Annotated in this window: 39 protein-coding genes (2 of these 39 only partly in view); 22 read left to right on the top strand and 17 right to left on the bottom strand. The window is 63.7% G+C overall.

Translation table 11 applies throughout. The features are described 5' to 3' along the window. Both ggt and VOI21_RS03225 read left to right on the top strand, forming a co-directional pair. On the top strand, window positions 1-1,109 hold the 3' portion of the coding sequence (gene ggt / locus VOI21_RS03230) for a gamma-glutamyltransferase (RefSeq protein WP_323767629.1). 676 nt of this gene lie to the left of the window's left edge; the window shows 1,109 of its 1,785 coding nt (coding positions 677-1,785); its start codon lies beyond the left edge, outside the window; it ends in the stop codon at window positions 1,107-1,109. Between the two features lie 73 nt (window positions 1,110-1,182). Then, window positions 1,183-1,695 (top strand): alkylphosphonate utilization protein, encoded by a 513-nt coding sequence (locus VOI21_RS03225; protein ID WP_323767627.1) that lies wholly within the window; start codon window positions 1,183-1,185, stop codon window positions 1,693-1,695. 36 nt (window positions 1,696-1,731) lie between these two features. Here the strand turns inward: VOI21_RS03225 and VOI21_RS03220 are convergent, their stop codons facing one another. Beyond that, entirely contained in the window at window positions 1,732-3,318 is a 1,587-nt protein-coding gene (locus VOI21_RS03220) for a 2-isopropylmalate synthase (protein ID WP_323767625.1), read from the bottom strand. 504 nt (window positions 3,319-3,822) lie between these two features. Here VOI21_RS03220 and VOI21_RS03215 point away from each other — a divergent pair. Together VOI21_RS03215 and VOI21_RS03210 are read left to right on the top strand one after the other, a co-directional pair. Then, window positions 3,823-5,064: a hypothetical protein gene (locus VOI21_RS03215; protein ID WP_323767623.1), complete on the top strand. Its 1,242-nt coding sequence runs from the start codon at window positions 3,823-3,825 to the stop codon at window positions 5,062-5,064. 100 nt (window positions 5,065-5,164) lie between these two features. After that, complete coding sequence (locus VOI21_RS03210) at window positions 5,165-8,077, top strand: calcium-binding protein (protein WP_323767621.1); 2,913 nt, start codon at window positions 5,165-5,167, stop codon at window positions 8,075-8,077. A gap of 89 nt (window positions 8,078-8,166) precedes the next feature. Here VOI21_RS03210 and VOI21_RS03205 read toward each other — a convergent pair whose 3' ends face one another. Together VOI21_RS03205 and epsE are read right to left on the bottom strand one after the other, a co-directional pair. Then, window positions 8,167-8,325, bottom strand: coding sequence for a hypothetical protein (locus VOI21_RS03205; protein ID WP_323767619.1), 159 nt, complete (start codon window positions 8,323-8,325; stop codon window positions 8,167-8,169). A gap of 138 nt (window positions 8,326-8,463) precedes the next feature. Further along, entirely contained in the window at window positions 8,464-9,675 is a 1,212-nt protein-coding gene (epsE, locus tag VOI21_RS03200; protein WP_416358954.1) for an exopolysaccharide biosynthesis GT4 family glycosyltransferase EpsE, read from the bottom strand. Window positions 9,676-9,850: 175 nt separating this feature from the next. Between epsE and VOI21_RS03195 the strand changes: the two genes are divergently transcribed. From VOI21_RS03195 to VOI21_RS03165, 7 genes are all read left to right on the top strand, one after another. Beyond that, window positions 9,851-10,702, top strand: a complete 852-nt coding sequence (locus VOI21_RS03195; RefSeq protein ID WP_323767615.1) for a glycosyltransferase — start codon at window positions 9,851-9,853, stop codon at window positions 10,700-10,702. Then, window positions 10,699-12,060 carry an oligosaccharide flippase family protein gene (locus VOI21_RS03190; RefSeq protein WP_323767613.1) on the top strand — a complete coding sequence of 454 codons (1,362 nt, stop codon included), beginning with the start codon at window positions 10,699-10,701 and terminating at the stop codon, window positions 12,058-12,060. Before VOI21_RS03195 ends, VOI21_RS03190 begins: the two co-directional genes overlap by 4 nt. Before the next feature lie 181 nt (window positions 12,061-12,241). Beyond that, window positions 12,242-18,709, top strand: coding sequence for a type I polyketide synthase (locus VOI21_RS03185; protein WP_323767611.1), 6,468 nt, complete (start codon window positions 12,242-12,244; stop codon window positions 18,707-18,709). Window positions 18,710-18,714: 5 nt separating this feature from the next. Beyond that, on the top strand, window positions 18,715-19,731 hold the full coding sequence (locus tag VOI21_RS03180) for a glycosyltransferase family 2 protein (RefSeq protein WP_323767609.1): 1,017 nt from the start codon (window positions 18,715-18,717) through the stop codon (window positions 19,729-19,731). Window positions 19,732-19,736: 5 nt separating this feature from the next. Further along, window positions 19,737-24,224 (top strand): MupA/Atu3671 family FMN-dependent luciferase-like monooxygenase, encoded by a 4,488-nt coding sequence (locus VOI21_RS03175; RefSeq protein ID WP_323767607.1) that lies wholly within the window; start codon window positions 19,737-19,739, stop codon window positions 24,222-24,224. Window positions 24,225-24,303: 79 nt separating this feature from the next. After that, on the top strand, window positions 24,304-24,903 hold the full coding sequence (locus VOI21_RS03170; protein WP_323768416.1) for a 4'-phosphopantetheinyl transferase family protein: 600 nt from the start codon (window positions 24,304-24,306) through the stop codon (window positions 24,901-24,903). A 231-nt stretch (window positions 24,904-25,134) separates the two neighbouring features. Next, entirely contained in the window at window positions 25,135-26,463 is a 1,329-nt protein-coding gene (locus tag VOI21_RS03165; RefSeq protein WP_323767605.1) for a Wzz/FepE/Etk N-terminal domain-containing protein, read from the top strand. A gap of 21 nt (window positions 26,464-26,484) precedes the next feature. Here the strand turns inward: VOI21_RS03165 and VOI21_RS03160 are convergent, their stop codons facing one another. From VOI21_RS03160 to VOI21_RS03135, 6 genes are all read right to left on the bottom strand, one after another. Further along, window positions 26,485-28,026: an exopolysaccharide biosynthesis protein gene (locus VOI21_RS03160; RefSeq protein ID WP_323767602.1), complete on the bottom strand. Its 1,542-nt coding sequence runs from the start codon at window positions 28,024-28,026 to the stop codon at window positions 26,485-26,487. Between the two features lie 224 nt (window positions 28,027-28,250). Further along, complete coding sequence (locus VOI21_RS03155) at window positions 28,251-30,353, bottom strand: NAD-dependent epimerase/dehydratase family protein (protein WP_323767600.1); 2,103 nt, start codon at window positions 30,351-30,353, stop codon at window positions 28,251-28,253. A 10-nt stretch (window positions 30,354-30,363) separates the two neighbouring features. Then, complete coding sequence (locus VOI21_RS03150; protein ID WP_323767599.1) at window positions 30,364-31,329, bottom strand: glycosyltransferase; 966 nt, start codon at window positions 31,327-31,329, stop codon at window positions 30,364-30,366. After that, complete coding sequence (locus VOI21_RS03145; protein WP_323767597.1) at window positions 31,326-32,597, bottom strand: glycosyltransferase family 4 protein; 1,272 nt, start codon at window positions 32,595-32,597, stop codon at window positions 31,326-31,328. The genes VOI21_RS03150 and VOI21_RS03145 overlap by 4 nt, the downstream gene beginning before the upstream one ends. Further along, window positions 32,594-33,565, bottom strand: coding sequence for an NAD-dependent epimerase/dehydratase family protein (locus VOI21_RS03140; RefSeq protein ID WP_323767595.1), 972 nt, complete (start codon window positions 33,563-33,565; stop codon window positions 32,594-32,596). The genes VOI21_RS03145 and VOI21_RS03140 overlap by 4 nt, the downstream gene beginning before the upstream one ends. 46 nt (window positions 33,566-33,611) lie before the next feature. Continuing rightward, the gene (locus VOI21_RS03135; protein WP_323767593.1) at window positions 33,612-34,793 is read right to left on the bottom strand and encodes a Gfo/Idh/MocA family oxidoreductase; all 1,182 of its coding nucleotides are present in this window, start codon (window positions 34,791-34,793) and stop codon (window positions 33,612-33,614) included. Between the two features lie 174 nt (window positions 34,794-34,967). Between VOI21_RS03135 and VOI21_RS03130 the strand changes: the two genes are divergently transcribed. Continuing rightward, entirely contained in the window at window positions 34,968-35,732 is a 765-nt protein-coding gene (locus tag VOI21_RS03130) for a WecB/TagA/CpsF family glycosyltransferase (RefSeq protein ID WP_323767591.1), read from the top strand. Here the strand turns inward: VOI21_RS03130 and VOI21_RS03125 are convergent, their stop codons facing one another. Genes VOI21_RS03125 through VOI21_RS03115 form a run of 3 tightly spaced genes read right to left on the bottom strand, consistent with a single transcriptional unit; the run spans window position 35,733 to window position 40,095 of the window. Beyond that, window positions 35,733-36,497 (bottom strand): SDR family oxidoreductase, encoded by a 765-nt coding sequence (locus tag VOI21_RS03125; RefSeq protein ID WP_323767589.1) that lies wholly within the window; start codon window positions 36,495-36,497, stop codon window positions 35,733-35,735. Then, a complete protein-coding gene (locus tag VOI21_RS03120; protein ID WP_323767587.1) occupies window positions 36,494-38,047 on the bottom strand; it encodes a GMC family oxidoreductase in 1,554 nt (517 codons plus the stop codon). Before VOI21_RS03120 ends, VOI21_RS03125 begins: the two co-directional genes overlap by 4 nt. Further along, window positions 38,044-40,095, bottom strand: coding sequence for an acyltransferase family protein (locus tag VOI21_RS03115; RefSeq protein ID WP_323767585.1), 2,052 nt, complete (start codon window positions 40,093-40,095; stop codon window positions 38,044-38,046). Before VOI21_RS03115 ends, VOI21_RS03120 begins: the two co-directional genes overlap by 4 nt. A 172-nt stretch (window positions 40,096-40,267) precedes the next feature. On the opposite strand from VOI21_RS03115, the gene VOI21_RS03110 reads away from it, so the two are divergent. Then, window positions 40,268-40,756 carry a serine acetyltransferase gene (locus VOI21_RS03110; protein WP_323767583.1) on the top strand — a complete coding sequence of 163 codons (489 nt, stop codon included), beginning with the start codon at window positions 40,268-40,270 and terminating at the stop codon, window positions 40,754-40,756. Window positions 40,757-40,806: 50 nt separating this feature from the next. Here VOI21_RS03110 and VOI21_RS03105 read toward each other — a convergent pair whose 3' ends face one another. Genes VOI21_RS03105 through VOI21_RS03095 form a run of 3 tightly spaced genes read right to left on the bottom strand, consistent with a single transcriptional unit; the run spans window position 40,807 to window position 44,034 of the window. Further along, entirely contained in the window at window positions 40,807-41,331 is a 525-nt protein-coding gene (locus VOI21_RS03105; RefSeq protein WP_323767581.1) for a GNAT family N-acetyltransferase, read from the bottom strand. After that, the gene (locus VOI21_RS03100; RefSeq protein WP_323767579.1) at window positions 41,328-42,614 is read right to left on the bottom strand and encodes a glycosyltransferase; all 1,287 of its coding nucleotides are present in this window, start codon (window positions 42,612-42,614) and stop codon (window positions 41,328-41,330) included. The genes VOI21_RS03105 and VOI21_RS03100 overlap by 4 nt, the downstream gene beginning before the upstream one ends. A 10-nt stretch (window positions 42,615-42,624) precedes the next feature. Then, window positions 42,625-44,034: a hypothetical protein gene (locus VOI21_RS03095; protein ID WP_323767577.1), complete on the bottom strand. Its 1,410-nt coding sequence runs from the start codon at window positions 44,032-44,034 to the stop codon at window positions 42,625-42,627. Between the two features lie 235 nt (window positions 44,035-44,269). Here VOI21_RS03095 and VOI21_RS03090 point away from each other — a divergent pair, with 235 nt between their 5' ends. From VOI21_RS03090 to VOI21_RS03065, 6 genes are all read left to right on the top strand, one after another. After that, on the top strand, window positions 44,270-45,460 hold the full coding sequence (locus VOI21_RS03090; RefSeq protein WP_323767575.1) for a glycosyltransferase family 4 protein: 1,191 nt from the start codon (window positions 44,270-44,272) through the stop codon (window positions 45,458-45,460). Between the two features lie 162 nt (window positions 45,461-45,622). Next, on the top strand, window positions 45,623-47,029 hold the full coding sequence (locus VOI21_RS03085; RefSeq protein WP_323767573.1) for a selenium-binding protein SBP56-related protein: 1,407 nt from the start codon (window positions 45,623-45,625) through the stop codon (window positions 47,027-47,029). A 97-nt stretch (window positions 47,030-47,126) separates the two neighbouring features. Continuing rightward, window positions 47,127-47,780, top strand: a complete 654-nt coding sequence (locus tag VOI21_RS03080; protein ID WP_323767571.1) for a hypothetical protein — start codon at window positions 47,127-47,129, stop codon at window positions 47,778-47,780. Between the two features lie 82 nt (window positions 47,781-47,862). Next, a complete protein-coding gene (locus VOI21_RS03075; RefSeq protein WP_323767569.1) occupies window positions 47,863-48,720 on the top strand; it encodes an SHOCT domain-containing protein in 858 nt (285 codons plus the stop codon). Between the two features lie 120 nt (window positions 48,721-48,840). After that, complete coding sequence (xsc, locus tag VOI21_RS03070; protein WP_323767567.1) at window positions 48,841-50,634, top strand: sulfoacetaldehyde acetyltransferase; 1,794 nt, start codon at window positions 48,841-48,843, stop codon at window positions 50,632-50,634. A gap of 3 nt (window positions 50,635-50,637) precedes the next feature. Further along, entirely contained in the window at window positions 50,638-51,792 is a 1,155-nt protein-coding gene (locus tag VOI21_RS03065; protein WP_323767565.1) for an acetate/propionate family kinase, read from the top strand. Window positions 51,793-51,796: 4 nt separating this feature from the next. Here the strand turns inward: VOI21_RS03065 and VOI21_RS03060 are convergent, their stop codons facing one another. Beyond that, complete coding sequence (locus tag VOI21_RS03060) at window positions 51,797-52,648, bottom strand: phosphate acyltransferase (protein WP_323767564.1); 852 nt, start codon at window positions 52,646-52,648, stop codon at window positions 51,797-51,799. A gap of 245 nt (window positions 52,649-52,893) precedes the next feature. Between VOI21_RS03060 and VOI21_RS03055 the strand changes: the two genes are divergently transcribed. The 3 genes from VOI21_RS03055 to VOI21_RS03045 all read left to right on the top strand — a co-directional run bounded on the left by VOI21_RS03055 (window position 52,894) and on the right by VOI21_RS03045 (window position 57,447). Beyond that, window positions 52,894-55,707 (top strand): molybdopterin oxidoreductase family protein, encoded by a 2,814-nt coding sequence (locus tag VOI21_RS03055; protein ID WP_323767562.1) that lies wholly within the window; start codon window positions 52,894-52,896, stop codon window positions 55,705-55,707. 118 nt (window positions 55,708-55,825) lie between these two features. Beyond that, the gene (locus VOI21_RS03050) at window positions 55,826-56,575 is read left to right on the top strand and encodes a 4Fe-4S dicluster domain-containing protein (RefSeq protein ID WP_323767560.1); all 750 of its coding nucleotides are present in this window, start codon (window positions 55,826-55,828) and stop codon (window positions 56,573-56,575) included. Then, entirely contained in the window at window positions 56,575-57,447 is an 873-nt protein-coding gene (locus VOI21_RS03045) for a dimethyl sulfoxide reductase anchor subunit family protein (protein ID WP_323767558.1), read from the top strand. Before VOI21_RS03050 ends, VOI21_RS03045 begins: the two co-directional genes overlap by 1 nt. A 5-nt stretch (window positions 57,448-57,452) precedes the next feature. Here the strand turns inward: VOI21_RS03045 and VOI21_RS03040 are convergent, their stop codons facing one another. Next, window positions 57,453-57,671 carry the 3' end of a DUF1523 family protein gene (locus tag VOI21_RS03040; protein WP_323767557.1) on the bottom strand. The gene runs 396 nt beyond the window's last position, so only the last 219 of its 615 coding nucleotides appear in the window; its start codon lies beyond the right edge, outside the window; it ends in the stop codon at window positions 57,453-57,455.

Genomic DNA, 57,671 nt, shown 5'->3' with positions numbered 1-57,671 from the left:
GTGGCGCGCCGATTGCTGAAGGGACCATGAAAACCAACCCCGCCTATGCGGCGGTCATGCGGGCAATGGCGGCGGATGGCGCGGCGGCGATCTACGAAGGCCCCATCGCGCAGGATATCGTCGACACGGTGCAGGGCTTTGCGCCCAACCCCGGCGTCATGACCCTGCGCGATCTGGCGGCGTATGAGGTTAAGGAGCGCCCGGCGGTGTGTGCGCCGTTCCGGGGGCATGAGGTTTGTGGCATGGGGCCGCCGTCGTCCGGCGCGCTGACCGTGGGGCAGATCCTTGGGATGCTCGATGCCTCCGCACCGGGCGATCCGGGGGACGTCGACACATGGCGGATGATCGGCGATGCCTCGCGGCTCGCCTTTGCGGATCGGGGCCGCTACATGGCCGACAGCGATTTTGTTCCGATGCCCACGGCAGGCTTGGTCGATCCGGCCTATCTGGCTGAGCGCGCTAAACTGCTGGCGGGTGACGATTCCCTGCCAGAGGTGGCACCGGGGATGCCCGCGTGGGATCATGCGATGCTCTGGGCCGATGACGAAAGCCTCGAACTGCCGTCGACCTCGCATATCTCTATCGTGGACCAATATGGCAACGCGTTGTCGATGACGACGACCATTGAGAACGGCTTTGGCTCTCGGCTGATGACCAACGGCTTTTTGCTGAACAACGAGCTGACGGATTTCTCTTTCCGCTCGCATTCCGACGGGGTGCCGATTGCCAACGCGGTGGCCCCGGGCAAGCGTCCCCGGTCGTCGATGGCGCCGACGATTGTCCGCAAGGATGGCGCGCCGGTGCTGGTGATCGGCTCCCCGGGTGGATCGCGGATCATTGGCTACGTCGCGCAGGCCATCGTGGCGCATATCGACTGGGGTATGGATGTGCAGCAGGCCGTTGCCATGCCGCATGGGTTGAACCGCTTTGGCACCTTCGATCTGGAAGAGGGCACGGATCTGGCGGCCCTGCAGGGACCGCTGGAGGCGCTGGGATTTGAGGTCAGTGTACGGGACCTGACATCGGGACTGCACGCAATTGCCGTGTCACTGGATGGACTGCAAGGCGGGGCCGATCCCCGGCGGGAGGGCATCGCGCTGGGCGACTAAGGCGCGTTTAGACGCATGGACAGCGCGGGTCTCGCGCTGTCTGCAGGGCGCGGGACAACAAGGAGACCCGGCCATGACCCAATGCGCTTTGTGCAAGGCGGAGGACGCCGCGCCACTGTCCGTTGCGCCGAAGGATATTGAGGTCGCGCTGTGCCCGACCTGCGCCGCGGGTGTCGACCAAGGGCCGCAGGACAGCCCGCACTGGCAGTGCCTGAACGACGCGATCTGGAGTACGGAGCCGGCCGAGCAGGTCTTGGCCTACCGACTGCTCAATCAACTGGACGCGGCTTGGGCCAATGATCTGCTGGAAATCGCCTATCTGGAACCCGAGGTTCTGGAATGGGCGCACGCGGGCCTGCCCACGGGCGATGAGATCGTCCACCGGGACAGCAACGGAACCGTCTTGCAGAACGGCGACACCGTGACCCTGATCAAGGCGCTGCCGGTCAAGGGCGCGGGCTTTACCGCCAAGCAGGGCACCGCCGTGCGCAAGATCATCCTTGAGGCGGACAATGCCGAACATATCTCTGGCCGGGTTGAGGGGCAGCGCATCGTGATCCTGACGAAGTTCGTCAAGAAAAGCTGAGAAGGCCGCCGGGGAGGCTCCCCGACGGCCACAAGATCACACGTCCTTGTAGCTGATCTCACGCGCGTCCGCGCCGGGGCCGACGCGGTTGCGGCGCACGATCAGCCGATTGAGCGCCTGAATATAGGCAAGCACAGAGGCAACAACCGTGTCGGTATCCGCCGATTGCCCGGTGGCGATCATGCCGTCCTCTTCCAGCCGTACGGATACGGTCGCCTGTGCGTCGGTGCCTTCGGTCACGGCGTGAACCTGGTACAATTGCAGGCGCGCCTTGTTCGGGAACAGTTCGCGCACCGCCTTGAACGAGGCATCGACCGGGCCGTCGCCTTCACAGGTGGCCGACAGGTCCTTGCCTTCGATCTCCATCTCGATCTGCGCCTCGGCGGGGCCGCCGGTGCCGCAAACGACGCGCAGGTTGACCAGTTGCAATGCCTCGGGGCCGTCGGTCGTGGCGGTCACAAGGGCAAGGATATCGTCGTCGAACACCTCTTTCTTGCGGTCGGCCAGATCCTTGAACCGGACGAAGATGTCCTTGAGCTGGTTGTCTCCCACCTCGACCCCAAGATCCTTGAGCTTGGCGCGCAGGGCAGCACGGCCCGAATGTTTGCCAAGCGGCAATGAGGTGCCCGCAATACCCACATCCTCGGGGCGCATGATCTCAAATGTCTCGGCGTTCTTGAGCATCCCGTCCTGATGGATGCCGCTTTCGTGCGCAAAGGCGTTCTTGCCCACGATGGCCTTGTTGAACTGCACCGGAAAGCCGGACACGGTCGAGACACGACGCGAGATGTGCATGATCTTCTTGGTGTCGATGCCGGTGTAGAAGGGCATGATGTCGCCCCGTACCTTCAGCGCCATGACAACCTCTTCAAGTGCGGTGTTGCCCGCGCGTTCGCCAAGGCCGTTGATGGTGCATTCGATCTGCCGCGCACCACCGGCGACTGCGGCCAGCGCGTTCGCCGTCGCCATGCCAAGGTCGTTGTGGCAATGGGTGGCAAAGACCACCTCATCGGCCCCCGGCACCGTTTCGATCAACTGGCGAATGAGGTCGGCGGATTCGACCGGCGCGGTGTAACCCACGGTATCGGGAATGTTGATCGTTGTGGCCCCGGCCTTGATGGCAATCTCCACCGTCCGGCAGAGGTAATCCCATTCGGTCCGGGTGGCGTCCATCGGCGACCACTGCACATTGTCACACAGGTTGCGCGCGTGCGTGACGGTCTGTTCGATACGCTCGGCCATTTCGTCCATGGTGAGGTTCGGAATGGCGCGGTGCAGCGGCGAGGTGCCGATAAAGGTGTGAATGCGCGGCTGCGCGGCCTTTTTCACCGCCTCCCAACAGCGGTCAATGTCGGGCAATTGCGCACGGGCAAGTCCGCAGATCACCGCGTTTTTGGACCGTTCCGCAATCTCGGAAACAGCGCGGAAATCGCCCTCGGAGGCGATGGGGAAACCAGCTTCGATGATATCGACCCCCATATCGTCGAGCAGCTCGGCAATCTCGATCTTTTCGGCATGGGTCATGGTTGCGCCGGGCGACTGTTCGCCGTCCCGAAGGGTGGTGTCGAAGATGACGACTTTGTCTTTGTTCGCGTCGGGCGAAACGTTCTTGTCGGTGCTCATGGTCTTTCCTCAGCTATGCGGGCGGGACGTCTGGGCGCCCTGAAAATTGGAGTGGGTCAGCCTGCGGACACGGATGGATGACCCGCTGTATGCGGGGCGAATGACGGCCAGTGCAGGGGCCAGTGTGTCTGTCATCGAAGGTATCCAACTCGGGTGCGTGGGCAGGGTCCGGCGCGTCACACATCTCCTCTGAGCACGCGCGCCGAGGGGGCCACGCTCAGAGGCGAGTTAGCAGTAGATCGGCACCATACGCGACCGCCGCCGGAAGGCGGGTCAAACGGGTGTTATGGAGGTCAACGATCATGCGCGTCACTATACGCCGCGTTTTCCAAATGAAAACCCACCTTTTGCAGGAAATGACTAAGACCGGAGCGCACGCCTTAAAGGAGATTCGAAAATCTAAAAGACTCTTTAAACTAGAAATCAAGCATTACCAAAAAAGAGAATTTAATTACCATTAAACACGCTTGAGTTGATTCTATTGGGCGGGAGGCCCTTACGACCATGAAACGTATTCTTGTCTTGATTACAGGCTTGTGTATGGCCCCGCCGGTGCTGGCGCAGCCGGTCTATGGTGACCGGGTCACGCAATATGCCGCCGTCGAAACAGAGCAATGGGTGAATTGCGCGAAAGAAGGAAAGGACTGCGCCCCGGGCACCGATGACCTTGTGATCGTGCGCTACGGCATCGGTGAGGATTTTACCTTTTTCGTGACCAAAGGCGTGGAAAAAGTGCCCTGCAAGAACTTCTGGGGCGACCCCTCTAAAGGGACGGACAAGGAGTGCGCCTTTATCCTCGAAAACCTGTTCGGTGTGCCAGAGGCGGGCACCTTTTCCAAGGTTGCGGATGAAGGCAAGGATTTCACCAATCCCAACGGCGAATTCCGGTGGGTCCGCTACGGTGCCGATGGCAAGTGGATCTATACCCTGATCGAAGGGTCCGACCGGCAAAAGCTGGCCTGTACTAACAGCTATTTCGGTTTTGACCCGGCCAAGGGTACGGACAAAACCTGTCAGATGGGCGCGGCCTATACCCTGAACGACGGCGACATCGTCCAATGCGCGACGGAGGGCCGCGAATGCCAGATGAATGTGGGCGACGTCGTCATGGCGATTTACGGCGCGGACAAACGGTTCGACATCCGGTTCATCCACCACACAGGCAACAAATACCCCTGCGATAACAATTATTTCGGCGTCGACCCGATCCACAGCAGAAAGCGGTGCTTCTATCAGGCGCAAACGCCGGTTTCGGTCAACACCGTGGGCCGTTGGCAAAAGGTGATCTCTTGCGATGGTCTCAACTGTCCGATCAGCCACCAGATTTCGGTCGGGACAGAGCGCACCAATAGCTGGACCACAACCCAGCAATGGAGCGTCACAGTCACCGAGTCGATGGAGGCGGGTCTGACCATCCTTGGGACCGGGGTCACGGCATCGGCCTCGGTCGCGGTGGGCTATGCGGGGTCCTTTGCCTACACCAGCGCGCTGTCAAAATCGGTGACGCAGAACTATACCGCCACCTGTGACCCCAGTGGCATCTACACCACCCGCGCCCTGTGGCAGTTTTCAACCGGGACCGGGACCAGCTGCCTCGAGTCTGGCACCTGTGAAGGCGCCACCTTTACGGCGGAATACCTCTGCGTCGGCGATGCGCCGTCAGGCTACAAAGGGCCAGCCTGCATTCCGGGCTATTGCGCCGATGAATTGTGCACCTACTGCACCTACGAGGACGCCGCCGACTAATAGGTCAGCTGTTCCCGGAATGGGGCGCGCCGCGCCCCATTTGCTCTGCCGGGAACATCGGGCATACTGACCCCGAGGCATAAAAAAATCGGGGCAGGGCATGAAACGGATCCTGGTGGCGCTGATGGCGCTTTGGGCGGGTGTCGGAACGGCGGCAGAGCGGGACGAAGCGCGCGTTTACGTCTTTGGCAATTCGCTGGTGAACCACCTTAGCGAGACCTCTGATCTGACCAATGTTCCGCACTGGATCAATGAGATGGCCAAGGCCGATGGGCGCAGCCTTGCGCTGGACGGCCAGTGGGGATTTTTGCGGAACTTTGCCGACGGGTTGCCGCCAACGGCGAACTGGGGGTTTCCCGGTGTGTCCGGCGCGTGGTCGCCCGGACAGGGCAGTTTCCGCGACGGGCGCTTTGACGCGGTGATCGTGGCCCCCGGCAACTTCATCCAGTACCAATTGCCCGACGTGCCCTACGAGGGAGAGAACCCAACCGGCGAAAGCCCGCTGGGCGCGTTGCAGCGGTTGTTCGACTGGGTCGGCGCGAACAGCCCCGCCTCGCGTCTGTTCATCTATGAAGGCTGGTCGACAATGGACGGCATCGTCGCGACCTTTCCCCCCAATGCGCAAGAGACGCAGGAGTTTCACGCCTACAACGCCGGGGAGTACCATCAGTGGTATCGTGACCTGCTGAATGTCTTGACCGTCACGCGGCCCGACACGCAGGTCGAGCTTATCCCGGTGGCCTCGATTCTTGCAGGGTTCTTCGCTGAGGGCGGCCTACTGGAAAACGTGCCGCCACAGGCGCTTTATACCGACAGCGCGCCGCACGGCACGCCGACGCAATACATGCTGGCGGCCATGGTCACCTATGCGTGGGTCTATGAGGCCCCGCCGCCCGCGGCGTTCACCCCGCCCGCCACGCTGCACCCGGATGTGGTGGAAAACTATGACGCGCTGGCCAAGGCGATCTGGCAGGCGGTGCCGCAGCGAGAGGCGCGGGCCCCGGTGGCCGACTCTGAAACCCCCGTCGCCCCAGCACTGCCAGAGCGTCAGCCCGTGTCCCTGCCGCCCAGCGGGATCAGGCCCGAAGGCATTCCCGCGCTGGCGATGGGGCTGAACGGCATTTCCGACTGGTCGACGCAGCATCCTTTCCTTGACCTGATGAAATCCTCTCGGGGATGGGTCGGCAACGTCGGTGACACATGGGGCGCTGTGCGGACTGAGGAACTGCGCGCGCGCGGCGATCTGGATGAAAACGACTGGCCGTTGCGGATGCCCGAAGGGGTCGATGCGCTGGAAACCGTGATCCTGACAAACCAGCCGGTCGAGGCGGAATCGCTGCGTGGCGACTATGTGTTGACCTATGACGGCAACGCGCGCATCCGCCTTGTCGGACGGGCCAAACGTGTGCGGCGGGAGAATGGTCGCATCACCTTTTCTTATGAGCCGGGGGAGGGGCTGGTGGCGCTGTCCATTACCGGCATCGACACCAAGGACCCGATCCGCAACATCGTGATCCTGCGCGAAGAACATCAGGCGCTGTATCAGGCGGGTGCCTTGTTCAACCCGGCGTTCCTATCCCGGATTGAGGATATGCGCGTGCTGCGGTTCATGGATTGGATGATCACCAACGGTTCTCCGGTGACAGGCTGGAACGCGCGCCCGACCATGCAGACCGCCAGTTGGTCAGAATGGGGTGTCCCGGTCGAGGTCATGGTGCGGCTGGCCAATGTGATCGGCGCGGACCCGTGGTTCAACATGCCCCACCTTGTCGATGATACCTATATCCGGCAGTTCGCCGAGGTCGTGGAACGCGACCTTGACCCCCGGCTAAAAGCCTACGTGGAATTCTCGAACGAGGTCTGGAACCTTGGCTTTCCGCAAGCCACTTGGGTGCGCCAGCAGGCAGACGCACGCTGGGGCGCAACCGGAGAGGGCTGGACCCAGTTCTATGGCCTGCGCGCGGCGCAGATCATGAACATCTGGACAGAGGTCTTTGGCAAAGCATCGGACCGACTGGTGCGGGTGGTGGCCACGCATACCGGCTGGCCGGGACTGGAAGAGCAGATCTTGCAGGCACCATTGGCCTTTTTGGAACTGGGACACATGCCGGTGGACAGTTTCGACGCCTACGCGGTGACCGGCTATTTCGGTTATGAAATTGGCGGCGCAGAAATGGCGCAGCGGATGGACGGCTGGCTGGACGCCGCCGAAAAGATGGCCCGCGACGCCGGTGAGGCAGACGGGCTACAGCGGGTCGCGCTGCGGGAATACGTGCGGGAACGGCGCTTTGACGGGGCAATTGCACCGGTGGCGCAGGCCTTGGCAGAGGGATCGGTGCGGCAGATCGTGCAAGAGGTCTTTCCCTATCATGCGGGCGTGGCGCGAAAGAACAATCTGCGCCTGATCATGTACGAAGGCGGCACCCATCTTGTCGGCCACGGTGCGCGGGTCAATGACGAACGGCTGACGGCCTTTTTCAACACGTTCAGCTACACGCCCGAGATGGCCAAGCTGTATGAGCAGTTGCTGGCCGGGTGGGTCGATGCAGGGGGCGTGCTGTTCAACGCCTTTGTGGACGTGGCCCCGGCGACGATGTGGGGCAGTTGGGGCGCGAAGCGGTATCTTGAGGATGAAAACCCACGCTGGGACATGCTGATGGCGTTCAACGCCTCCGGCCCGAACGGTTGGGAGCGGCGAGAGGCGCAGGCCTTTGAAAACGGCATCCGGGTGCTGGATGGTGCGGGCCGAGTCGAGGGAACGCCGCATGAGGATTATCTGGTCACGGGCGGCGGCAATGACGTGCTGGTGTCTGGTGGCGGTGCGGATGTGCTGGTCGGCGGACCGGGTCGCGATGTGGCGGTGCTGCCGGGTGCGCGGGGCGCCTACGAGATCACCCAAGACAACGGTCGGCTGCTGGCCACCGGGCCAGACGGCACCGTCCGCATGTCGGGGATCGAGGCGCTGATCTTTGACGCGGAACCTGAGGTCGAGGTGCCTGTTGAGGGGCTTTGACAGACGCGAAGCAGACCTTGCACGTTCTGACCTGAATCACCGGTCAGAACGTGCTGCCCTTATGCAAGACCGCGCGAATTGGTTAAACCTTACATGTGCGGTGCGCAGTCAATCGGCTCCATGTCTTTGACCGGATCATCCGCAGAGCAGGTTTCGTGCGTGACGGGATAGGTTCCGTCGGTCGGTCCCTCACAGGCGGTGAGGGTGAAGATGGCGAAAGTGCCAAGAAGCAGGGCAAGAAGTCTCATTTCAAGGTCCACATGGATGTTGGGCCGCGACAGCCACAGGTGATTTCCAATGTGAAGCCTAGGGCCGTGGACGCATCTTGGCGTTGATTTCCGTCAAGCCATCAGCGGAGGAAAACAGGTTTGAAATCGGCGAATGTTTTAAGTGGTGGCGGTGCCGTCTTTCAGACGTTCGATTTCCTCGACCAGAACTTCGGCCCCCAGAGAGGCGCGGAAATTCTCGACCACATGCGCGCGACCGGCCTCGGACAGGCGCAACAGGGCGTCCGGATCGTTCACCAGCGAACGGATCGTGCGGGTAAGTTGGCCGGGGTTCTTCGGCTCGACCAGATAGCCGGTCGAGCCATCGGTGATGAGCTCGGCCACGCCGCCCGCGTCGGTGCCGATGGTCGGCACCCCCATCGACATCGCCTCCATATAGGCGACGCCCAGCGGTTCATGCCATGAGGCCAGCACAAACAGATGCGCTTCTTCCAGCTTGGCCTTGACCGCGCCCGCGTCGATCGCGCCCAGCAGTTTGACGTGATCCTGAAGGCGTAGCCTTTTCAGCGTGTCCTCCAGTTCCGCGCGATAGCCGGTGCCGCCTGCATCGTCCTCTCCGGCGATTTCCAACCGCACGTCGACGCCCTGATCCAGCAATTGCCGGGTGGCGGCCATAAGGTCCTGATGGCCCTTGACCACGTTCAGCCGCCCGCAGCTGAACAGGCGGATCGGGCGGCCATGTTCGGGCGGAACATAGGGCGCTGACCGTTTGAGCGCCTCTGTATCGACCCCCATAGGTCGGATGACGCGGCGGTCCGGCAGATAGCCGGCAAGGCTCTGCTCGATCTCGTTCAGGATCTTGCGGGTGATGATGGTGGCAAAGCTGGCGTGCCGCCATTTGACCCGTTGGCCGGGACCGTAATCCGACAAGGGTCCGTGCAGGGTCAGCGAATAGGTCGGTCCACCCATCAGGCGACAAAAGGTGGCGATCAGCGCCGCACGGCCGCAGGAATGGGCGTGGACGTGGTCCAGCCCGCGCGCCGCTGCCTCACGCCGCAGCCGTTCTGCGGCCGCCAGCGTGACCAGTGCGTCCTTGGCGAATCCGGGCTTTTCGCGCAGCATCCACAGCGGCAGGCCCTTGGCTGACATCTTGCCCAGTGCGATGGCGGCGGGGATCGGATCGACCTTGCCCAGATAGGTTGTGCGGGCAATCGCCTCATTCGACCAGTCGTGGGAAATCAGCTTGCGCGGGGGTTTGCGGGTCGAAAAAACGTGAACCTCATGACCCATCGCTTCCAGCGCCTGAATCTCGCGCCAGAAGAAAATATGTGTCTGTCCCGGGAATTGCGGGACGATATACCCGATACGCAAGCCTTGCGTCACCTGTTAGTCCTTGAGATGGCAGCCGCACCGCCGCTGGGGCGTTGGTCTCTTACAAACCTAAGTGATTCCACGCTTTGGCCACAGTTCCTGAGCAGTTTCCAGTGCGGGGCATGGTGTATTTTTTCAAGGTGTGGCCGCATGGGTACGGGTGTGGGCAAGAGACATGGATCAAGACTATCAATCGCGTGGCGCGGGGCTCTGTGTGATCGTGCCCGCCAGCAACGAGGCGGCGCTGATCGGCGGCTGCCTTGAGGCGTTGCTGGCCTCGCGCGACTCCGGCCCTGTCGAGGTGATCGTGGTGGCCAATGGCTGCAAGGATGACACGGCATCCGTGGCGCGGTCCTACGCCAGTCGCGCCGCCGAACGGGGCTGGCAGCTAAACGTGATAGAACGGGCCGAAGGCGGCAAGCCCGGTGCCCTGAATGCCGGGGATGCGGCGGCGCGGGCGGCGACCCGCGTCTATCTGGACGCCGATGTGACGGTGACGCCCGACCTGCTGGCGCAATTGGCCAAGGCTCTGGAAGTGCCGACCCCGCGTTATGCCAGCGGTCAGGTCGAGATCGCGGCGGCAACCCCGGTCAGCCGGGCCTATGCGCGGATTTGGCGGCGGGTGCCCTTCATGCGCGACGTTGTGCCGGGATGTGGCCTGTTTGCCGTGAACGCGGCGGGCCGCGCGCGTTGGGACCGCTTCCCCAAAATCATTTCGGACGACATTTATGTCCGTCTGCACTTTCGCCCCGAAGAACGCATTGGCGTGCCCGCCAGCTATCGCTGGCCGATTGCCGAAGGGGCGCGCAATCTGGTCAAGGTGCGGCGGCGGCAGAACGCGGGCGTCGATGAGATCGCGGCACTTTACCCGGACCTGATCCGCAACGACGATAAACCTGATTTCCCGATGGGCCGCAAACTGCGGCTTGCCTTGGCCGACCCGCTGGGCTTTCTCGTCTATTCTGGCGTTGCACTGGCCGTAAAACTGACGCCGCGCCGACAGCAGGACTGGAGCCGTGGGCGATGACCTCTCTTGCCGCACTCAAAGGTGGGTCGATCACAGCGCGCGCCATGCGTTCATCCTTGTTCACGATGGGCAGTTTCGGGTTTGGCCAAGTGCTGCGGCTGGCGTCCAACCTGATCCTGACCCGCCTGCTGTTCCCAGAGGCCTTTGGCCTGATGGCGCTGGTCATGGTGTTCCTGATGGGTCTGGGACAGTTTTCGGACGTCGGTGTGGCCCCGTCGATCATGCAATCCAAACGCGGCGACGAACAAAGGTTCCTCGACACCGCCTGGACCATTCAGGCGTTTCGCGGTGTCGGGTTGTGGCTGGTCGCCTGCGGTCTGGCATGGCCGATGGCGCTGATCTACGACCAGCCCCTGCTGACGCAGATCCTGCCGGTTTCGGCGCTGACCTTGCTGATCACCGGCTTTCGCCCGACCCGGATGATCACCGCCAACCGGCATCTGATGCTGGGCCGGGTGACGGTCCTCGACATCGGGACGCAACTGGCCGGTGTCGTGGCCGCCGTCCTTTTGGCGTGGTGGTGGGGATCGGTCTGGGCGCTTGTGGTTTCTGGCGTGATCGGCGCGTTGATCGAGGTCGCGCTGAATTGGCGCTTTCTGCCCGGACCCGGCAACCGTCTGCATTGGGAAAAGGCGGCAGCGAAAGAGCTGATCGGCTTTGGTAAATGGGTGTTTCTGGCCACGGTCTGCGGCTTCTTCTTTACCCAGGCCGACAAAATGCTGATCGGCAAGTTCATCGCGCTGGATGCCTTCGGCGTCTACAACATCGGCTACTTCTGGGCGTCTTTTCCGCTGATGCTGGGCAATCTGGTGACGCACAAGATCCTGATCCCCGTCTACCGAGAGACGCCGCCGACAGAGAGCCGGGAAAATTTCCTAAAGCTGCGCAAGATGCGGTTTGCCGTGTCTGCCCTGTTGATCGGGTTTGTGGCGGTCTTTGCCCTGCTGGGCGTCTGGCTGGTCGAGACGCTGTATGATGCCCGCTATGCGCAGGCCGGGGCGATGGCCGTGGTGCTGGCCTGTGCGCAGATCCCGATGTTGATCGTGATGACCTATGATCAGGCGGCGCTCGCGGCGGGGGATTCGCGGCGCTATTTCTATCTGGCTTTTGCGCGCGCCGTTCTGATGGTCGGGTGTATTTTAATCGGATTGCAGTCGGCAGGGCTGATCGGCGCGTTGATCGGTCAGGCCGTGGCCTTTACGCTGGCCTATCCGGTGGTCGTCTGGCTGGCCCGGCGCATGGGGGCTTGGGACGGGCTGCACGATGCGCTGTTTGCCGGGGTTGGTCTGGGGCTGACGGCGCTGGCCATCTGGCTGAACTGGGAGCCGATTCTCCGCTTGTCGCAACCGGGCGGTTAGGCCCAAAATTCCCCGTTTGGAAACAATTCCGAAAGGATAGTTAGATTGTCCGGACGCCTAGATGGATATCCTCATACCTTGTCCCAATTGGGGCAGAAACGGGCGAAAACACCTAAAAATTGCCGCAATCTCCGGGCAAATGTGACGGTGGGTGGCGGCGCAAAGGCATTCGGAGTCAGAGATGACCGATGACGAAGCCCGCATTGGTGAAAACGAAATCGCCATCGTGGGGATGGCGGCGCATTTGCCGGGCGCTGCGGATATCGCAGCCTACTGGCGGAATCTGCGCGACGGCGTGTCGTCGATCCGGCGTCTGAGCGAGGACGATCTGCGCGCGGCGGGCGAAGACCCCGGCCTGATGCGCCACCGCGACTATGTTCCTTTCGCCGCGCCGCTCGATGATTTTGACCACTTCGATGCCGAATTCTTTGGGTTTTCTCCCAAAGAGGCAGCGATCATGGACCCCCAGCACCGCCAGTTTCTGGAATGCGCATGGGAAGCGTTGGAAAACGCCGGTCATGTGCCCGATACCTTCGACGGGCAGGTCGGCGTTTTTGCCGGGTGCGGGATGGGGTCGTATTTCTATTTCAACGTCTGTTCGAACCCCGATCTGGTTGAGAATACCGGCATGTTCCTGTTGCGCCATACCGGCAACGACAAGGATTTCATGACCACGCGGCTCAGCCATGTGCTGGACCTGCACGGGCCGTCGATCAACCTGCAAACCGCCTGTTCCACCTCTCTGGTGGCGACGCACTATGCCGCGCAGGCGCTGCTGAATGGCGAATGCGACATGGCGATTGCCGGCGGTGTGACCATCGAACTGCCACAGGGGCGCGGGTATCTTTACAAAGAGAATGAGATCCTGTCCCCGGACGGGCAATGCCACGCCTTTGACCATCGTGCCGAAGGCACGGTTTTCGGGTCTGGCGCGGGGGTTGTGGTGCTGCGGCGGCTGGCAGATGCCGTGGCCGATGGCGATCACATCTGGGCCGTTATCAAGGGCAGCGCGGTCAACAATGACGGCGCGCAAAAGGCCGGATACCTCGCGCCAAGCGTCGAGGGACAAGCCGTCGCCGTGGCAGAGGCGCAGGCAATTGCGGGCGTCACGGCGGACACCGTCGACTATGTCGAATGCCATGGCACCGGCACCTATCTTGGCGACCCGATCGAGGTGGCCGCCCTGACACAGGCCTTTGCCGAGACAAGCTCCGCCGTCGGCCATTGCCGCATTGGGTCAGTCAAGACCAATATCGGCCATCTGGATACGGCGGCGGGTGTCGCCTCGCTGATCAAGGCCTCGCTTGCCCTGCATAACCGGCAGATGCCGCCCTCATTGGGGTATGAGGCACCGAACCCGGCCATCGACTTTGACGGCTCTCCTTTTGCGGTGAACGACCGTTTGCGCGACTGGCCTCGCGCCGCTCATCCGCGCCGCGCCGGGGTGAATTCCTTGGGCGTGGGCGGGACCAACGCGCATGTGGTTCTCGAAGAAGCGCCAGAGCGCGCGTCCAGCGCCGAGTCGGACTGGCCGTTTCAGATCCTGACGGTCTCTGCGCGCAGCAAAGCGGCGCTGGACGGCAATGCCGCCCGGTTGGCCGCGCACCTGCGGGCGCATCCGGAACAGGACTTGGCGGATGTCGCATGGACCCTGAAAGAAGGGCGGCGCGCCTTTGAAAAGCGCCGTGTTGTTGTTGCCGGGTCACATGCCGAGGCGGCGCGCCTGCTGGACGGGGCCGAGGCGCGGCGGGTGTTTGATCATCAGGCGCTGGACCGGCCCGAAGTTGTCTTCATGTTTCCCGGCGGCGGCGCGCAGTACGCGGGCATGGCGCGCGATCTGTATGAGACAGAGCCGGTCTTTGCCGAATGGATGGACCGTGGGCTGGATCATCTTGAGCGGGTCGCTGGTGGCGATGCCGAAGGGAGTATTTCTGCCAAGAAGAAGCCGGGGGTCCGGGAGCTTTGGCTGCCCCGGCGCGGTGCAAAGGCGGCGGCGGACGCGGCGCTGTTGACGCCATCCTTGCAGCTGCCGCTGATCATGATTTGCGAATATGCGCTGGCGCAATTGTGGATGAGTTGGGGCGTGACCCCGGCGGCGCTGACCGGTCATTCCATGGGGGAAAACACCGCCGCCTGCGTGGCGGGGGTGATCGGCTTTGAGGATTGCATAGGCTTGGTGCACTTGCGCGGACGGCTGTTCGACTCGGTGCCTGCGGGGGGAATGCTGTCGGTGGGCTTGCCAGCGGATGAATTGCGGCCCCTGCTGGGCGATGATCTGGATTTGGGGGCGGTAAACGGGCCGGATCTGTCGGTGGCCTCTGGCCCGCAGGCGGCGCTGGATGTCTTGCAGGCAGAGTTGGAGCGGCGCGAGGTGCAATGCACCCGGATCGGGATCGACATTGCCGCACATAGCCGGATGCTGGAGCCAATCTTGGCGCAGTTTGGTGATTACCTCAGGTCGATAGACCTACACGCGCCGCAATTGCCGCTGACCTCGAACCGGACCGGCAAGCTGATGACGACCGAGCAGGCGACGGACCCCGACTATTGGGTGGCGCATTTGCGCGGCACGGTGTTGTTCGCCGATTGTGTAGGGGCCTTGGCGGCAGAAAATCGGGTGTTCCTTGAGGTCGGGCCGGGTAAGGCGCTGTCCTCTCTGGCGCGGCAACACGCCGATGTTTCCGGCAATCAGGTGCTGTCGTCGCTGCGCCATCCCGAAGAAGAGATCGCCGACGACCGGCATATGTTTGAGGTGCTGGGGCGACTGTCCGCGCTGGGCGTGCAGATCGATTGGGATCAGATCTGGGGCGACGCGCGGCGCAACCGCGTGGTTCTGCCGACCTATGCCTTTCAGCGCAGCCCCTATTTCATCGCGCCGGGCAAAGCCGCGACAGACAGCGCAACCAGTTTCCTGATGCGCAATGACGACCTGTCTGAATGGGGTTGGCAGCCGGTCTGGCGGCCTAGGTCCGCCCCGGTCGAGGTCGATGTGGTGGAGGGACTGGATGACGCCGCGCCACAGGTCTGGCTGATGTTCATGGATGAGGCTGGTGTGGCGGCACGCGCGGCGGCGCGGTTGCGCGCCGCCGGTCACACGGTGGTCGAGGTGCGTCCCGGCGATGCTTTTGCGCGCATCGGAGAGGGCTATGTGCTGGCACCTGAACGCGGGCGTGAAGGCTATGACCTGCTGTTGCAGGACCTTGTTGCGCGCGGCATGGTCCCCACCCGGATCGGCCATTTCTGGCTGCTGACAAAGGGTGAGGGGCATCGCCCCGGCTCCAGCTTTTTTCACCGCGTGCAGGAGCAGGGGTTCTATTCTCTGATGTTCCTTGCACAGGCGCTGGAGGCTGAGGGCCTGCCGCGCCCGCTGCACATGACCGTCATCACGAATGGTGCCGCGCAGTTGCGGGATGAACCCCTTTCATATCCCGAAAAGGCGACCATCGCGGGACCGGCGCGGGTGATCCCGCGCGAATTGCCGGGGGTAAGTGTATCGACTCTGGACGTCACCTTGCCCGGTCCGGTCGAGGTGTCCTTTTGGGCGCGGACGAAGGCGCAGGCGGCGCGCGATGGCGCGATGGACACACTGTCTTTGCGCGTGCTGGAAGAATTGTTGAGTGACCCCGGCGACCGGATCGCGGCCCTTCGCGGTGACCGGCGGTTTGAATGCGCGATGCGGCCTGTGACGCTCCCCGAGGTGCCGACCTTAGCAAAAGGTGGGGTCATCCTGATCACCGGCGGGTTTGGCGGCATCGGGCTGACACTGGCGCGGGATTTCGCCATGCAAGGCGCAAAGCTGATCCTTTTGGCGCGCAAGACGCTGCCCGACCGTTCGGAATGGCCCGACTACCTGCGCCGCCACGCGCCGCAGGACCGAATGGCGCGGCGGATCAAATCGGTTCAGGCCCTGGAAGAGGCCGGGGCCGAGGTCATGGTGCTGGCGGCAGACGTCTGCAACCTTGGCCAGATGCAGCACGTAAGGCGCACGGTCGAAGACCGTTTCGGACCGATCACCGGCGTGATCCACGGCGCGGGCGTCATCGACGATGCCCCCTTGTTGTCCAAGACGCCCGCCAGCGTCGAGGATGTGTTTACGCCCAAGATCCACGGCGCGCAGGTGTTGGGAGAGGTGTTCCCCGATGGCGCGCTGGAGTGGATGGCGTTGTTCAGTTCGTCCTCCACCGTCACCGCGCCTGCTGGGCAGGTGGATTACGTTGCTGCCAATGAATTCCTGAACGCCTTTGCGCGCGCCCGCACTGGAAAGACACGGGTTGTGGCGATCAATTGGGGGATCTGGAATGAGGTCGGCATGGCCGCCGAGGCCGTTGCCGCGCGCGCTGGTGACCTGCCGAAGCCGCCGGTGACACCGGTGGTGCAGGAGATGTTGGCAGAGGCCACATTTGACGATCACGGCAACCGCATCTTTGCCGCGCGCTATTCCACCGACGATTGGTTCATCGACCAGCACCGCACCAAGGCGGGCGATGCGCTGTTGCCCGGCACCGGCTATCTGTCGCTCGCGGCGCAGGCTCTGCGCGCGCATGGCGAAAGCGGCGCGTTCGAGATTCGTGACCTGTCGTTCCTGCGCCCCCTGCGCGTGGCCGAGGGTGGCGCGCGGGATGTGCAGCTGCGGCTGACGCGTTCTGATGAGGGCTATGGTTTTGACGTGCTGGCGGATGCCACGCTGAATGGGCGGCACGGTTTTGCCCTGACGGCGCAGGGCGCGCTGTCGCTGATGCCGATGGCGCGGCCTGCGCGGCTGGATCTGGATGCGATCCGGGCGCGTTGTCCCGCGCATGTGGACGGCGGTGGGGCCAAGCTGACCTCGGCCCAGGAGGTGCATCTGGCGTTCGGCGACAGCTGGAAGGTGCTGGATGCCCGCGCTCTGGGACAGGGGGAAGGGATTGCTGACCTTTCGCTGCCCACAAATGCCGCTGCGCCCGAGACCCTGCTTCACCCGGCGCTGATGGATATTGCCACCGGTTGGGCGATGGACCTGATCGAAGGTTATCAGCCGACGCATCTCTGGGTGCCGGTGCGCTACGGCCGTGTGCGTGTGCATGGGGCGCTGCCGGATCGCATTGTGTCATGGGTCCGCAACGCCGCTGAGAACCGCGCCGACCGTGAAACGGCGAGCTTTGACATCACACTATGTGACGCGGCAGGAGAGGTGTTGGTCGAGGTCACGGGCTTTACCATCCGCAAACTGGCCACGGCGAATGTGCTGAAGGCCGCTCCGCCGCTGACTGCCGCCGAACTGGAACTGGACGACAATGACACCGCACACCCCCTGTCTGCCGCCGAAGAGCGTCTGGCCCATAACCTGAGCCAGGGCATCCTGCCCGACGAGGGGGTAGAGGCCTTTCACCGTGCTCTGGCGCTGGGCGCGCGGCAGGTGGTGGTGTCGTCGATGGACTTGGACGCGCTGACACGGCAAGCGGCGGCCTCTGTCGCCGAGGCGACAGGCGGGCAGACCTTCGACCGGCCGCAACTGGACAGCGACTATGTCGCCCCCGAGGGGGAGATAGAACAACGGCTGGCCGGGTTCTGGGAGGACCTTTTGGGCGTGCAGAATGTCGGGGCGGACGACAGCTTTTTCGACCTAGGCGGGCACTCGCTGATCGCGGTGCGTCTGTTTGCGATGGTCAAAAAAGCGTTCCGCGTGGATTTCCCGATCTCGGTCCTGTTCGAGGCCCCAACCATTCGCACATGCGCATCCCTGATCGAGGCGCAGATTGGCCCGGTGAACGCAGAACCGGGCGCAAAACCGGTGCCAGAGCGGCGCTTTACCCATCTTGTGCCGATGCACGACGGCGACGGTGGCGCGCGGCGGCCCTTCTTCCTGATTGCGGGGATGTTCGGCAACGTGCTGAACCTGCGCCACCTTGCGCACATGTTGGGCGCGGACCGGCCGTTTTATGGTCTTCAGGCGCGGGGGCTGTATGGCGGCGAAGCGCCGCACGACAGCATCGAAGAGGCGGCGCGCGACTACATTGTTGAAATGCGGCAGGTGCAGCCGCATGGCCCTTACATGCTGGGCGGGTTCTCTGGCGGCGGAATCACCGCCTATGAGGTCGCCCGCCAGCTTGAGGTTATGGGCGAAGAGGTCTCGCTTGTGGTCATGCTGGACACGCCACTGCCGCAGCGGAGGGCTTTGTCCCGGCGTGACCGGCTGATCATCCAGTGGCATCAGGCGCGCGAAAAGGGGCCGCTGTATCCCTTCATCTGGCTGAAGAACCGCATCAAGTGGGAGATCGCCAAGCGGCGGCAGATTGACGCCACCGGCCCCGAACTCGGCTTTCACAACGCCGAGATCGAGGCGGCGTTCTACCGCGCCATCGCAGGGTACACCGTACGCCCATGGGACGGACGCGTGGTGCTGTGCCGTCCGCCGCTGGTTGGCAAATGGACGGTCTCTAACGGCGCGATGGTGAATTCGGAACGGACCTATGTGACCCACGACAACGACTGGGGCCGGATGGTGCCGGGGGTCGAGGTACACGAGGTGCCCGGCGACCATGACAGCATGGTGCTGGAGCCGAACGTGCGGGTGCTGGCGGCGCTTATGCGTGAGGCGATCGAGGGCGCAGAGGCTGCATCCAGCGGCAATGGCGAAGTGGTGGCCTTTCCCAGCCACGCGGCGGAGTGATCGGCATGGCGCGGGTTCTGGTGGTGTCGCTGAACTACAAGACGGCAGAGATGACGCTGCGGTCGGTTCGCGCCGCGCTCCGTGCGATGGACGGGATGGATGCGGAACTGGTGGTCGTCGACAACGCCTCTGGTGATGGCTCGTATGAGCGGATCAGGCAGGCTGTCGCGTCCGAGGATTGGGCGCAGGGCGCACCGATCCGGGTGGTGCAATCGGGGGTGAACGGCGGGTTCGGTGCGGGCAACAACGTCGGCATTCGGGCGGGGATGTCAGACGGCAGCGCGCCGGATTACGTCTATCTGCTCAACTCCGATGCCTTCCCCGCGCCCGATGCGATCCGGCGGTTGTACGACCATCTGGAAACCCACCCAAATGCGGGTTTTGCGGGCAGCTATATCCACGGCGAAGAGGGCGACGCGCATGTGACCGCGTTCCGATTTCCGTCGATCTGGTCCGAGCTGGAGGGGTCAATGCGGTTCGGGCCTGTGTCGCGCCTGCTGAAAGGCAAATCGGTGCCCATCGGCGTGCCGAAGACGACGCAGCGTGTGGATTGGTTGGCTGGCGCCTCGATCATGATGCGGCAGGACGTGCTGGACCGTATCGGGCTCTTTGATGAAAGCTATTTCCTTTATTTTGAGGAAACGGACCTGTGCCTGCGTGCCGCGCGGGCGGGGTTTGAGACGCATTATGTGCGCGGGAGTGAGGTTGCGCATATCGGGTCCGTCTCAACGGGCATGAAGCGCTGGACACGCATTCCGGGGTTCTGGCTGGACAGTCGCTGGCACTATTTCTCCAAGAACCATGGCCGGGCCTTTGCCGTTTTGGCGACCCTGATGCACACCATCGGCGGGGCGTTTTGGCGGCTGCGGGTCCTGTTGCAAGGCAAGACACCGGCGGACCCGCCGCATTTTCTGCGTGATTTGTTGGTACACGACATCAAGGCACTGTTCCGGCCCCTGCCGGGAAAGCGCAAGGCGGCCCCCCAAAAGGTGCGGGTCGCGGCTGAACTGGAAGCGGAGTGAAGAAGATGGGGTTTTCCTGCGTCGTTTGGGGCAATGAATCGCTGCTGGTGCAATGCGCAGAGATGGCGCGCGACCGTGGCAACACCATCCTTGCGGTTGTGACCGACAGCGCCGATGTGCGTCGCTGGGCCGAGGGTGCGGGCTTGCGGGTCGAGGCACCGGGGCGCGATCTGGCGGTGCGGCTGCCGGGTGGATTTGACTGGCTATTGTCCATTGCAAACCTGTCTATCATTCCCGACGACGTGCTGGCGCTGCCCGCCAAGGGTGCGGTGAATTTCCACGACGGACCCCTGCCGCGCCACGCCGGGTTGAATGCCCCGATCTGGGCGCTGATCGACGGAGAGGTACGGCACGGCGTCACCTGGCACCTGATCGAGGGCGGTGTCGATGAGGGTGACGTTCTGGAGCAGGTGGCGTTCGACGTGACGGCGCAGGACACTGCGTTGACCCTGAACACCAAGGCCTATGAGGCGGCGATGGTGTCCTTTCCCGTGCTTCTGGACCAGCTTGAAAGCGGCGATCTGCGCCGTGTGAAACAGGACCTTTCCCAACGTAGCTACCATGCTTTGGCCAAGCGGCCTTCGGGGTTTGGGTTACTGGATTTCACCCGTCCGGCGACGGAACTGGAGCGTCTGGTGCGCGCGCTGGATCACGGATCCTACTGGAACCCGTTGTGTGCGGCAAAAATTTCTGCGCGGGGGGCTGTTTGGCTGGTCGGTCATGCGCGCCTGACAGAGGCGCATGCCGCGCCCGGCACTGTGCTGGAGGTCGGCGATGATCATCTGACGGTCGCCTGCGGCGAACATGCGCTGGTGCTGTCGGGGTTGGCGCGTATCTGCGGCGCGTCGGTGGCTGCGGATCTAATCGCGGCAGCCGGGGAGGTGTTGGACCTTCCGGGTATCGACACCCGCGCGCAGATCGACGCAGAGATGGCAAAGGTTGCCAGACATGAGGACCGGATGCGCGCCGCTATGGCGGCGTTGCAACCGATTGAGTTTGCCGGTTTGCAGGCGGGGGAGGCCGCGCTGCAATCGCGGGCGCTGCATCTGCCGGGTGGCGATGAGGGCATCGCATTGGTCGCGGGCTGGGCAGAGCGGCTTTCGGGGCAGGGGGGCGACCTAGCCTGGGCCGATGGCGCGCTGGCAGAGATGGCGACCCGCGGGCTGACCCTGCCTTGGGCACCGCTGTCCGCGCCGTTGCCCGTTGCGGCGGATCTTTTTGTTCGCGCACCAGAGTTGACCTGGCCTGAGATGCCACAGATCGGCGTGGCCGTGGACGGGGCCGGTCATGTGCCGGGGACCGTGGTGACGGTGATTTTTGGCGTGGACGTGCAGTTCAGCTATGACTCCGGGCGACTATCGCCCGCGATGGCGGAACTTTTGGCCGCGCGGCTGGAACTGATGGCCGTCGCACCGGAGCAGGCGCTGCCGGACGATGAACGGGACATGGTTCTGAACCGTTGGAACGCCACGGCGGTCGACCGTACCCAAGCCCAGACCATGCACCGCGCCTTTGAACACCAAGCGGCGCAAACCCCCGAGGCTGTGGCGCTGATCTTTGAGAACCAGAGCCTCAGCTACGGCGAACTGAACGCCCGCGCCAACCGTGCCGCGCACCTGCTGCGGGACATGGGCGTGACAAAGGGGCAGGTGGTCGGCCTGTGCTGTCGCCGCTCGGTCGATCTGATGGTCGGCGCGCTGGCAATCCTCAAGGCTGGTGGGGCCTATCTGCCGATGGACCCCGGCTATCCGGCGGACCGCTTGCAGCATTTCGTCGAGGACAGCGGCGCATCCGTAATCGTGACACAGGCGGCGGTGGAACCCGCCTTGCCGCGCCATAATGCGCAACTGCTGGTGCTGGACGCAGAGCCGCGCCTGACCGCGCAGTCAGATCACAACCTGACCGACACCAGCGGCCCCGAGGACCTTGCCTACCTGATCTACACCAGCGGATCGACCGGCAAACCCAAGGGCGTGATGGTCGAGCATCGCAATGTATGCAACTTTTATACAGGGATGGACGCCCATATTCCGCATGATGGCGGGACGTGGCTGGCGGTGACCTCGCTGTCTTTCGACATCTCTGTGCTGGAATTGTTCTGGACCACCGCGCGCGGGCTGACCGTGGTGCTGACGGGCGATGAGGACCGGGGTTTGATTTCCAACGGGCCGATGCCGCGCGGCAACGGTATGGAATTCTCCCTGTATTACTGGGGCAATGACGACGGCGCGGGGCGGGACAAATACGCGCTGCTGCTGGAGGGCGCGCAATTCGCCGATGAGAACGGATTTGTCGCGGTCTGGACACCTGAGAGGCACTTTCACGCCTTTGGTGGCCCCTATCCAAACCCCTCTGTGACCGGCGCGGCGGTTGCCGGTGTAACCAGGAACATCGGTGTGCGCGGCGGCTCTGTCGTGGCCCCCTTGCACCATCCCGCCCGCATCGCCGAGGAATGGGCGGTGATCGACAACCTGACCAATGGGCGCGCGGGCATGGCGATTGCCAGCGGCTGGCAACCGGATGATTTTGTCCTGCGCCCCGAAAACACCCCGCCCGAGAACAAGCCCGCGATGATGCGCGACCTTGAGATTGTGCGAAAGCTGTGGCGCGGCGAGGCGGTGGCGTTCCCCCGTCAGGATGGCACCCTGCATGAGGTGGTGACACAGCCGCGTCCGGTGTCCAAGGAACTGCCCGTTTGGGTCACGACCGCCGGCAACCCCAAGACCTGGCAAGAGGCAGGCAGCGCCGGTTGCAACGTGCTGACCCACCTGCTGGGCCAGACGGTCGAAGAGGTCGGCGAAAAGATCAAGCTGTACCACGCCGCGCTGCGCGAGGCGGGGCATGATCCGGCCAATTTCACAGTCACCCTGATGTTGCACACCTTCCTGAGCGACAGTCGCGACCACGCCCGCGAAATCGCCCGCGAACCGATGAAGGACTACCTGCGCTCTGCCGCCGGGCTGATCAAGCAATATGCTTGGGCCTTTCCGGCGTTCAAACGCCCGGAGGGTGCCTCGAACGCCTTTGATCTGCAACTGGACGGACTAGAGCCGGATGAGTTGGAGGCCATCCTCGACTTCGCGTTTGAGCGGTATTTCAACGACAGCGGACTGTTCGGCACGGTTGAGGACGCGCTGAAACGGACCGAAGACGTGCAGGCCATCGGCGTGACGGAAATCGCCTGCCTGATCGACTATGGTATTGACCGTGAGACGGTCATGGCCGGACTGCGGCCTTTGGCCGAGGTGGTTGCACAGACCAGTGGCGTACCGGAACTGGCGCAGGACGATTTCAGCATCGCGGCACAGATTGTCCGCCACGGGGTGACGCATCTGCAATGCACCCCCTCGATGGCCCGGATGATCGCGATGAACGATGAGGCGCGCTTTGCACTGAAGGGTGTACACCATGTGTACCTTGGAGGAGAGCCGCTGCCCGGTGCCTTGGTCGAGGAGTTCGCCGCGATCACCGACGCCACCGTGACCAACATGTATGGCCCGACAGAGACGACGATCTGGTCGTCCTGCACGCGGGCCGCGCCGGGTGAGGCGGTGGTCAACATCGGGATGCCGCTGGCGAACCAGCAACTTTACGTTCTGGATGCGGACCGGCAGCCGGTTGGCGTAGGCCAAGAGGGTGAACTGTGGATCGGCGGTCAGGGTGTCACGCGCGGCTATTGGCAGCGCCCGGACCTGACGGCGGACAAATTCACCGACAACCCTTTCCATTCCGGCCGCATGTACAGCACCGGCGATCTGGTGCGGCGGCGGGTGGACGGGGCGATCGACTTTGTGGGCCGGGTGGATCATCAGGTCAAACTGCGCGGCCACCGGATCGAACTGGGTGAGATCGAAGCCTGCCTTGAGTCGCTTGAGGACGTTGTGCAGGGCGTGGTGATGGCGCGTGAGGATGTGTCGGGCGACGTGCGGCTGGTGGGCTACTACACCGGCGCGGTGCAACCGGAGGCGGTGCTCAAATCCGCGATGGCCCGCGATCTGCCGGGATTCATGGTGCCGGGGCGGTTTGTGCATTTGGATGCCTTCCCGCTGACCCCCAACAAAAAGGTGGACCGCAAGGCGCTGCCTGCGCCGCAAGTCGTGCAGGTGAAACCGGTAACTGTTCCGGTGGGGGCATCCGCGGGCACCGGGGACGCGCAACAGGTCGAGGCCGCGATTGCCGCGATCTGGCAGCGCACGCTGGGGGTCAGTGCCACCGGGCGCGACAATTTCTTTGACCTTGGCGGGCATTCGCTGCTGGCCGTTCAAGCGCACCGTGCGATCCGCGAAGAACTGGGGGCAGCAAAGCTGTCGATCACCGATATTTTCCGCTTTCCTGTGTTGGCCGATCTGGCCGCGCGGGTTGCGGGTCTTGTCGATGGGCCGGCGGCGGTGACACCTGCCGCAGCGGCACCTGTCGAGGCATCCACCCGCGCCCAATCCCGCAGCGATGCCATGGCGCGCCGCCGTGAAATGCGCGCGCGGCGCAGGGCCTGACGCAATGCGGGCCGCGCACCTTGATTTGTTGATCCGCCGGATTGGCCCCCCCCGAGGGGTGGCTTGGGGCGTGGCAGACATGGGCGAAGAGGACCTTTTCCCCGAAGAAGCCGCCGCGATGACCCGCGCGCGCCCCGCCCGCGTGGCAGAGTTTGCCGGCGGGCGTCTGGCCGCCCGCCGCGCCATGGCGCGTCTGGGACTGGCGCGCGCACCGATCCCGATGGGGGCAGACCGCGCGCCGGTCTGGCCCGATGGAATCGTCGGCAGCATCAGCCACGCGCAGGGACTGTGCCTTGCGGTCGTGGCGCGCGCGCAGGACTTTCTCAGCCTTGGCATCGACGTCGAAGGCGACGCTCCCTTGGCCACTGACCTGATCCCCGAAATTTGCCTGCCCGAAGAATTGGCCCCGCTGCCAAAGTCTGCCCGTCCGGCTTTGGCCAAGCGTTTGTTTTCCGCCAAGGAAGCCGCCTACAAGGCGCATTACCCGTTGGCGAGCCAAGTCTTTGGGTTTCACGGGTTGGCGGTCAACCTGACAGAGGGCCGCGCGGTGTTCACAGACCACCCCGAGGTTGCCACAATACCGCCCGAATCGCGCATTGATTTGCCGATGCGGCAGGCGGTTGGCGGTGGGTTGATCCTGTCGCTTAGCGCCTCACCGGCACGACCCCTCCCCCTATAAGCCACAAATATGCCGCAATTGCCCGTTGAATACCTGTATCTCGCTGAGAATAAGGCAAAAATATGTCCTTGGTTCGCAGGCGGGACACGCATTGTTTCCAGCATTTACGCGGCAAGCACATGGCAAAATTTAGGCAGCTTCGCTAGATTGAGGCCAGAAGATGACGCGGTTTGCCCAAGTAGCCGGACGTGTCGTCTCCGCGCCGGGGGCGGTTTTGCGGGAGATTTTGGAATGATGCAGTTTCAGTCGATTGGCGAAGTTTTCGCGGCGCTCCGGCGCCGGGCGCTATTGATCCTTGTCGTGACCTTTCTGGGGTGCCTTGCCTCGTTGTATTACGCGCTGGGCCAATCCAAGGCGTACGAGGCAACAGCCGTTGTGCAGATCGAAGATGCGCAGGTGCCTGACCAATTGGCCGGGGCGCTTGCCACCAATACGGACGCTGCCCGCCGAATTCGGTTGATTGAGCAACGCCTGATGGCGCGCGACAACCTTGTGCGAGTGATGGAAAAGCACACCTTGTTTGCCGACAATCCGGCGATGACCATGACAGAGCGCGTGGGGTGGATGCGCGACGCCGTCCGCATTCAGCAACTCGTCAGTCAGGCGCAGACCTTTGCGCCGGGCGGCAACGCGCCCTCGGGTCTGATGATCACGGTCCGGCTGGACGATCCGGACAAGGCGGCGGATGTGGCCAACGATTTGATGCAGCTTGTGATTGACCAGTCGCGTTCGCGCAGTGTCAGCCGTGCACGCGATACCTTTGACTTTTTCGCCGCCGAAGACCTGCGCGTCGGGGCAGAGATCGAAGCGCTTGAAGGCCGCATTGCCGAGTTCAAGCGCAACAATGCCGAACAACTGCCCTCTGGTGTGGCGGACCTGCGCACCCAGCTTGGCACATTGCGGGCCACCGATCTGGATCTGGACCAACAGATCCTGACCATCGAAACCTCCAGCGACCGGACGCGGGATGACGTGCGGCGGCGTCAGATTGGGGCTTTGCAGGAGCAAAAGGCGCTCATCGCCTCGCGCATCACAGAGATCGAGAGGCTGATCCAGGGTGCGCCTGAGGTCGAGCGAGAGTTCAACCGGCTGGAACGCGAGATGACCAAACTGCAGGAGCAGTATGAGGTGATCACCCGGCGCAAGGCCGAGGCGGAACTGGGTCAAATGCTGGAGGACCGTCAGGCGACCGACCGGTTCGAGGCGCTGGAGACCGCCCTGCCGCCCGAATTCTCGGTTTCGCGCAGCCGCAAGAAACTGGCCCTGATGGGCGGGGTTGCCAGCTTGCTGGCCGGGCTTGCCGCCGCCTTTCTGGTCGAGACGATGAACCCGGTGATCCGCACGGCGGCACAGATGGAACGGGTGCTGGGCATTCAGCCGGTGGTGTCTATTCCGTTGGTGGCGACCCGGCAGGATCGCAGCCGGGGTGGGCTGAAACTGATGGCCAAGCTGCTGGCGGTCTTTGCCCTTGCCGGTCTGGGTTTGCGGCTGATCTGGGAACGCTCGCCGGTTCTGGCTGGTTTCGCCGAACGGTTCCTGCCCCGCGTGATCCGACCCTGAAGGCGGCCTGACGACGTCGGTCTAGTAGGTATAACGACCGATGTCAGTACCTTCGGCCTTGTTCAGCACCATGCCCAGTATCGGCATCGTGTCGCCCAGACGGCGCTCCACCTCCGAGACTTCGCTTTCGGTTGTCAGGCCACCGCCGATCACCAGTAGCACGCCGTCGAACAGTGGGCGGGCGGCGATCACATCGTCGTAGAACAGTGCAGGCGGCAGGTCGAACAGCACCACATCCGGGGCATAGTGATCCTCGATGGCGCGCAGCGTCTCGATGCTGCGCGGGTCCTGCAACAGTTCCGAGGCATAGGGCTCGGCGCGGTCATTCAGCGCAAAGGCGATGTTGCGACCGGCGTTGACCGGGTTGCGACCCATGCGGCGCAGATGCACCTCTGGCGGGGTCATTCCGCGCAGCATGTCGCCCACCGATCCCGGGTCATTGATGCCCAGAGCCTTGTGCAGGCTGGGTCGGCGCATATCGAGATCCATCAGCAGCGTGCGGCAGTTTTCCTGCCGTGACAGGCTGATCGCAAGGTTGGCGGCGGTAAACGTCTTGCCGCAGTCCTTGCCGGGCGAGGTGATCGCCACTCGCCGCCAGCCGTTTTCCGACAGGGCCTGCAACAACCGGGTGCGCAAGACGTCAAATGCGCCGTGAGCCGGGTCCTCACGCGAGGCGGTGATGATCCGGTTGCGCGCAAGGTGCACCTTTTCGACGGTCAATTCGGGCAGCGCGGCCCAGGCGGTATCGACATCCGCGACAGGTTTTTCGGCGAGAGTCGTGGCAGCCGGTGGATCCGGTTGGCGCGTGACGGGGACCATGTCGGTCAGCGGCAAAACGGGAACGGCAGCCTCGGCTTTGCGGCGGGCTGCGTCTTCGGCACGGCGCTCCTCTTCCAGGCGGCGCGCTTCGGCGGCGCGCGCCTCGGCCTCGATCCGGCGCTGTTCGGCCTGATGCGCCTCTTCGGCTATGCGCGCTTTCTCTGCCTCGGCAGCACGTTCCTGCTCGAGGACAATTCTGGCGGCCTCGGCCTCTTCGGCGCGGCGCTTTTGCTCTGCCTCGCGCTGGGCGGCGGCGGCGCGTTTTTCGGCTTGGCGCTTGGCTTGGTCACGTCTGGCGACGGCCTCAGCCATGCGTTTTTCGGCTTCGCGACGTTGTGCCTCGGCATGTCGGGCCTCCTCGGCCGCCTCTTGACGGTGGCGGGTCTCTTCGGCCTCGCGGCGCTGACGCTCCGCTTCTTGCCGTTCGGCATCTTCGCGGGCTTTGGCGGCGTCAGCCTCACGTTGCGCACGCGCGGCCTTGACCCGGCGCAGGGCTTCGGCCCGGGCGCGTTCTTCAAGGTCCGCTTTGCGGCGTGCTTTTTCCTCAGCCTTTGCCTGTGCGGCAGCCTCCGCGACGCGCAGCGCCTCTGCCTCGGCACGGGCCTGTTCTGCCGCCGCTTCGCGGATGCGAGCGGCCTCCTGCGCGGCCTCTGCCAGAGGGGTGACAGGCGACGGCGCGTCATCCGCCGGACGTGCGCCCGTGGCAGAGGTGCGTTTGCGCCTGAATTTTGGGCTGTCCATCATGTTCATGCCCTTTGCTCCGCGACGTACCAGTCCGCGCCACTGCCCTGCGCCGCTGACCGACCTGTTCCCTTGTCCCGGCTCATGACCCGACCCGACCCTATCAAAACTGTCGAAAGTCCCGAATGGACCCAGACGTTGCACCCTATAAATCAGCCAAATTTGACCAGAATAAGGTGGATTCGCCGGTATTGTTCACCAATTGCACGGGCCGTCGCCGCTGTGCCCTAGAAGCCAAAGAGATTGGCCTTTGTGATCGCGTTTTCAACAAAGCGCTGTTTTTCGGTTTCCGGTTGCCAGCCTAGAACCTGCTTGGGGTGGTTGTTCACGAAGGGTGAGAAATGTGCCCGACTTTGCCAGTCGGCCCGCGACGGGCGGATGACTCCCGGTTTGCGCAGGGCGTATTTCTTGAGCAGGTATTTCACCGCGTCAGAGGCATAAAACGCGTTCAGATTGCCCGGAACAACGCGGATTTTCGCGCCCAGCACCTCGTGGATGGCTTTAAAGTACCCGCGCGCCGACAGCATCGGTTCGCCCACAAGGTTAAAGCTTTGCCCGACCACTGGCGCGTCGATCATGCGCACCAGACCGTCGACCACGTCGTCGATCAGCACAAAAGGCAGGATGTTGCGCCCGTGGCCCCAGATGCGCACCGCGCCCGCGCCGTGCCAGCGCCCGATACCCCAGTGCTGTAGTGGCCCGCCATGCCCCACAACGATGCCCGGACGCGCGATGACCAGCGGCAAACCACGGCTGCGGTGCAGTTCCATCAGCTTGCGCTCGCATTCGGCCTTGGACCTAGCGTACAGGTTTCGATCCGTCATGTCCTCGGCAAAGCCGGTGTCCTCGGTGATCTGCATATTCGGATCGGACATGTCATAGCTGGCAATGGTGCCGGTATAGATCAGCCGCTTCACGCCTGCCTGCTCGGATGCCATGGCGATGCGCAGGGCCACTCCGACGTCGTTTTTCAGGCAGTCGGCCCATGTGTCGTCCCGTGACTTGGCAAGGTTAAAGACCACCTCGATGCCCTGCATCGCCGCTGTCAGCGCGTCGAGATCATGGAGCGAGGCACTGACGGTTTCCACGCTGTCGGGCAGATCGGGGAAGGGGCCGGATTTGCCCCGAGACAGCACGCGGACGTCGCGCCCGTCCGCCACCAGCCGCCGGGTCAGCGCCCGCCCGATAAAGCCGGTGCCGCCGATGACCAGCGCGGTCGGTTTCGGGTCACGCGTCTGCACGGCGGGGGCGGCGGTTTGCAGTACCTCGGCGGGCAGTTTTGCGATCATCGCGTCGATGGTGCGCATGACGGCAACGGCACTTTGGCCGGAGAACCGGGGGTCTTGCACCCCGCCATTTGCCAGCGCGCTGTAAATGGCCGCGTTCATGCCGCGAAAACTGCGGCCATAGGGGTTCTGGGTGTTTAGCGACCTCAACTGCGTCAGGGCGTTGGACAGGCCCACGCGCCGGTGCTGGCGGGACAGTTCCATCTGTTTCTTCAGAGGATTGGCCACCAGATCGGCGGCGTTCTCACGTTCCACCACCAGCACGTCCTGCGCATAGTCCAGCCGCGCCCGCGCAGAGGACCCGCGCAGCGTGACCGACCTGTCATCGACCGTCTCGACCATGGCGATGGCAAAAGTGATCTCGACATGGCCCGCGCGGGCGAGGATGCGAAAGCTTTGCGGGCGCGGATCGTCCCCCGGCAGGGTAACGGGATGCGCGGCCTGCGCGTGCAGGATTTCCACATCCCCAAACAAGTCATGGGCAAATGCGACCAGATGCGGACCCAGTTCCAGCAACAGGTTTTTCGGCTGACGTAGCAGCCACAGATTGAACGGACCGGACCGCAATGGCGACAATGGCAGCGCCCAAGTGATCTCTGCGCCAGAGATGCGGCCATAGTCACCGGACAGCATCGCGGCCTTCATCCTTTCGTAGGACGGGAGGCCCAGAAAGTTGTGACCGGGGTGGAATCGGCGGCCTGCGGAGTCGGCTGCGGCAAGGATTTCTGCCGCCTCGTCGCCGGATTCAGCCACAGGCTTTTCCACAAGCACGTGCAATCCGCCCACAAGGCACTGAGTCGCTATATCCTTATGTATATTTGGCGGCGTCAAGATATGGACAGCGTCGCAGGCCTTCGAATCGATCAACTGCTGCACAGTTGTGAACACCCTCGCGCCAAGCGGATCGGCAAGGGCGCGGGCGGCGGATTCGCTCAGATCGCAGACGGCGGTGATCTGCACGCCGGGAGTGGCCTTCAGCGCCTCGGCGTGCCAGTCGGCGATGTATCCGGCCCCGATCAGACCGACGCGAATGGGGGTGGGCATCTCTAAGACCTCATTTATATTCGATAATACGCATATCGGCGCCAGAGAGGCGTCGCGCGTGGAATTTCGCCATGCCAAGCAGGTTGGGGAATTTGGACAGGGTCAGAAGAACCGCCAGTTTGCCTGCATCGCGACGCGACAGCCCGTCGCCACGCAGCCCGCGGATCGACCGCAGGTGACTGACGACATAGAGCGCCAGAACCGCAAGGCTGAGCAGCAGTGTTGCAAAAAGGCCAATGACAAACAGAAGTGGCAAGATCAAACCAAAGACCAGCACGCGGCGGCGTTCGGTGCGGAAATACTCTGGATGCAAGTGCCCGACCTGCGCAAATCCGTGGCCGGTACGCACCGCGCGCCGCCACCACTGGCCAAAGCTGCGCATGGCGGCATCGTGGCGTGTCATCCTCAGAGGCAGGCGTTCCAATTGCCATCCCGCCTTGCGCAGGCGCGTGCAGACCTCATCATCCTCGGCCGCGATAACCTGCGGGTTCATACCGCCGATCCCGGCCCATGCCTCTGCCCGTACCATCATGTCGCCGCCACAGGCGAGGATTTGACCGGCGGGGCGATGCCATTCCCAGTCGCACAGCAGGTTATAGGCGCTTGCCTCCGGATGGATTTCCGCGCGCCATCCCGTCACCATCCCCAGTTCCGGGTGCGCCTCCAGATGGGCGCGGGCCGCATCGAGGTAGCCGGGCACAAGGCTGCAATCACCATCCAGAAACTGCACGATCTGCGGGTCGTCCAACGCGTCAAACCCGGCGTTGCGCGCGCGCGCGGCGGTAAAGGGGATCGACATATCCAGCGCGACTACAGTGGCCCCGCTTTTGCGGGCCTCGGTCACGCTGTCATCGGTAGAGCCGGAGTCGACATAGACCACCTGCCGCGCCTGCCCTTGGACAGAGGCCAGTGCCGCTATCAGCCTTGCGCCCTCATTGCGCCCGATCAGGACAACGTCGACGGGTGTTCCGGTCATAACCGTGTCCACCGGGGTTGCCGCCCTGCGGCGTATTCCTCAAACAGCCACGACAGTTTCCTTGCCTCGCTTGCGATGTCGAAATCGGCCTTTACGGTGTCCCGTCCGGCCGCGCCCATTTTGCTTCGCAGGTCGGGGTCGCTCACCAGTGTATCGATTGCGGCGCGCAGCGCGGTTGCGTTGCCCGGCGGCACCAGCAGACCATTATAACCGTGGGTTACCAGTTCCGGCACCCCTGCGATGCGGGTTGTGATCACGGGCACGCTTGCGGCCATTGCCTCCATCAACACGACGGGCAAGCCTTCGGCAAAGCTGGGCAAGACAAAGATATCGGCCTTTGACAGGATCTGTGCCACCTCGGACTGGCTGCGGTAGCCGGTGAAGGTGACGGGCAGCCCCTCTGCCTGTTGTTCCAAGGCGGCGCGGTCCGGGCCGTCCCCGACGATGGTCAGGTGTATGGCGGGCGGTTCGTCAAAGGCATGGTGCGGGTCGTCGGAGGTGGGTGGCTGTAACAAGCGGCGCAGGGCGTCCAGCAGCAGCGGCACGCCTTTGACCGCCGCCAGACGACCCACAAAGACCAGCTCCGTCACCCATTTCTCTGTCTCGTGGTCGGTGGGCTTGTAGCGGTCAGGCTCTACCCCGCAATGGACAATATGAAAGCGGTCCCAATGCGCCTGATCGGCGAAACACATCAGTTGTGAGCGGCAGAAATCGCTGATGCAGGCGACAAAACGCGCCCGCGCAGCCTTTTCGTCGATGCGCCAGTGGTGTGGCTCAAAGAAAATGTCCGGTCCGTGAATGGTAAAGCTGTAGGGGATGCCCGACAGCGTGCTGGCCAGCATGGCAACGGTACAGGACGCCTTGGCGATGTGGTTGTGCAGATGGTCGACACCGTTGTCTGCCAGATGCGCCGCCAGAACTCCGGCCTCAAGGAAATAGATCAGGTTGTACAGCCGTCCCTTGAACCCTTTCGGGGCCGTGGTCCATGCCAGTTTCAGCGCGCGCATGTAGCGGGCGGGTTTGCGCATCCACCTCAGGTGCGCGCGGATCAGCGCCGTGGGCTGTTTGCAGGCCTCCAGCACCTTGAAGGTGCGGGCATGTTCGGCGCGCTGTTCCGGGCCGACAAGATGTTCCGCGCCAGTGGTGCGGATCGAACAGGTTTCTACCTCATGGCCCAGCGCGCGCAGGGCGGCGACCTCACGTTGAATGAAGGTGTCAGAGGCGCGGGGGTATTCGCCGGTCAGGTAGGCCAGCTTTGGCAAGGTCATGGGTTGCCCCCCAATGAGCGGGTGAGCATGCCCTCAAACGTGTCGGTATCCTCACCGCCCAGCGTGCTGCGCAGCGCCGTGTTGGGCCATGTCAGCGGCATCAGTCGGGCGCGGACAATGGGTTCACGGAACAGACCGGGGAGGTTTGCAGACAGCGGTTTGAGCAGGCGGACAAGAGCGATCCAGAGGCTGTATGGGACAGGCAGGGTCAGCCGTGGCCAGCCGGTCATCCGTTTGTGGGCGCGCAGGAAACGGGCGCGGGTGGGGCGGTCGTCGTCCAGCACGTTCAGGACTGGCGTGCCTTGCGGCGCGCGCGTTGCCGCCTCGACCAGCGCCCAAGCGGTGTGGGTCACATGGGTCAGGGGCAGTTCGCCCCCTGAATTGATCTGGACATGCAGTTTCGAGGCCCAGAACCCCAGCAGCGCGTTCCACGTTCGGCCCGGCCCCCAGACCGCGCCCGGCCGCAGGATCCACAGCGGCAGACCAGCCGCACGGCACATCTGTTCCTGCCGCAACTTGGCGGCGGCATAGGCGTCGCGGGCGTGGTCAGCGTTTTCCAGCGGCGCGGTTTCGTCCAGCGCTGCGCCGGGGGCCACCTGCATCGTGTTATAAACCGCGATGGAGGAGACAAGGACCAACCGCGAGCCGCTGCCGGCCATCGCGTCCAGAAGGGTTTGCGTCCCGCGCAGCGTGTCCTGCGCGTGGCTGGTCGCGTCGCCGCCAAGGTGCGCGGCGGCGTGAATCACGGCCTGCGCTCCGGACATGGCATTGCACAACGCCGCTGATGTGGCTGGGTCAGACAGGTCAGCCTGCAAAGGCCGGATGCCGGGATCGTTGGCCCATACTGCCAAAGGCGCGCGGCGATACAGTGCCGTCACCTCTATCCCGCGCCTGCGCGCCTCGGCCACGCAGGCGCTGCCGACAAAGCCATTGGCCCCGGTGATCAGGATGCGAGCTACATTGCGCATTGCAAAGGTTCCGGTTTCACTTCGCTAGTCTCATATGGCTCCGGTTTCACTTCGCCCATGGCATCGGCTCCATCGGATCACACGTGGTGGTCATACGCTGTGCGCCGCGTGTCTCGCCCGCGTTCTGGATCGCCAAAGTCACTTCCGTCAGGTGAAGGGCAAAATCGTTCGACATCCGGCAAGGGCGATTGTCGCGCAGCGCCTCCAGCACCTCGGCCGGGCCAAGCATGAAATTCATGGCCGCCGCGCCCCAGCGTTTGACCTTGGGGTGAGTGGGCTGTTTCAGCCGGATCGGTCGCGGGAACGGGTGTTCCATCAACCGGCGGCGCAGGGTGATCCGCCGGGCAAAGCGGACCTTGGCGGCGTTGTCCCAAGCGGCCTTGCAACTCAGCACGCCCTTGTCCCCGACGATGCGGATGCCGTGGTCATGTGGGGCCACGATGGAACATGTCAGACGGGTCACCGGACCGTTTTCAAAAAACAGCGTGGCGGTTGAGAAATCCGGCGCAAAGGGGCCAGTGCCCTGCTTGTCCGGGATCGTCTCGGCAGAGGCGGCAACCACCGTACGCACCGGCCCGAACCATGAGATCAGCCAGGTCAGGTAATAGCCCGCGTGTTCCAGCGTACAGCCGACGCGGAATTCATCCTCATAGGGCCAGGGCGCACCGGACTCTGTCAGCCATTTGTCATAGGCCGCCTGCGGGATAAAACCGTCGTCAAGCTCGGCATAGATCAGGCGCGGCGTGCCCGCGATGCCGGTGCGCAACGCGTGACCAATCGTCTGCGCCGCCTCGCCCAGCGCCGAACAGGGGGCGGAGGCCAGCATCAGCCCCTTGTTCGCCGCCAGCCTATGCAAGGCCTTGGCATCCTCAACCGTCATCGCCAATGGTTTTTCCGAATAGACGTGCCGCCCCGCCTCAAGACAGGCTTTCGAGGTTTCGAAATGGGCACTCGGATTGGTCAGGTTCAGGACCAGCGCATCGGGGGCCTGCGCCAGCAGCGTATCCAGACCGTCGCGGGCGGTCAGATTCCAATGACTGCAAAAGGCGGCAAGCCGCGCGGCATCGCTGTCCCAGACGCCCGCAACCTTGATCCCCGGCATGGCCTGCAACGCGCGCATGTACAGGTCCGCGACAAAGCCGCAGCCCAGCAGAACAATCTGTCCTGCCGCGCCTGAGCCCGCCCCGGCCGCTGCCTGTGCGCTGATCGGTTTCACTGTGCCACCCATGGCCCGCCTTTGGTTCCCAGATCCCTAGCAGGAAATCATGGCCGGAATTCGACGTGGATCGCAAAATTGCGGCAGCGCGGCACCAGTTGTTTCGAAACTTGCAATGTGTGCTGTAAAGGGCACTGAAAGGGTGTTGGTTTCACGCTATGGCGGAAAGGGGGGCAAGGTGTTCACATGGATTTTCGAATAGGCGACGACACGATCACCGTGAACGTGCCGACTTGGGCCGTTCTTGAGGCCCGTGTGCGCGAGCGGTTTGCCCGGCGCAGCGGTTTTGCGCTGGCGACGATCAATCTGGATCATATCGTCAAGCTGCACGCGTCAGAGGCGTTCCGCGAAATATATGCGGCGCAGGATTTCGTGGTGGCCGACGGCTATCCCATCGTCTGGATGTCGCGGCTGGCGGGGCGGCCTGTCTCATTGATCCCCGGGTCAGAGGCGATATTGCCGCTGGCGCGGCTTGCGGCGGCCCAAGGGGTTACCGTGGCGCTGTTTGGCTCCAGAGCGCCCGTTCTGGCGGCAGCGGCAGAGTATCTGGAGCGCGAGGTGCGCGATCTGGAGGTGGTCTGTCAGATTGCCCCGCCGATGGGGTTCGACCCTGCCGGGCCAGAGGCGCAGGACATGCTGCGCGAGATTGCAGCCTCTGGTGCGCGGCTGTGTTTCGTGGCGCTGGGCGCGCCCAAACAGGAAAGCTTTGCCGCCACCGGGCGCAGGATCACGCCGGATATCGGCTTTGCCTCGATCGGGGCGGGACTGGATTTCTTTGCCGGGACGCAGCAGCGCGCGCCCAACTGGGTGCGCCGTATCGCGATGGAGTGGCTGTGGCGTATGATGCTGGACCCAAGGCGGCTGGCCGGGCGATATGCCAAATGCGCCCTTGTGCTTCCCGGTCTGGCACTGCGGTCGCTGTTGCTGCGGTTGCGGGATCGGCGCGACTGATTACAGGCGGCGTGGCCGTGGGCGGCGCAGCAGCAGCGCATCCTTCAGCTTTGACTTGAGTCCACGCGGCGGCAGCAATTCCATGTCACGCTCAAAAATGGTGCCGTTCAGGCCTGCGTCGCGCATCAGGGCCAGTTTTGCGCCCCAGCGTGCCGCCACTTCGGGCGGCAATCCGTCGGGAATGCCCATGCCCGTCGCCAGCGCGCCCGGCAGCCAGTCGCTGATCACGATGTCGGGGAAACGGTCAAACAGGTCGGCGATCAGCGCGCGCGTCAGGATGCGTTGCGCGCCTTTAGACACCGAATAGGCGGCAGAGGCGGGCAGGGGCGCAAAGTCAGCATAGCTGGCAACATTCAGGATACGACCCGTGCCGCGCGGGGCCATGTCCTGCAAGGCCGCCCATGAGCAGGCGTAGACGCCGCCAAGGTTGATTTTCATGCTGTGCCAAAAACGGTCCGGTGTTTCATCCAGCACATCGCGTTTGGGATAGACGGCGGCGTTATTGATCAAAAGGGCCATCGGGCCGTGGCGCTGCGTCATCCCGGCAAAGCCCTCTGTCACGGCGTCGAAATCGGACACGTCCAGAGGCATGGCGTCAAACCGGCCCCCGCACAGCGCGGCGGTTTCCTCCAGCGCCTCTGCCCGGCGTCCTGTGCCGACCACGGTGAACCCCTCTGCGCACAGTTGCTGCGCCAGCGCGCGGCCAAGGCCGGATCCGGCCCCGGTGACCACGGCAAAGCCGTCTTTTGGGGTAATCTGTGTCATCTGCCGTCCCTCAGGATCTGATCCGCCACCCGCAGGGCGTTGGCGGCGATGGTCAGGCTGGGGTTCACCCCCATCGAGGTCGGCATGAAACTGGCATCCGCTAGCCAAAGGTTGCTCACATCATGTGCCCGCCCGTTCGCGCCGGTGACCGATGTCGTCGGATCATGCCCGAACCGCAGCGTGCCGCAGGGATGACCCCAGTTCAATTCCGGCGTCATCGACAGGAACATGTGCCGGTGCCCGCGCAACCCACGCCTCAGGGCCTTGCGAAAGGCGCGACGACGGGCGCGCAATTCATCCGTCAGCGTGTAGGTAACGGCAAGTTTCTCTGGCTGCGTAGGATCGTACAGCACGCGGTTTTGGGCGTAGGGGAAATCCTCCATCAACCCGACGAACAGATGCGCATGACCCAGCAGAACCTGTGCAACGCCCGCCATGGGCCGCGACAGGGCGCGCAGGCGGGACTGTCCGCGCAGGTCGAACATCCGGTTGAGGAAATGCACCATCTCTCCATAAGATGCGCGGATGCCCATGGCCTGCACCGATCCCAGCCGCATGTCCTCACGGTGGTAAAAATCGCGGAAGGAAATCGCCTTGGTCGCGCCGCTGTCCGGCGTGCCGCGCTTTGGCCAGAGAGCAAAGCGTTCATCGACATGCAGCATCAGGTTGCCCCCGACCATTCCGGACCGATTGGCCAGCCCCTTCGGCCAGCCCTCAGACGCAGAGGCCAGCAGTAGGCGCGGCGAATGCAGCGCCCCGGCAGCCAGAATGAAACGATGTGCCCGCAACTGTCGGATTTCGCCACCGATGCGCACCTCGGCATAGGTGATGCGGTCATCTGACGTGTGCAGGCGCGTGACATGTGCCCCGGTCAACAGCTGCGCATTGCCGCTGGCCAGCGCCGGTTCCACCCCGGCAGAGCGGCCATCCATCTTGCAGACCTTGGGGCATTTGCGGCCAAGGCAATTCTCACAGCCCCCGATATGGGCGATGCCGGTATGTGTGCGATAGGGATGCAGGCCCGCCTCGCGCAGGCTATCGGTCAGGGCGGCCTCTGCCCGGTGCAGAGGCGGCGGGGTCTCCAGCGGCATGGAGGCCTCGGGTGACAGCGGATCGGGTGTGCCGTGGACGCGGAATTGCGTGGCGGCCTTGTCGTACCACGGGGTCATGGCGTCATAGCCCACCGGCCAGCCGCCGGTTGGATGAGGCTGCCCCGGCACCTCGTCCAGATCGTGTCGTTCCGGGCGTTCCAGCGTGGCGGCGTAAAACACCGAACTGCCACCCGGACCGCTGCCCAGCGGCGCGAAGAAACTGGTCTGCACCCCGTCAAGCGTGACATGCAGCGGGTCGGGCCACAGGCCCCGCGCGGTGCGCGCCTCTGGCACAAACACCTCTGTCAGGCCGTTGCGTTCGCTGCGCAGACCCGGTGCGCCCTTTTCCACAAACAGCACCTTTTGGCCGGCCTCGGCCAGCGCGCGGCCCAGCGTGCCGCCACCCATGCCCGCGCCAATGACGATGGCATCCCAATGCGTGTCAAAGACCGAGGTCATCCGTCAGAGGCTCCGTTCATGGAGACCTCACCCGCCAGCGGCGAAAAGACTGGTCGCAACACCTCGCGGATGCGGATCGCGGCGCTGTTGGTCAGGTGGTTGTTGTCAAAATACTGCCCCTGTCCCTGCTGGACGGCAGAGCAAATCCCATCCGTGCAGAAATAAGGCCAGGTATCGAGGAACGTGATCCTGTCTGCCTCGGCCAACGGCAGCCACGGCGCGTCAGACAGGGTGGCGCGCAGTACGATGGCCGCCGCTGGAACGGTGTCTTGGGTATGCCCGGGCGCGGCCAGCGGCAAACCGGCATGGGCCGCCTCCCGCGCGGCAAAGCGGCTGTTGTAAAAGGGAATTTCCGGAGGTTGGCGCAATACGAGGACGCGGGGAATATGCTGGTTCAACTCTTCGACCGTGGCGCGCGCGGCTGCGGCCAGCAGTTGCGGTTGCAGCGTATCGGTCGAGGCGGGTCGATCCGTGGGGAACAGCGCAATCCGGTCATCGGCATTCAGGCCGACGCCCTCACCGGTGGCGTAATAACTCCACCGACCGATCAGCAGCACGGACTGCAGGCTGTCCATTGTGGGCAGGGCCTGCCGGATTTGCATATTGGCTTGGGTGCAGGCGGTATCCTGCGCCGGGGTGGCGGCGCTTTCGACCTTGCGCAGGCCAAAGAGCGGCGCACATCCCGCGCGCCAGATGAGGATCCCGGGCACCGCTGCCTCATGCGCGGCCACATCCAGCCCCTCTTTCATCGCGCGCACATGACTGTCGCCCCAGACCAGCAGGCGCGGGGGCCCGTCCGGTCCGATTGGGCAAACCTCCAACCCGTCAAGCGGCCCGCTGTCGGCGATGCGGCACCTGCTCCAATCCTGGAGGAAGTCGCCGGAGGCGGCGATATGCACCCGCGCCTGCGCGCCAAAGCGTTCCGGCAGCCCGTCGCGGGCATAAAGGCCGTAACCTGCGGCCAGAGCGGCCGTAGAGACCAACGCCATACCGCCAAACACTGCGCGTCCGGTCAGGCGACGGCTGTGGCGGACGGGCTGTTCGACAAACCGCCATGAGAGCCAGCCAAGACCGACCGACAGCGCCATCCAGACCAGCGATTCCGGCAGTGCCATCTCCGCGCGCAGCGTTGTGGCCAGCGTGTAGATCGGCCAGTGCCAGAGATAGAGCGAATAGGAAATCAGCCCGAAAAACCGCATCACCGGCATGGTCAGCATTCGGTTGACCGGGTTCTCGCCCGTCCCGGATGAGAGCAACAAGAGCGTTCCAAGGACTGGCGGCACCGCCAGCAGGCCGGGGAACAGCGGCCCCGCCGGGGTGAACCAGATGGCCGCGCCGACCATGACGATCCCGACGGCGGACAGCGCCGGGTGGCCGCGCCACGTGCTGCGGCGTTCATGTCCCCATATCGCCAGCAAGACGCCGGACAACAGCTCCCACGCGCGGAAGGGGAACAGGAAAAAGGTCGCGGTATGCGACACCGGGGTCAGCAGGACGCAAGCAACCAGCGAGGCCGCCCAACAGGCCACCAGCGTCCCGATGACCCCCCAGCGCCAGCGGGCCAGCAGGATCAGCAGCAACGGCAGGAAGATATAAAACTGCTCCTCCACCGCCAGCGACCATGTGTGCAGCAGCGGCTTATCCTCGGACGCGGTGTCGAAATACCCCGCTTGCCGAAAGAACAGCACATTGGACAGGTAGACCGTCGAGGCGATCACCGCCTTGCCGTATTCCCGAAACTCGAACGGCAGCAGGATCACCCAACCAAAGGCGGTTGTGACCAGCAACATGGTGAAAAAGGCCGGAGCGAGTCGGCGAAAGCGCCGGATGTAGAAATTCCGTAGGCTGATGCGGCCCGTGGCATCATATTCCCGCCAGAGGATGCCACCGATCAGAAAGCCGGAGATGACAAAAAAGATATCGACGCCGACGAATCCGCCCAAAAGCGGCAGGCCAAAATGATACAGCACCACGGCCAGCACGGCGACAGCGCGCAGCCCGTCGATATCGCCCCGGTAAGGGGGCGGGTTATGCGCCTGCGCGCTCATGTCAGGCGGTTTCCTCGTCCGTCGGGCGCGAGCGTCATTTCTGTCCTTCCGGGTTCTCCGGAGATGTCCGGCGGCCTGCCTTGGGGCAGTCTGCGCTCAGAGTGTTGCCATATCCCTTAGGATACCGCATTTCAGGGCAGGAATATGGCAGAGCACGGGTTTTGACGCGGACATGGCGGATACGGGCATATCGGCAGACGTGCCAGACTGGTCGCGGGAACGGGTCGAGCGTTTTTGGGAACCGGGCAAAAAGATGATCCGCGCGGTGCGTCGCTATCAGGCGTGCCGGGCGCGCGGACTTCCGGGCCGGATCATGGCGCGGTATTGGGTGCTGAACCACTGGTTCTGGTCGCTGATGTGCCAGAGCGAGCTGCACCTGACGACGGAAATAGGCGGCGGGCTGCGGCTGACCCATCCGACCGGGATCATCGTACATCCGGACGCGAAGATTGGCGTGAATTGCATGATCTTTCATCAGGTCACGCTGGCGGGACCGGTGGTGCTGGGCGGACATGTGGACATCGGTGCGGGGGCCAAGCTGATCGGACCGTTGACGGTGGGCGATCATGCGGTGATCGGGGCAAATGCGGTGGTGACGCGGGATGTGCCCGCCGGGGCCACCGTGGCCGGGGTTCCCGCGCGGGTGATTTCAGGCGGGTAAGGGGCGGCTGCCCGCCTCAACATAATGGACAGAAGAAACGCAAAGGCGCGTCAGGTCTTGGGCTGGGTGCTTTTGTCGTCTGCATAGATAAAGCTGCGCATGCCATTCCTCGGGTCGGCCATGTCTTCTTTGAAGCCGGCCTTGAGCAAGACACGGGCAGAGGCCGGGTTATCTACGGTGACACCGGCGTGCAGGGATTGGGGCGGGCCGTTCCGCATATGTGCGACAACGCCTTGGACCAGTTCAGAGCCGTAGCCTTGACCCCAATACGCCTCACCCAGCAAGTAGCCAAGGTGCTGCCCCTCTTCGCCTTCGGGCGAAAAGAGAAAGAGCAGGCCGATCAATCCCGCGTCACGTTCTATAAGGCTGACCTGCGCCTTTTCGCGGCGGAGAGCGATCCAGCGGTCCATGCCTTGTGGCCCGGGGTCGGGACCAAACCCGGGCGGCAGGTGTTCCAGAACGGCGGGCGTCAACAGCAATCTAAGGCGCGCCTCCAGCGGCCCGCGTGTATCGGCGTCGTCCAGTGCCGTTTCCCACGGACGAACCGTAAGGCGTGATGTCGTGAACGCCGTCAATAGCCCAGCCCGGTGAGCGGCGCACCAGCCAGCAGCGCGTCATAAACTGCAAGCGTCTTTTCGCCTTTGCGCGCCCATAGGAAAAAGTCGTCGGCATAGGTCTTTGCCCGTGCTGCGGTTTGGGTCACGTTGGCCGGTGTCTCGACACAGGCCTCCATCTCTAGGCGGAAGCCATCGACCATGGCGTCGAACCCCGCCATATCGACTCGCGCGCCGCGTCCTTCGGCGGCCAGATCCCCGGGCGCGCCGTAGTTGGCGACGATGACCTGACAGCCGCAGGCCATCGCCTCGATCACCACGCCCGCGCCCAGTTCGCGGATCGAGGGAAAGACAAAGGCGTCAGAGGCGCGCATCATCTCGGCGACCTCTGCCTGCGACTTTCGGCCATGCATCGTCACACAGTCTTGCAACCCGTGTTCGGCAATCAGCGCCTCCATCCGGGGGCGTTCCGGCCCGTCCCCGGCGATGTGCAAATGGTGGCGGCGCAGGGTGTCGGAGGCCGCGAAGGCGCGCAATGGTAATTCCGGCAGTTTGTAGGGGACAAGGCGCCCGGCGTAGAGAAAATTCAATCGCCCCTCGCCGCGGCTGCCCGCCGGGGCGGCCCCCGCCGCGTGAAAGATCGCAGGGTCAAACCCGATCTCGGGGAAGGAGACGATGCGCGCGTCCTCGACCCTCGGCAGGTCGGCGCGGGTGTGGGAAAAGGCACAAAGAACGGCGGCGGCGTCATCATAGGTGCTGCGGGCAAAGGGCAGATAGCGGTACGCATTGCGCAGCTTGCGCAATCCTTCTTTTTCGCGCGCCTGTTCGGCGGCGAAGGCCCGAGGCCAGTCAAGGTTGCCGTTCAGCGGCCCGATCACAAACGGCTGCGGCACCTTGTGCGCCAGCCAACTGGGCAGGGTGGGCGACATCGGCGTGATCCGGTGCACGATGTCGAACCCGCCCGAAGTCAGCGGATTGCGGAACTGCCGCCAGACTCCGTGTTCGAAGGCGAGATAGGGCAGATAGTTGAAGATCATCGAGGTCGACCAGCCGACTTCATCGCCGCCCCGGATCAACCGGGCCAGCCGGTACATCGGCGAGGCGATCCATTCGTTGTCGATATACACAAAGGGGATGCCCGGCGCGGCCTTCTCGATGTTCTCGCGGTTGCGCACATGGGTGGCGACGGTTACATCTGCCAGCTTGGCGATCTCAAGCGCGTATTTGTAGCCGACGATGGGCAGGGAGGGCCATTCGGGATTGCACTCATCCGCCACCAGAAGCACGCGAAGCCTTTGGGTCATAACAGCCTTTCTACATCACCGTGCGCCGCCGAACCCCGGCGGTGTGAGTGGCATGGCCATGACGACGGGTCGGCGCGGCCTGACGGAGTTTTTCGGCATAGCCGGTCAGCGCCCCGGCCAGTAGCCATGTTAGCGGGGTCAGCGTGGCATTGGGGATCATGTCGCTGACGTTGATGGCCAAAAGCAGGGACATCGGCCCGACAAACGGGGAGATTGCGTCATTGCGGTGGTGCCCCATCGCCCGCCAGATCAGGGCCAGTGGCAACAGAAGGGTTCCGAATTGCGCAAGGAACCCGATCCATCCATAGGTGCCGATGGAGATGATCCAGAACCCGTCGGTCACAGTCAGGATGGCACCGCTATAGGGGTCAAGGATGTGGTTGCGACCCCAGCTGCCCCAACCAAAGACCGGCTTGATATAGGCCCGCTCCAGCAGCCTGTCCTCGTTCTGAAAGCGAAAGCGCAGCGATCCGGCACGATCCGGATCGATCTTGGCGGCCTGTTCCAGCATCCGTTCCTGCGGGACCAGATCGGCCCCCTTGAGCAGCGGATAGGCCAGCGCCACGGCGCCGATCAACACCGCGATGCGCACCTGCGTGCGCGGCGTCAGCAAAACGACCATCGGCACCAGAAGCACAACAAAGATCAACGAGCCCAGAGATTTGGCCATCACAAGGACCAAGGTCAGAAAGATCGCCATGCCCAGCAGCTTGATCCGGCCGCTGCCCTTGTGCCAGCGCCAGAGCGCATAGGCGGAAACGACAGAGGTCATCAAAAAGAAGGCGACCCAGATGCCGTGGTACAAAAACACGATCGGGCGATAACCGCCAAACCGGATTGTCTGGGCAAAGTAGTGCTGGAAATAGCCGTAGACCCAGTTGTTCAGCTGCGGTGAAAGCCGGGTCTCTATCAACATGAGGGGGGCGTAGACCAGCCCACCGATCATTAGCGCGCGCAAAAGCTCTTTTTGTGCGCCGCCGGTGGCAAGGTGCTGACGCGCCAGCAGGAACGGCAGCACCTGAAGGAATTGTTCCAGTACAAGGGCTGCCGCGTCCTTCAGACCCAGCGCGGGCAGGCCGACGAGGCCGAAAAAGACCGGCTCACCATTGTTGATCACTGTCATGACCGGGGAAAAGATAAAGGTCAGGACCAGCGTCTTGCCCAGAACGGAATCCGGCAGCAAAGAGCCTTTGGCCTCGCGCCGCGTCATGAGTATGGCAAAGACCATCAGCGCCGGGATGTTGTGCTTGTCCAGCGGCGGCATCATCGGAAAGTCGAAGACTGCGGGTGGTTCGGGCAGGAACAGGTAGCACAGCATCATCGACCAGATGAAGGCACGCTCCACCGACAGCCGCGACATCATCACGGCCACGAAGATCGGGCTTGCCGCCAGTGCAAGGAAGGCGATCTGGTTGGGCATGGTCGCTTTGCGTTTGGGGCGCGAGGGCGCCGGGGCGTTTGGGGCGCACGGGGGCGCCGGGTCTGTTTGTCCTATCAATCGCCAATGGCAAAGTCGCGGCTGCATTGCAGCAAAAGCATGAAATCGGCGGCGGCGCGCTGCCAGCAGGCGTTAACCCGGAATGGACGACGCTTGGCCGCAAAATTGCCGGTTTGTGCTAGCATGGAGTGGCAAACCCGAACAGCCGGGAGAAGGAATGAGTCTCGAACCGCTTCGCATTGCCTATCTGTGTGACATGTCACCACTGGACCGGACCCTGTACTCTGGCGGCAACGCGCGGATCTTTGACGCGTTGCGCCGACATGCGGGAGAGGTGACGATCCTGCCGCAGACCTGGGCGCTGGCCGAACCCGTTCGGCGGCTGATCCATGCGATGCCAGAGGCGGTGAACCTGCGCGCGCGGTGGCGGGCGCATTACGCGTTGCGCCGGATGATCACGCGCAAGGTCGAGGCAGAGCTGCGGCGCGGCAGGTACGATGTCCTGTTTGGAGCCTATGCGTTACACGCGCTGGCCGGGGTGCGTACGCCCGCCAATATGGTCACGGCCTTTACCTCGGACGCGACGCAGACTGTCTATCGCCTGTCTGAGGTGGGGCAGGCGCACAAACGTCACTTTGCATTGGGACACCTGCTGGACAACTGGGTCGAGCGGCGCGAGCGCGCGGCGCTGGCGCAGGCGGACCTGTTGCTGTGGCCCTCGCTCTGGCTGAAAGACGCGGTGGCCGCGCGCTATGGCATCGACGCGGCGCGCAGCCATCTGGTGCCTTGGGGGGCGAACATCGCGGCCCCGCCACCACCCGCGCCGACCGCGCTGCGGCGCGACGCGCCGGTCCGCCTGCTGGTGATTGGGCGGGATTGGTTTGCCAAGGGCGGGCCAGAGGCGTTCGACACGATGATGGCCCTGCGCGCGCAAAGCGTGGATGCCCGGCTGACGGTGATCGGCTGTCAGCCGCCCGAATGCTATCGCAATGCGCATGTCACCGTGCATCCGCATTTGAACAAGGCGGTTCCGGCTGATCTGGCGCTGTTCAACGCCGCACTGGCAGAGGCGCATTTCATGGTGATGCCCTCGTTCGAATCCTACGGTTTCGCCTTTTGCGAGGCGGCGGCGCACGGGTTGCCCGCGCTTTGCCTGCGGGTTGGCGGCGTGCCGGTCCGCGATGGAATCACCGGCCACGCCCTGCCGCCCGGTGCCGAAGCGGTCGATTTCGCGCAGAAAATCCTGGGATATCTCGACAACCCCGAGGCCTATGCCCGACTCAGCCGGTCAGCGCGTGAGGAATTCGAGACGCGGCTGAACTGGGATGTCTGGGGGCGAACAACCGCCGATTTGCTACGCGATGCAGTTGCGCAAAAGCGCGCGGAGCTGTCCGCCTCGGCCGCCTGACAGCAGCATCATCGGCGCTGTCCTGCATGCTGCGACGCGGCGTCGCAGTCTCCGGTTGACGGCGCGGAAATGCCCGTGCCTACTGGCGCCGTGTTCGCACAAATCTGTTCTGCAAATTCGGCCCTTGGCGGCAGTTCGTTTTTTTCTGGGAGGAGAAACGAGATGAATCAATCTTTCAAACCTGACCCGACATTCCATCCGACAGCAAAGATGGCGATGGAGGCACCGGTCGAAACGCTGGCCTTTACGCTGATGCTGAGTCCCGACTTCTCGCAACCCGACGGGCTGGCGGTCGTCGATGTGGACCCGTCCTCGGACAGCTACGGCCAGATCCTCCATACCGTTATGATGCCCTATAAGGGGGATGAGTTTCACCATTTCGGCTGGAACGCCTGTTCTTCGGCCCTGTCGCCGCTGACCGGTCACGCATTTCTGGAGCGGCGCTATCTGATCATTCCTGGCATCCGGTCCAGCCGCATTTACGTGATCGACGTGAAAGAGCCGCTGAAGGCGAAGATTCACAAGATCATCGAACCCGAAGAGGTCTTTGCCAAGACCGGCTACTCGCGCCCGCACACCATCCACTGTGGCCCCGAAGGCATCTATGTCTCGACGCTGGGGGGCGGTGGCAAGGATGGCACCGACGGCCCACCGGGAATCTTCATCCTCGATTGCGAGACCTTCGAGATCCTGGGCCGCTATGAGATGGATCGCGGCAAGCAGGACAAGCACTATGATTTCTGGTGGAACCTGCCGCGCGATTACATGGTGTCGTCAGAATGGGGCCTGCCGCCGCAGTTCGAAAACGGCATCGTGGCCGAAGACTTGCTAAGCAACAAATACGGCCATTCCATCCACTTCTGGAATCTGCGTGAGCGCAAGAACGTCCAGACCATCGATCTGGGCGAAAACCACCAGATGGCGCTGGAAATCCGCCCTGCCCATGATCCGGCGAAAAAGCACGGCTTTTGCGGTGTGGTGGTGGACACCACCAACCTGCAAGGCGCGATCTTTACATGGTGGCAAAAGGACGATGGCACCTTTGAGGCCAAGAAAACCATCACCATCGACCCGCAACCGGCGGATGCAGACGATCTGCCCGATCTGCTGAAGGGCTTCGGTGCGGTGCCTGCCTTGGTGACGGACATCGACCTGTCGCTGGACGACAAATACCTCTACGTCGCCTGCTGGGGGCAGGGAGAGATGCATCAATACGATGTCTCGGACCCGATGAACCCCAAGCTGGCGGGCAAGGTCGAGATCGGCGGGATTGTTCGCAAGACGCCGCACCCCAGCGGCAAGCCCTTTGGCTATGGCCCGCAGATGGTCGAGATCAGCCGCGACGGCAAACGTGTGTATTGGACCAACTCGCTCTATTCCACATGGGACGACCAGTTCTATCCCGGCGAACGCGGGGCGGCGATGGTCATGGCGCACGTGGGCGAAAACGGCGGGCTGACGCTGGATGAAAATTTCTGCGTCGACTTCCCCGAGGGCTATCGCAGCCACCAGATCCGGCTGGAAGGCGGCGACTGTTCGACCGACAGTTTCTGCTATCCCAACGTTTGAGTAGACAAGGCACGCGCCCCGGGCCTGCCCCGGGGCCTCTTGGCGCACACGAGGCCCCGGGTCGGGCCCGGGGCGGGGTCGCGTTGGGATACAGGGTATGATCCCCTCGAACCTCGCGCTGTGGGGCGCTGTGCTGCTGGCCGGTGTCTATCACGGGGTGAACCCGGGGATGGGCTGGCCATTGGCCGTGTCCGCCGCGCTGATGGAACGCAAGCGCGTGGCGCTTTGGCGGGCGCTGGGCCTGTTGGCGGCGGGACATTTTGTGGCCATGGCCGCGATCCTGCTGCCGTTCACAGCGATGGTGTCGCTGGTGACGTGGGAACGTGAGATTCGCATCGGTGCGGGCCTTCTGGTCATGGCGATGGGCGTCTACCTGCTGATCAATCGGCGGCATCCCCGGATGCTGGCCCGCGTCCCACCGGGGCGGCTGGCGTTGTGGTCGTTTCTGGCGGCGCTGGCGCATGGGGCGGGGTTGATGCTGGTGCCGATCTACCTTGGCCTTTGCGATCTGGACACGATGGACACTGGACATGTCGCCGCGACCGAGCTGATGACCGCGCATGCGGGCACCGCTCTGGGAGTTGCTCTGGCGCATACGGCGGCGATGGCGGTGGCGGGGGGCGTACTGGCGCTGGCGATATATCACTGGGTCGGATTGAAGTTCCTGACCAAAGGCTGGTTCAATCTGGACGTTCTCTGGGCGGTCAGTCTGGTCCTCGTCGGCGGAATTGGGGTCTGGACGGCGCTGTAACCGGGGGCGGGTGGCCCTTTGAGCATGTTCATGCTACGGCGCAGCGAAACCTTTTGATGCCGAGAATCGGCTGGAGCTTAACATGTCCCCCCTCACCGACCACGGCGCAGCCGTGCAATCCCGCCTGAGCCAGAATTATGGCCTCAGCCTTGACGCCGTTCAGTCCATGATGGACGCCGTTTCGCGCGGCGGCGGCTCGCAGGCGCAGTTCAACATTCCCGAACTGGGCGGCATGGGCCAATGGCAGTCCGGCGGCATGACCATGGTCGGCGACATGTTCAACAACGGCCTCAAGAACACGGTCAACAACCTGTGTGGCGAGATCGCAAACGCCTATTTTCAGGGCTCGTTCTACGCGCCGAAACCGCAGCCGCAGGGCAGCTATCAGGGGCAGCAGCAGGGCGGCGCGTCGATGACCTTCTCTGGTGGCAGCTTTGGCTCGTGGTGGCCGTCCGATCTGGGCCAGCCATCGTCGCAAGGCTCGCAGAACAATCTCAGCTACGCCATCTTCCCGCAGTCGCGGCGGCTGGCCGTGAACCTGAACGGTCAGGTCACCGTCTATGACACCGGCGATCACCTGATCGGCGGCGTCGGTCAGCAGCAGTCGGGCGATGCCAGCTGGACCTTCACCAGCCAGTACGGCACCGTCTACCTGAACCAGTTGCCGATTGTTTCGGGGCAAAATTCCGGTGCATCGACGCAAGAGCCGTCGTTCAGCACGCAGCCCGAACCGGTCTTTGCCGAACCCGAGCCTATCCAGCAGCCAGAGCCACAGCGTGAGCCTGCCCCGATGGAGCAGAGCCCGGCCCCCGCCCAACAGGGCGGCAATTCGGACCAGATTTTTGCCGCGCTGGAAAAGCTGGGCAACCTGCGTGACATGGGCATTCTGTCCGAAGATGAGTTTGCCGCGAAGAAGTCGGAACTGCTGTCGCGGCTGTAATCCCACTCTGGCCTTAAGCGGCCTTTTCAACTGGCCCTATCCGGCGGCGTAAGCCGCCGGTAGATTGCCCCAAAACCGCCGGCGCTTTTTGCCGGCGCCTTTGCTTGGGGAACGCGGCCTATGAAAATGACCACCGAAGAAGCCTTTGTGAAGGTGCTGCAGCGCCACGGGATCGAACATGCGTTCGGGATCATCGGCTCTGCCATGATGCCAATCTCCGACCTGTTTCCGCAGGCAGGGATCAAGTTCTGGGATTGCGCCCACGAAGGCAGCGCCGGAATGATGTCAGACGGTTACACCCGCGCCACCGGCAAGATGTCGATGATGATCGCCCAAAACGGGCCGGGCATCACCAATTTTGTCACCGCCGTCAAAACCGCCTACTGGAACCATACGCCGCTGCTGCTGGTCACACCGCAGGCGGCGAACAAGACCATCGGGCAGGGCGGTTTCCAAGAGGTCGAACAGATGAAACTGTTCGAGGACATGGTCGCCTATCAGGAAGAGGTCCGTGACCCTACCCGCGTGGCAGAGGTGCTGACCCGCGTGATCGCGCAGGCCAAGCGCGCCAGCGGACCGGCGCAACTGAACATCCCTCGCGATTTCTGGACCCAAGTGATCGACATCGAGATCCCCGAGCCGATCGACTTTGAACGCTCCTCCGGCGGTGAGAACTCTGTCGCGCAGGCGGCGGCGTTGTTGTCCGAGGCAAAGAACCCGGTGATCCTGAACGGCGCGGGCGTGGTACTGTCAGCGGGCGGAATCGCGGCGTCGATGGCGCTGGCCGAACGACTGGATGCGCCGGTCTGCGTCGGTTACCAGCACAACGACGCCTTCCCCGGCGGACACCCGCTGTTCGCCGGGCCGCTGGGCTACAACGGTTCCAAGGCGGCGATGGACCTGATCAAGGACGCCGATGTGGTGCTGGCGCTGGGCACCCGGCTCAACCCGTTTTCGACCCTGCCGGGATATGGCATGGACTATTGGCCGAACGACGCAAAGGTCATTCAGGTCGACATCAACCCGGACCGCATCGGCCTGACCAAAAAGGTCAGCGTCGGCATCGTGGGGGACGCGGCCAAGGTGGCGCGCGGCATCCTTGGGCAACTGTCCGATACGGCGGGCGATGCGGGCCGCGCCGATCGCAAGGCCAAGATTGCAGAGACAAAGTCGCGCTGGGCGCAGCAACTGACAGAGATGACCCATGAGGACGACGATCCCGGCACCACATGGAACCAGCGCGCTCGCGCCGACAAACCCGACTGGATGAGCCCCCGCATGGCATGGCGCGCCATCCAGAGCGCGCTGCCGCGCGAGGCGATCATCAGCTCGGACATCGGCAACAACTGCGCCATCGGCAACGCCTACCCGTCGTTTGACGAGGGCCGCAAATACCTTGCACCCGGCCTCTTTGGCCCCTGCGGCTATGGTCTTCCCTCTATTGTCGGGGCCAAGATCGGCTGCCCGGACGTGCCGGTGGTGGGCTTTGCCGGAGACGGTGCATTCGGCATTGCGGTCAATGAGTTGACAGCCATCGGGCGCGGGGATTGGCCCGCGATCACGCAGGTGGTGTTCCGCAACTACCAATGGGGCGCGGAAAAGCGGAACTCGACCCTCTGGTTCGACGACAACTTTGTCGGCACCGAACTGGATGAACAGGTCAGCTATGCCGGGATCGCCAAGGCTTGCGGTCTGAAAGGTGTCGTCACGCGCACGATGGACGAACTGACGGAGGCGCTGAACACTGCGATCAAGGAGCAGATGGAGCACGGCACAACCACCCTGATCGAGGCGATGATCAATCAGGAACTGGGAGAGCCGTTCCGCCGCGACGCGATGAAGAAACCGGTCTCTGTCGCAGGCATCAATGCCGCCGATATGGTTCCGCAACAGCCTGCGAAAGCTGCGGAATAATCCATGAGTGACCCGACGTGTGGTGACGTCCTTGTCCTGAACGTCGGGTCGTCATCGATCAAATGCGCGGTCTTTGACAGCGCCCTGCATGAGGTGTTGCGCGGCGGGGTCGAGGGGCTGGGGCCGCAGGCGACACTGCGCCTTGGCGTGCTGCGCAAGGAGGTCGAGGCACGCGACCATCGCGCGGCTCTGGCGGTGCTGCTAGAGGCGCTGGATGCGCAGGGCGTGCTGCTGGGCAACCTGCGCGTGGTGGGGCACCGTGTGGTGCATGGCGGTCCCCGCCTGACACAGCCGGTGCGGATCACGCCGCAGGTCCGGGACGAGATTGCCCTTTGCACGCCGCTGGCCCCCTTGCACAACCCCCACCATCTTGCCGCTATGGACGCGCTGGCCGCCTTGGCCCCCGACCTGCCGCAGGTGGCCTGTTTCGACACCGGATTTCACGCGACCAATCCAGAGGTCGCGCTGCGCTATGCCTTGCCGCCGGAACTGGCCGAGGATGGACTGCGGCGCTATGGGTTTCACGGCCTCAGCTATGCCGGTCTGGTGGAGCGGCTGCAAAGGCTCGACGGTGCGCTACCCGACCGCGTGCTGGCGTTTCACCTTGGCAACGGGGCCTCTGCCTGCGCCATTCGCGGCGGGCAAAGCGTGGCAACGACGATGGGCTATTCGCCCACTGACGGGCTGACCATGGGCACACGGTCCGGCAGTATCGACCCCAGTGTCGTGCTTCGGCTGGCCGAGGAACGTGGGATAGACGGCGCGCGCCACCTGCTGGACCACGGGTCCGGGCTGACGGGCCTTTCGGGCGGCGTGTCCGACATGCGCACGCTAGAGGCCCGTGACGATCCCGCCAGCCGGTTTGCCATCGCCCATTTCATCTACTGGGCGCGCCGCCATGCGGGCAGCCTGATCGCCGCGATGGAAGGGCTGGATGCCGTTGTCTTCACCGGCGGCATTGGCGAAAATTCGGCCACGATCCGCGCCGGTATCCTTGATGGCCTTACATGGGCCGGTGCGCGCTATGACCCGGCCAAGAACGCGCGGCACGCCCCGCGCCTGCACGACGACGGCGCGCAGGTCACGGCTTGGGTTCTGCCCGCCGAAGAGGAACGCGTGATTGCACAGGCCGCGCGCGACCTGGTGGTCATGGCATGACCGATCAGCCCAGCGCCAGCGTCACCGCCGTGGCGGTGACAATGTCGTCCACGGTGGTGCCGCGCGACAGGTCGCAGACCGGGCGACGGAATCCCTGCAGGATCGGCCCCAACGCCTGCGCCCCGGCCAATTCCTGCGTCAGCTTGTACGCGATATTGCCGGAATCGAGGTCCGGAAAGACCAGCACATTGGCATCCCCCGCGCCCAACCCCTTTTTCGCGGCAATCACCGGGTTCAACGCCGCGTCCGCCTGCACGGGGCCGGGAAATCCGGTGATCTCTGCCGCGCGGCGCACCCGGTCGACGCTGTCCCCCGCGCCGCTGGTCCCGGTGGAAAACGACAGCAGCGCCACCTGCGCCCTGCCCAACAGCGCCTTAGCCGTGGCCTCTGAGGCCAGCGCAATCGCGGCCAGCCCGTCAGCATCCGGGGCGACGTTCACCGCGCAATCGGCAAAGATCAATTCGCGCCCATCCGGCAGGATCATCAAGAAAAACGACGACGGCAGCGAAACCCCCTCCGCCAGACCGATCCCGATGGCGGCTGCTTCGATCACCCGCCGCGTGGGCGCGTCGGCCCCCGCCACCATGGCCTCTGCCTCCCCCGCCGCGACCATGGCGGCGGCGCGGTACAGCGGCCGCTCCAGCATCCGCCGCGCCACGGGTTCCTTGAGGCCGCGCCCCTCGACCAGCGCGGCAACCATCGCCTCTGTCGAGTCGATCAACCCGACCGGGTCGGCCAGTCCTTCGGCCTTCAGGCGTGCGCAGGCCTCTGCCACGCGCGCCTCAGCCATCTCGGGAAAAACCACGCGGGCGCGCCGCGCCTTTGCCTGTTCATATACGCGGTCCAAAACACCCATGTGCGGCCCTCTCCCTCTCCCCGTTCCGGTGACAGTGCCGGACCAATGGGGCAATGATCAAGCAGAAGGGGCCGGCATACCAACCGCCCGGATTTTCGCCGCTATTTGGGAAATTGACTTTGGTTTTTTGCAGAAACCGAAACGGATCGGGCGATACTTGCAGATCGGCGGAATTGATATACGAATGATGTATGATCCGGTGCGCGACAGTCCGGAGCCCGATGGGAGGGGACATGAGAGCGGACATGACGCAGCCTAAGGTTGACACATCCCCCAAGGTTTCGGACGAGATCCGCAAGACCACCTGCTACATGTGCGCCTGCCGCTGCGGCATCAACGTGCACATGAAAGGCGGCAAGGTCGCCTATATCGAGGGCAACCGCGATCACCCGATCAACAAGGGCGTTCTCTGCGCCAAGGGCAGCGCGGGCATCATGCAGCACAACGCGCCCTCACGCCTGCGCGCCCCGCTGAAACGCACCGGCCCGCGCGGGTCCGGCCAGTTTGAGGAAATCAGCTGGGATGAGGCGCTGGAAACCGCCGTCTCATGGCTGAAACCGCTGCGCGAGACCGCCCCGGAAAAGCTGGCCTTTTTCACCGGGCGCGACCAATCGCAAAGCTTCACCGGCTGGTGGGCGCAAAACTACGGCACGCCGAACTTTGCCGCGCATGGCGGGTTCTGCTCGGTCAATATGGCCACGGCGGGCATCTACACCATGGGCGGCGCGTTCTGGGAATTCGGATCGCCGGATTGGGAACACGCCAAGCTGTTCCTGCTGTTCGGCGTGGCCGAGGATCACGACAGCAACCCGATCAAGATGGGTATCGGCAGACTCAAGGCGCGCGGGGCCAAGATCGTCGGCGTGAATCCGATCCGCTCGGGCTATAATGCGGTCGCCGACGACTGGATCGGGATCACGCCCGGCACAGACGGGCTGTTGATCCTGTCGCTGATCCACTGCTTGCTGAAAGCGGGTAAGATCGACCTCGACTACCTCGCGCAGTTCACCAACGCGCCGGTGCTGCTGAACAGCGATCCCAAATCGCCCGACTTCGGCCTGTTCCTGCGCGATGAGGACGGCAAGCCGCAGGTGATCGACCGCCCGACCGGCAAGCTGACCGCATGGGACACCCCCGGCGTGCGTCCTGACCTGACCGGCCACATCCGCCGTGCCGGAGTCACGCATACCTCTGTGATGCACCTGATCGCCGACCGCTATCTGTCAGACGACTACGCGCCAGAGGCGGTGGCAGACCGCTGCGGCCTGACGCCCGACCGTATTCGCGCGCTGGCGGCCGAACTGGCCCGCGTCGCCTTTGACGAGGCGATTACCCTCGACCAGCCGTGGACCGACTTCCGCGGTGAACGGCATGAGACAATGATCGGACGCCCGGTGGCGATCCACGCCATGCGCGGCATCTCTGCCCATGCCAACGGGTTCCAGACGGCGCGCGCGCTGCATGTGCTGCAAATCCTGCTGGGCGCGGTCGAAACGCCGGGCGGGATGCGCTTTAAACCGCCCTACCCAAAACCGTCCGAGGCGCACCCCCGCCCGCACGCCAAGGCAACGCCCGGAAAGCCCCTGAACGGTCCACACCTTGGCTATCCACTCGGACCACAGGATCTGGCGCTGGACGCCGATGGCAACCCGTTACGCATCGACAAGGCGTTCACTTGGGAAAACCCCATGTCCGCGCATGGGCTGATGCATATGGTCATCTCCAACGCCCACGCGGGCGACCCCTACAAGATCGACACGCTGTTCCTGTATATGGCGAATATGGCGTGGAATTCCTCGATGAATTCCAGCGGCGTGATGGAGATGCTGACCGACACGGATGAGAACGGCGATTACGTCATCCCGAACATTATCTACTCGGATGCCTATTCGTCGGAAATGGTCGCTTACGCCGACCTGATCCTGCCCGACACCACCTACCTTGAACGGCACGACTGTATCTCGCTGCTGGATCGCCCGATCTCGGAACCCGACGCCGCCGCCGATGCAATCCGCTGGCCGGTGGTGGAACCGGACCGCAACGTGCGCGGCTTTCAATCGGTCCTCTTGGACCTCGGCGCGCGACTTGGCCTGCCCGGCATGGTCGACGACACCGGCGCGCCGAAATACGCCGACTACGCCGACTACATCATAAACCACGAACGCAAACCGGGCATCGGCCCGCTTGCGGGCTGGCGAATGTCGGACAGCGGCCTGACCCACGGGCGCGGCGCGCCCAACGCGGCGCAGATCGACAGCTACATCGCAAACGGCGGTTTCAACGCGATCCATATCCCCGAAGAGGCGCAGTATTACAAACCGTGGAACAGCGCCTATCAGGACTGGGCTGTGAAAACCGGCCTTTTCGATGCAGCAACCCCCTACATCTTCCAGATCTACGTCGAACCCCTGCGCCGCTTCCAACGCGCCGGAGAGGGCAAGGGCGACATCCTGCCCCCTGAACACCTGCGCGCGCAGATCGCCCATAAACTCGATCCGCTGCCAATCTGGTATGCGCCAGATACCGACGACCCCGACAGCTACCCGGTCCACGCGCTCACCCAACGCCCGATGGCCATGTACCACAGCTGGGGCAGCCAGAACGCGTGGCTGCGGCAACTGCACGGTTGCAACCCGATGTACCTGCCCACTCGGCTGATGCGTGACCATGACCTAAAGGATGGCGATTGGGCACGCATCTCCTCGCCGCACGGCGACATCACCGTGCCTGTGGCGGAAATGGCCGCGCTCAACCCGGATACGATCTGGACATGGAATGCTATCGGCAAACGCAAAGGCGCATGGGCGCTGAAACCAGACTCGCCTGAGGCGACCAAAGGCTTCCTTCTCAACCACATCATCCACGAACTTCTGCCACCCAAAGGCGATGGCCTGAGGTGGTCCAACTCTGACCCGGTCACCGGGCAGGCCGCGTGGTTCGACCTGCGCGTTCGCATCGAAAAAACCGCCCCTCCGACAGAGGCACAACCCGCCTTCGACGCACTCACTTCGCCCGTTGGCCAAGGCGCGGATCAACTGGCATGGAAGACACCGTCCTGATGTTTCTTCTGTCCCAAAATATCCCGGGGGAGTCGACCGCAGGAAGACGGGGGCAGCGCCCCCTCATACTAAAACCTGTGCCGCGTCAGCGGCTCCGCTGGATCACCGGGGGCAAGCAATGACCAACCTTCCCGAAACCACCGACCGCAAACTCGGCCTCGTGATCGATCTGGATACCTGTGTCGGCTGCCATGCCTGCGTGATCTCCTGCAAGGGCTGGAACACCGAAAACTACGGCGCGCCCCTGTCGGATCAGCAGCCCTATGGCGCGGACCCCTCGGGCACCTTCCTCAACCGCGTCCACAGCTATGAGGTGCAGCCCGAAGACGCTCCCGCCCAGTTGATCCACTTCCCCAAATCCTGCCTGCATTGTGAGGACGCGCCTTGTGTCACCGTCTGTCCGACGGGTGCCAGCTACAAACGCACCGAGGACGGCATCGTTTTGGTGAATGAGAGTGACTGCATCGGCTGCGGGCTCTGTGCATGGGCCTGCCCATACGGCGCGCGGGAACTGGATCTGGCCGCAGGCGTCATGAAAAAATGCACCCTCTGTGTCGACCGCATCTACAATGAAAACCTGCCAGAGGAGGACCGCACCCCGGCCTGCGTGCGCACCTGCCCGGCAGGCGCGCGGCATTTCGGCGATCTGGGCGATCCCGACAGCGCCGTGAGCCAATTGGTTGCCGAACGGGGCGGCATGGACCTGATGCCCGAACAAGGCACCAAACCCGTCAACAAATACCTGCCACCGCGCCCCAAGGACACCTGGCAAGGAGAGGTCGACGTGCTGGCCCCCTTCCTTGCGCCAGTGGCCGAAGAGCCAAAGGGCTTTCTCGCGTGGATCGACAAGACGCTGGAGAAACTCTGATGCATCCGGCACCCTCCATCATTGCCTTCACCACCTTGTCCGGCCTCGGCCTTGGCCTGCTGTTCTGGCTGGGGATCGACCTGACAGCGCCCACCGGCTGGGTCGCCTTTGCCTTTTTTCTGATCGGCTACCTGTTGGCGGTGGGCGGGCTGATGGCCTCGGCCCTGCACCTTGGCCGCCCCGAACGTGCGCTCAAGGCGTTTACCCAGTGGCGGTCAAGCTGGCTCTCGCGTGAGGCATGGATGGCGGTCGCGGCGCTGACCGTCATGGGGGTCTACGCCGCGCTGCTGGTGTTCTTCGGCCTTCAGATCACTGCTCTGGGTTGGCTGGGCGCGGCGCTCTGTCTGGCCACCGTGTTCACCACCTCGATGATCTATACCCAGCTCAAAACCGTGCCGCGCTGGCACCATTGGTCGACGCCGGTGCTGTTCCAGCTTTACGCGCTGGGTGGCGGCGCGCTGCTGTCGGGCCGTGTCACCACCGGCCTTGTTCTGATCGGTCTGGCGGCGCTGGCGCAGGCGGGCTGGTGGCTGGCGGGGGATCAACGGCTGGCGGCCTCCGGCACAACGATCGAGAGCGCCACGGGCCTCGGCCACATCGGCAAGGTCCGCGCCTTTGAACCGCCGCACACCGGCTCTAACTACCTGCTGCGCGAGATGGTCTTTGTCGTCGGGCGCAAGCATGGGCAAAAACTGCGCCTGATTGCGCTGGTCCTGATGGCGGTCTTGCCTGCAATCCTGTTGCTGCTGCCCTTCGGGCATCTGCTGGCCGTGGTCGCGGTGCTGTCCCACGTGGCGGGCGTTCTGGTGTCGCGCTGGCTGTTCTTTGCACAGGCGGAACATGTGGTCGGGCTGTATTACGGCAAACGCTGACCGCGCTATTTCGACCGGCTGAACAGCCCCCTGATGCGGTCGCCGCCCTCATCCAGCTTGTCTCCTGCCGATTCCAGCACCGGGTCCACCCGGTTGGACCAGAACCGCCGCCAGCGTACCCGCAGCGCCCAGAACAGCGCCACAAGCGCGCCCAGAAGAATGATGTTCAGCCACGGGATGATCGTCACGTCCGGCCCGTCCACCGCGCGGATCGACACCGCGTT

The sequence above is a fragment of the Antarctobacter sp. genome, assembly GCF_034670325.1.
In the GTDB taxonomy this organism is placed as follows: Bacteria; Pseudomonadota; Alphaproteobacteria; order Rhodobacterales; family Rhodobacteraceae; genus Antarctobacter.
Note: the sequence above shows the minus strand (reverse complement) of the source record. Positions and strands in the feature narration are given on the sequence as shown.

Excerpts from the sequence above, each read along its gene's own strand:
- VOI21_RS03150 (WP_323767599.1), bottom strand. The coding sequence starts at position 31,329 with ATGACCGGAACACCCGTCGACGTTGTCCTGATCGGGCGCAATGAGGGC.
- VOI21_RS03155 (WP_323767600.1), bottom strand. The coding sequence starts at position 30,353 with ATGCCCACCCCCATTCGCGTCGGTCTGATCGGGGCCGGATACATCGCC.
- VOI21_RS03205 (WP_323767619.1), bottom strand. The coding sequence starts at position 8,325 with ATGAGACTTCTTGCCCTGCTTCTTGGCACTTTCGCCATCTTCACCCTC.
- VOI21_RS03140 (WP_323767595.1), bottom strand. The coding sequence starts at position 33,565 with ATGCGCAATGTAGCTCGCATCCTGATCACCGGGGCCAATGGCTTTGTC.
- VOI21_RS03060 (WP_323767564.1), bottom strand. The coding sequence starts at position 52,648 with ATGGGTGTTTTGGACCGCGTATATGAACAGGCAAAGGCGCGGCGCGCC.
- VOI21_RS03180 (WP_323767609.1), top strand. The coding sequence starts at position 18,715 with ATGGCGCGGGTTCTGGTGGTGTCGCTGAACTACAAGACGGCAGAGATG.
- VOI21_RS03170 (WP_323768416.1), top strand. The coding sequence starts at position 24,304 with ATGGGCGAAGAGGACCTTTTCCCCGAAGAAGCCGCCGCGATGACCCGC.
- VOI21_RS03195 (WP_323767615.1), top strand. The coding sequence starts at position 9,851 with ATGGATCAAGACTATCAATCGCGTGGCGCGGGGCTCTGTGTGATCGTG.
- VOI21_RS03135 (WP_323767593.1), bottom strand. The coding sequence starts at position 34,793 with ATGGGTGGCACAGTGAAACCGATCAGCGCACAGGCAGCGGCCGGGGCG.
- xsc (WP_323767567.1), top strand. The coding sequence starts at position 48,841 with ATGAAAATGACCACCGAAGAAGCCTTTGTGAAGGTGCTGCAGCGCCAC.
- VOI21_RS03190 (WP_323767613.1), top strand. The coding sequence starts at position 10,699 with ATGACCTCTCTTGCCGCACTCAAAGGTGGGTCGATCACAGCGCGCGCC.
- VOI21_RS03095 (WP_323767577.1), bottom strand. The coding sequence starts at position 44,034 with ATGCCCAACCAGATCGCCTTCCTTGCACTGGCGGCAAGCCCGATCTTC.
- VOI21_RS03210 (WP_323767621.1), top strand. The coding sequence starts at position 5,165 with ATGAAACGGATCCTGGTGGCGCTGATGGCGCTTTGGGCGGGTGTCGGA.
- VOI21_RS03100 (WP_323767579.1), bottom strand. The coding sequence starts at position 42,614 with ATGACCCAAAGGCTTCGCGTGCTTCTGGTGGCGGATGAGTGCAATCCC.
- VOI21_RS03215 (WP_323767623.1), top strand. The coding sequence starts at position 3,823 with ATGAAACGTATTCTTGTCTTGATTACAGGCTTGTGTATGGCCCCGCCG.
- VOI21_RS03080 (WP_323767571.1), top strand. The coding sequence starts at position 47,127 with ATGATCCCCTCGAACCTCGCGCTGTGGGGCGCTGTGCTGCTGGCCGGT.
- VOI21_RS03085 (WP_323767573.1), top strand. The coding sequence starts at position 45,623 with ATGAATCAATCTTTCAAACCTGACCCGACATTCCATCCGACAGCAAAG.
- VOI21_RS03165 (WP_323767605.1), top strand. The coding sequence starts at position 25,135 with ATGATGCAGTTTCAGTCGATTGGCGAAGTTTTCGCGGCGCTCCGGCGC.
- VOI21_RS03125 (WP_323767589.1), bottom strand. The coding sequence starts at position 36,497 with ATGACACAGATTACCCCAAAAGACGGCTTTGCCGTGGTCACCGGGGCC.
- VOI21_RS03075 (WP_323767569.1), top strand. The coding sequence starts at position 47,863 with ATGTCCCCCCTCACCGACCACGGCGCAGCCGTGCAATCCCGCCTGAGC.
- VOI21_RS03055 (WP_323767562.1), top strand. The coding sequence starts at position 52,894 with ATGACGCAGCCTAAGGTTGACACATCCCCCAAGGTTTCGGACGAGATC.
- VOI21_RS03145 (WP_323767597.1), bottom strand. The coding sequence starts at position 32,597 with ATGACCTTGCCAAAGCTGGCCTACCTGACCGGCGAATACCCCCGCGCC.
- VOI21_RS03185 (WP_323767611.1), top strand. The coding sequence starts at position 12,242 with ATGACCGATGACGAAGCCCGCATTGGTGAAAACGAAATCGCCATCGTG.
- VOI21_RS03065 (WP_323767565.1), top strand. The coding sequence starts at position 50,638 with ATGAGTGACCCGACGTGTGGTGACGTCCTTGTCCTGAACGTCGGGTCG.
- VOI21_RS03090 (WP_323767575.1), top strand. The coding sequence starts at position 44,270 with ATGAGTCTCGAACCGCTTCGCATTGCCTATCTGTGTGACATGTCACCA.
- VOI21_RS03220 (WP_323767625.1), bottom strand. The coding sequence starts at position 3,318 with ATGAGCACCGACAAGAACGTTTCGCCCGACGCGAACAAAGACAAAGTC.
- VOI21_RS03115 (WP_323767585.1), bottom strand. The coding sequence starts at position 40,095 with ATGAGCGCGCAGGCGCATAACCCGCCCCCTTACCGGGGCGATATCGAC.
- VOI21_RS03175 (WP_323767607.1), top strand. The coding sequence starts at position 19,737 with ATGGGGTTTTCCTGCGTCGTTTGGGGCAATGAATCGCTGCTGGTGCAA.
- VOI21_RS03120 (WP_323767587.1), bottom strand. The coding sequence starts at position 38,047 with ATGACCTCGGTCTTTGACACGCATTGGGATGCCATCGTCATTGGCGCG.
- VOI21_RS03045 (WP_323767558.1), top strand. The coding sequence starts at position 56,575 with ATGCATCCGGCACCCTCCATCATTGCCTTCACCACCTTGTCCGGCCTC.
- VOI21_RS03050 (WP_323767560.1), top strand. The coding sequence starts at position 55,826 with ATGACCAACCTTCCCGAAACCACCGACCGCAAACTCGGCCTCGTGATC.
- VOI21_RS03110 (WP_323767583.1), top strand. The coding sequence starts at position 40,268 with ATGGCGGATACGGGCATATCGGCAGACGTGCCAGACTGGTCGCGGGAA.
- VOI21_RS03160 (WP_323767602.1), bottom strand. The coding sequence starts at position 28,026 with ATGATGGACAGCCCAAAATTCAGGCGCAAACGCACCTCTGCCACGGGC.
- VOI21_RS03225 (WP_323767627.1), top strand. The coding sequence starts at position 1,183 with ATGACCCAATGCGCTTTGTGCAAGGCGGAGGACGCCGCGCCACTGTCC.
- VOI21_RS03130 (WP_323767591.1), top strand. The coding sequence starts at position 34,968 with ATGGATTTTCGAATAGGCGACGACACGATCACCGTGAACGTGCCGACT.